Below are 56,849 nucleotides of genomic sequence, written 5' to 3'. Positions count from 1 at the left end.
AAACCTTTTTTCCTTGACAAATTTTTTTGTCGGCTGGAAGCTGGAGGAGTGCTGGACGTCGCTGTGATCGAAGAACCCGCCGCGGCCGAGGCGTCCCTGGACCCGATCCGGGCCCGGATCCTCGCCGCCCTGGCCGAACCCGGTTCGGCCGCCATGCTGGCCGCCCGCCTGGGCCTGCCCCGGCAGAAGGTCAACTACCACCTGAAGGAACTGGAGCGGCACCGACTCGTCGAACTCGCCGAGGAACGACGCAAGGGCAACGTCACCGAACGGGTGTACCGCGCCACCGCGGCCTCCTACGTGATCTCCCCCAGCGTCCTGGCTGCCGTCAGCCCGGACCCCACCCGCTCCCCCGACCAGCTCTCCGCCAACTGGCTGCTGGCCCTGGGCTCCCGACTGGTGCAGGAGGTCGGGACCCTGCTGACCGGCGCCGCCCGGGCCCGGCGGCGGGTCGCCACCTTCGGCATCGACGCCCAGGTGCGGTTCGCCTCCGCCGCCGACCGGACGGCGTTCGCCGAGGAACTCGCCCAGGCCGTGGCGACCCTCGTCAGCCGCTACCACGACGAGTCCGCCCCCGGGGGCCGCAGCCACCGGGTGGTCGTCGGACTCCACCAGATCCCCGCGACGGCCCGGCCCGGAGCCGAAGCACCGCAGGCCGGGACACCTCAGGCCGAACCCGGAAGCGGAGCCGGGGCCGCGGCCGAAGCACCGCAGGCCGGAGCCGAACCGAACCAGGAGAACCCGCGATGACCCACCCGTTCGAGATCGAGCTGACGACCTCCCTGCCGGCGAGCCCCGAGCAGGTCTGGGAGGCGATCGCCACCGGACCGGGGATCGACTCCTGGTTCATGGGCCGCAACGAACTGGACCCGCGCGAGGGCGGCACCGCCGCCATGGAGACCGGAGGCCACCGCGCGGAAGCGGTGATCACCGCCTACGAGCCCGGCAAGCGCCTGGCCACCCGCACGGCCACCGCCGAGGACGGCCGCTTCATGGCCTTCGAGTACCTGATCGAGGGGCGGGACGGCGGCGCCACCGTGCTCCGCGTCGTCCACAGCGGCCTGCTCGGCGACGACTGGCAGGACGAGTACGACGCGCTGCGCCGCGGCTGGCCCTTCCACCTCCACACGCTCCGCGAGTACCTCACCCACTTCACCGGGCGCACCGCCGTCCCCGTCTTCGCCGCGGCACCGTCCGCCGGGCGGCCGGACCCCGAGCTCCGCACGGCCCTCGCCGACGCCCTGTCGCTGTCCCTCCCGGTCACCGTGGGCGCACGGGCCCACGCCGAACCGGCCGGCCTGCCGCCGCTGGACGGCGAGGTGGTCTGGGCCGACGACGAACGCCTGGGGATCCGCACCGCCGACGGGCTCTACACCTTCCACCACGGCCAGGGGCTGGCGCTGATGTTCCACCACCTCTTCGGCCCCGCGACGGACGGCGCCGAAGCCGCCTGGCAGCGGTGGCTGACCGGCCTCCTCGTCTGACCGCCCACAGGCTGCCCGCCTGCGCACCCGCCCGACGTAGGCCCGATCGCCCGCCCGATCGCTCACCCGATGACCGGAAACCTCCGAGAACGAGGAACAGAGGAACCACCGATGCGCACCCTGATCAGCACCGCCTTCATCTCGCTCGACGGCGTCGTCGACTCCCCCGGCGGGGAGCCCGGCTACCGGAACTCCGGCTGGACCTTCAAGGACGTCGAATTCCTCCCCGAGGCGTTCGAGATCAAGGGCCGGGAGCAGGAGGAGGCCACCGCGATGCTGCTGGGCCGGGTCAGCTACCAGGCCTTCAGCCCGGTCTGGCCGGACATGGCGGACTTCGCCCGCTACAAGTCCCTCCCCAAGTACGTCGTCTCCACCACCCTCACCGACGAGGACCTGGTGTCGAACTGGGGCGAGACCACCATCCTGCGCTCGCTCGACGAGGTCGCCGCCCTGAAGGAGACCGAGGGCGGCCCGATCATCGTCCACGGCAGCGCCGCCCTGAACCGGGCACTCTCGGACGCCGGCCTGATCGACCGCTACCACCTGCTCGTCTACCCCCTGCTGCTCGGCGCGGGCAAGCGCCTGTTCAGCGGTACGGACAAGGACGCCCAGAAGCTGAAGCTGGTCGAGCACGAGGTCTACGGCAACGGCCTGCAGAAGCAGGTCTTCGACGTGGTCCGCTGACGGACCCTCCCCCGCAGTGGAATTGACGATTCGCCACTTCCACTGCGGGGGGCGCCGGATGAACACCTCGGTGCCCGGCCGCCGTTCCGAGAACAGGCCTGCCGGAGAGGCCCGCACGAGCAGCTCTCGGAGGTCCGTCTCGAAGGCCGGACGGCGGTCGGTGAAGAGGTGCGGGGCCGAGGAGGAGAACGGGAAGACGCCCGCGACCGTGTCGTCGACCGTACGCTCCGGCGGCTGCCCGCCCGGGACGACGATCCGCTGCGGACCGGTGAAGCCCGCCCCGGCTCCGTGCCCGGCCTCAGGTCCGATACGTGTACCAGCGCGCGGCCGGGGCGCAGCATCCGACGAACGGTCGCCGCCACCGGGTTGCGGGTCCGTCCGACGGAAGGACCGGCCGAGCGTGGCCACCGTGAAGGTGCCCAGCCCCGGGGGCAGTTCCTCGGCCCGGCGGCAGTTCCTCGGCCCGGGCCCGCACCCAGGTGACCCCGGACTGCCCGGCGCCCGCCCACCGCGCCTCGGCGATCATCCCGGCGTCCGGCTCCGCCCCCACCGCCTCGCCGAACAGGTGCGCCGGCCCCAGCGCCGGCGTCCCCGGCCCGCACCCCAGGTCGAGCAGCCGCCCCCGCCCGGCCGGCCCCAGTGCCCCGGCCGGGCGCCTCCGCCAGGCCGGGCGCGCACGGGAACGTGCCGCGCGCGTAGTGGGCGGCACGCTCCGGCAAACAGCGTCTCGTCCCGGGTCCGGCTGTCGGCCGGGTCCGTCCCTTCGTGACGGTCACCGGGTCAACGGCCTTGATCATGACACGGGTTGGCGATCGTCCTGCGCCGGAAAACGATGGACGGAATTCCTGCGATCAGCAGACTGGTCCCATGACCGTGACGGATGACAAGACCGACCTCCGGGTGTACCTCCAGGACGCCCGCGACGCGCTGCTCTGGAAGCTCGACGGCCTGTCCGAGTACGACGTGCGCCGCCCGCTCACCCCCACCGGGACCAACCTGCTGGGTCTGGTGAAGCACCTCACCGGGGCCGAGGCGATGTACTTCGGCGACACCTTCGGCCGGCCCTTCCCGGAGCCGACCCCGCTGTGGTTCACCGGCGACACCGAACCGAACGGCGACCTGTGGGCGCGGGCCGACGAGAGCACCGAGGAGATCGTCGGGCGCTACCGGCGGGCCTGCGCACACTCCGACGCCACCATCGAGGCCCTGCCGCTGGACGCGACCGGCCGGCTGCCGTTCGGCGACCGCCCCGAGCAGACCCTGCACCGGGTCCTCGTCCACATGATCGCCGAGAGTCACCGCCACGTCGGCCACGCCGACCTGGTCCGCGAACTCGTCGACGGCACCGTCGGCCAGCGACCCGACGGCGCCAACACCGCCGAGGGCGACGCGGACTGGTGGCGGGCCCACCACGACCGCGTGGAGCGGGCGGCCCGGAAGGCCGGCGGGCTCGCCTGACAGTGAGGATGTGACGTGGTGATGTTGCCGGTGGGTTTGACCCTCCGCCTGACTGACGTCTTGTCCACCCGCCCGACCGGCGTGTGCCGCCCTCCGGACGGCCGGACGGCCCGACCGACTGATGAACGGACGGCCGGATCACCGGATGGCCCGATGAACGGACGGCCGCCGTAGGGTGTCCGGCATGACCGTCACGGAACAGGGTGCGCGAATGGCCGTCCGGTGCGGGGACTGCGGGGGCACCGCCGTCCGCAGCGTCGGACAGTTCCTGGTGCACGGGCGGGAGTTGTGGTGGGACGCCGAGCGTTCCTGCCCGCACTGCGACGCCTACCTGTGCGAGCACTCGGGCCCGGAGGCGATCCCGGCCGACGTCCGCGATGCGTTGCTGACCGCCCACGGACCGGCCCGGCTCCGACTCGCCGGGCCGCTGACCGACCCGGTCGCGGCACTGCGGGCGCTCCGCGAGGGCACGTCGGCCCCGCTGCAGGAGGCGCGTGCGCTCCTCGCCGAGCTGCGGGACTTCGGGCTGAGCGGGACGGCCGCCGAAATGGCGTACTGGAAGGCACTGCTGGCCGGACGGGGAGTCGCGGCGGAGGTCGCGGACGGCTTCGGCCGGGCGTACCGGTACGTGGGACCGCCCGAGCTGCGCGGGGCCGGGGGTCCCGGCGGTCAACCGGTGCGGACGGCCGACGAGTTCACGGCCTGGGTGGCCGCGCGGACGGCGGAGGAGCTGGCGGAGCCCTTCACCTTCGTGGTCGACCTGGGCGGTGCGCTGCGGCTCGCCCCGCGCCGCAGCGAGCACGTCGCCTGCGCGGGTGGGGACGTGGTGCTGAGCGCCGGGGAGATCGGGTTCCGCCGGTCGGCCGGGGACCGGGCGGACGGCGGAGGCCGGGAGGTCCCCGGGGGCTGGGAGGTCGGGACGGTCAGCAACCACTCCACGGGCTACTGCCCCGACACCGCCTCCTGGCCCGCCGTGACCGCCGCCCTCACCCGCATCGGCCTGCCGCACCCGGACGCCTTCACGTACGCGGCGGTCTTCCGCCGCTGCCCCCGGTGCGCCGGGTGCAACCTCGTCCGCGAGGAGCACTACGCCTGCGCCCTCTGCGACGCGGACCTGCCCGAGCGCTGGAACGTGGACCCGGCGGACCTCGGGGCGTAGGGGGGCCTGGCCCCGAGGGCATGACGGCGCAGGGGTGCGGAGGCGGGAGTCTCCGGCGGGCCGGACCGCCCGACCGTCCGTGGCGGAACCGCCCCGTCACCGCACCCCCGGCCCGCCCCCACCCCCGAAACCTCCGTGGCGATGTCGGGCCGGGCCGCTAGGGTCTGGGGGTCAGGGCCGGGGAAGGGTGGGGCACGTGGGGTGTGAGCAGGTGGCAGGTCTGCCCGGCGGGGTGGTGCACGCGGGAAGCCGGGAGTTCCTGGCACGGGAGAGCCTGCCGGCCGCCGGGGCGTTCCTGGACTTCGGCGCGCTCGCGACCGGAGTGCTGCGGCCGCTCCCCGCCGACGGGGAACGGCTCTTCGTCCTCGGGGAGACGGACTACTGCACGCCCTTCGCCGCCGTCGGCAACCTGGTGCTGCTCGACGGGACGACCGGCGAGGTGCTCCTCGACAACGGCGGCCCGCGACGGGACCTGCTCGCCTCCGACCTGCCCGCGCTGGCCGGCCTGGTGCGGGAGGTCGAGGCGGTCGCCGAGGCCGCCCGACGTCCGGAGGCCCTGGACGGGCAGCGCGGCCCGGCCGTCGTCGCCGAGGTGGTGGCGCGGGCCGAACGGCTGATGCGGGAGGCCGACCCGGGCCTGTTCTCCGACGACTCCGCGCCGCCCGCGCACTGGAGCACCGCACTGCTGGTGCACGCGCTGGGCTGGGGTGCGCTGCCCGGCGGCCCGGACGGGCCCGCGTACGAGGTCGGCCCCGAGCTCGTGGCGGAACTCGCCGCGCTGACGGACGAGGACGACGGCCCCGGACAGGTGCACCGCTTCCGGCCCGAGCACCTGCCCGCCGCCCTGGTGCACGAGCCGACCCGACGCCTGCTGACCGAGGTCGGACTGCCGCTGGGCGGAGCGATCTTCGGAGTGTGCGAGGAACCGCTGGTCACCATGGGCGAGGCGTACCCCGAGTACTTCGACGGCGAGGAGGAGCGCCCGTACCAGCGGGACTTCATCGCCCTCGGGGACTGGCCGACCGACCTCACGATCGCCCTGGACGGCGCCACCGGCCGACTGGAACTGCCCGACTGGTACGACGACGGCCAGCCCGAGGCCTACCTGAACCGCGACCTGTCCGCCCTGCTCTACGCGCTCTGGACGTACGAGCGGCTGCGCGCCGAATGGGAGCGCTGGGACCACGGCCGGAGCCACGACACCTGGGCGGTGTTCGACCCGCAGTCGCTGCTGAGCACGGTGGTGGACCGGCTGGTGGAAGCCGTCGACCCGGAAGCCTTCGCCTCGCCCGGCTGCTCCTGGCGGCTGCTCGCCGAGGACGGGCACATGGGCGGCATGCTGGGGTGACGCCGCCGTCCGCCGGTGCCGTCGCCCTCTCCCTCGCCTCGGCCGGCGTGCTGTACGGCCTGCTGTACGTCCGGTCGCTGGACTGCGCCGAGCACTGCGAGCACGGCCGGGCGGCGGGCGGCTGACGGCGGGCGGCTGACGGCTGACGGCTGACGGCTCCTGGAGACGGGCGCGTCCTGGCTGCCGCCCGATGCCTGGTGCCGGTTCGAGCGCCGGAGCCTGTCCGCCACCCCGTTCTGGGCGCCGGTGCTGTTCTAGGACCTGCTGACGGTGGTGGCGTGGGCGGCGACCGGCCCGGTCCGGCTGGTCCGGCCGCGCCCGTACCCGGGGCTGGGGTGGCGGCAACCGGGGCCCGGACCGGGCTGACCCGGGCTGTTCCCGGCTGGTCGGTCTGTTCGGACTGGTCAGGCTGGTCGGACTGACCCGGATCGGCCCGAGCCGGTCGGCGGTGCGGCGGGGAGCACGGCGGGAGGGCACCCGGAGTGCTGCGGACCGGCCGTAGGGTGGGGCGGGTCGATCACTCGGAAGGACACCTGCGGGATGCACGGCGATACAGGGGACCTCTACCGCACGTTCGCGGAGCAGGAGGCCCGCGGCAACTCCGCGACCTACCGGGAACTGGCCGAACGCGTCGCCGAGGACGGGCGGTTGTGCGCGTTGCTGGACGGACTGCCCGCCGCCAAGCGGCAACCGAACCTGCTGTTCGGCGCGGTGCGCCACCTGGGCGGGCCGGTGGCGGAGGGCTGGCCGGCCTTCCGTGACTGGGTGACGGCCCACTGGGACGAGACCTCGGCCACGATGCTGGAGCGCCGCACGCAGACCAACGAGGCGGGCCGCTGCGCCACCCTGCTGCCGCTGCTGGCGACGCTGCCGCAGCCGCTCGCCCTGATCGAGGTCGGCGCCTCGGCCGGGCTCTGCCTCTACCCCGACCGCTACCGCTACCGCTACCTGCCCGCGGACGGCGCGGGTGACCCGGTGGCCGAGTTCGGCGCAGCGGCGAGCCCGGTGGCGCTGGACTGCGCCGTCAGCGGGCCGGTGCCGCTGCCCGCCTCCCTGCGGGAGCGGCTGCCGGAGGTGGTGTGGCGGGCCGGCATCGACCTCAACCCGTTGGACGTCCGGGCCGAGGAGGACGTGCGCTGGCTGGAGTCGCTGGTCTGGCCGGAGCAGACCCACCGGCTGGACCGGCTGCGCGGCGCCGTCCGGGTCGCTCGGGCCGAACCTCCGCTGCTGGTGCGCGGCGATCTCAACGCGACGGTACGGGAGTTGGTGGCCCGGGTACCGGTGGGGGCCACACCGGTGGTGTTCCACAGCGCCGTCCTCGCGTACCTGCCCCCGGAGGCACGGGAGGAGTTCGCGGCGACCGTCCACGAGCTGCCCGGGCACTGGATCTCCAACGAGGCGGTCTCCGTCCTGCCCGCCGTCGCCCGGCGCCTCCCCCGCCCGGCCCCGGCCGGATCCGGGCTGTTCGCGCTGGCCCTGGACGGGCGCCCGGTGGCCTTCACCGGGCCGCACGGGCAGTCCCTGGACTGGTTCGACGACGCCCCGGCGGCCGGGTCGGGACGGACCTCGGACACAAGGGCTTGAAGTTGCCGCAACGGCAGCTCGTACCGTCGTGACCAGGGCCGGAGGAACCGGCCCCGGTACGACGACCGTGGGGAATCGGAAGCGAGGGGAGGCGGCCATGGCCTGGCCGATCGCAGAGGTGGCCCGGCTGTCCGGGGTGACCGCCAGGACACTGCGGCACTACGACGAGATCGGACTGCTGCCGCCGGCCCGGATCGGCTCCAACGGCCACCGCTACTACGAGGAACGGCAGTTGCTGCAGCTGCAGCAGATCCTCGTCCTGCGGGCGCTGGGCGTGGGGCTGACCGAGATCGCCCGGATCCTGGGCGATCAGGTGGACGAGCTGGACGCCCTGCGGGGCCACCACCGGAGGCTGGTCACCGAACGCGACCGGCTGGATGCCCTGGCCGCCACCGTTTCCCGCACGATCGTCGACCTGGAACACTCCCGGAAGGACGGCACACCCATGACCATCAACCGCCCCGAGAACCTGTTCGAGGGCATCCGGCCCGACGACGTCGACGCGAGCCTGCGCGACTTCCCCGAGCACGCCGAGGCGGCCCGGCACGCGACCGCCGCGATGAGCCCGGAGGAGATCGAGGCCGGGCAGCGCGAGCGGACCGCGCGCATGATCCGCCTGGCCGAGCTGATGGCGGCCGGCCACCCGGCCGACGCCGAGCCCGTGCAGAGCATGACCGCCGAGGAGTACGGGCTGCTCGGCACGATCCGGTCCGTCCCGGCGGAGGAGTACCTCGCCATCGCGCGGTCCTGCACCGAGAACGAGCAGTGGAGCACCGCGTACGAGGCCATCGCCCCGGGCCTGGCCGCGTACCAGCGGAGCGCCATGGAGGCGTACGCGGCAGCGCGGCTGCTCTGAGCCGGGCGGTCCCGAGCCGGACTGTCCTGGCCTCGGCTGTCCCGAGTTCGGCTGTCCCGAACTCGGCTGTTCCGAGTTCGGCTGCTCCGGGACGGGCTGCTCCTGGGTGCGGCTGCCCCTGCGGTAGCTGCGCCCGGACGGGCCGCTCCCGCAGGGGGCGGTCCTGCGGGAGCGGGCCGCCGCCGAGCGCTCTCCTGCCGTCACTCCGTCCGTAGCGCCGTGACCGTCCGGGTCCGGGCCGCCCAGGTGGCGGGGAGCGCTGCGCCGAGCAGGGCCAGCACCAGCCCACCGAGTATCAGCGGCCCCACCACCGACGGGTCGAAGACCCCGAGGTCCTCGCCGGGCACGCCGATCCCGGCGGCGCGGGCCATCGCCGGCATCACCTGGTGGTGCACCAGGATCCCGATCGGCACCCCGATCAGGCCGGCCACCAGCCCGCTCCCGCAGACCGAGGTGAGCACCATGCCGACGGTCTGCCGGGGCGACATCCCGAGCGCCTTGAGCACGCCGAGGTCGTGTACCCGCTCCCGGGTGTCCAGCAGCACTGTGTTGAGCACCCCGAGCCCCGCGACCACGGAGAGCAGCAGCGTGAGCGTGCCCGCCAGGGTGTTCATCGCCAGCACCACGATGCTGATGTGCTGCTCGCCCGGCTCGGCGCCCAATCCCATCGGCCGGACCACGTCGTCGAGCGCGTCGGCGTACGCCTTCGCGTCGGTGCCGGGGGTGAGGTCGATGTGGAAGGAGATCGCCTCGGTGGCGACGGCGCCGCCGATCGGGGCCAGCGCGGCCCGGTCCAGGAATACGGAGTCCCCGGTGGTCAGAACCTCGCCGGTGATCTTCGCCGGGGTGGTGCGCCCGTGGTCGGTGAGGGTCACGGTGTCGCCGGCCTTCGCCTGGTTGGCGCGGAGGTAGGCCGCTCCGACCACGACCTCGCCGGGTCCGTGGAACCAGCGGCCGGTGACCAGCTGGTAGCCGTTCCACGAGGCGTCGCCGCTGAACGCGACCACGTCCGAGCGCCCGGTGTTCCCGGCCAGGGCCACCGGCGACGGGACGGTGCTGTACCAGGCCCTGGTCCCCGGGCGGGCGCCGATCGCCCGCGCCACGGCCGCCTCGTCCACCTGGTCGACGGGCTCCGTGGTGCCCTCGATCGGGGTCCGGACCACGACCTTGTCGGCGCGCCCGGCCTCCAGACCGTCCTGGACCAGGCCGAGCGAGAGCGTCAGGCCGACGCAGAGCGTGACTCCGGCCGTGCCGAGCACCACCGCAGCCCCCGTCGTCACCGAACGGCCAGGCCGGTGGAACGGGCCCGCCAGCCCGAGGCTCAGCGAGCGCGGCACCGGCAGTCGGCCGATCCCGTTCCGGATCCCCGTCAGGAGGCCCGCCGTCCCGGCCCGGCCCGCACCGCCCCGGGCGGCGGCCCGTTCGACGCCCGGCGCCGTCCGGCCGACCGCGAGCGCCTCCACCGTGCGCAGCCGTCCGGCCCGCAGGGCCGGCACCAGCGCGGTGCCCGTCACGGCGGCCAGGGCCGCCGCCGCGACCGTGAGGTCCACCCAGAGCGGGATGCCGAGCAGACCGCCGCGCAGGGCCTTGTGGGCCATGCCGAGGACGGGCACGGAGAGCAGGTTGCCGCCGAGCACGCCGAGTGCCGTGCCCGCTCCGGCAGGGATCAGCGCCTGGCCGACGTAGGCGCGCGTCACCTGGGCCGGCGTGAAGCCCAGGGCCTTCAGAACACCGATCCGCCGGGTGGCGGCGGTGACCGCGCCACTGACCACGACGCCGATGATCAGCACCGACAGGGCGAGGCCGAGCACCCCGAAGGCCGTGACGAACGGGACGAAGGTCGAGGCCGTCCGGTCCGCCTCCGCCTGGGCGGGTCGGTAGGAGGTCGCCCTGGTGAGTGCGCCGGGCGGCACCGCGGCAGCGATCGCGGCGTGGTCGGCCTCCACTTCGGCGTCGGTACCGGCGCGGGCGAAGCGGTAGAGGTACTGGGCGGCGGGCGTCGTGCCGGGCGCCGTCAGCCCGGCGACCTGCTCGGGGGCGACCCAGCCGTCCGCGCTCCAGGAGACGGAGGCGGCGAGGCCGACGACCTTGAGCGTCGGCTGCCCCGGCAGGTCCGGGAACCGCATGCTGTCGCCGACGGCCAGCGGGGAGTGGCCGTCGAGGAACACCACCTCGCCGGGGCCCGCGACCCAGCGGCCCGTGGTGATCCGCAGGCCGTCCATCGGGCCGTCCTGGGCCCGGCCGACCAGTGTCATCGGCGGGAGCGGGCTGCCCGGCGGCGGGATCCTGGTGTCCTCTCCCGTCCGCGCCCGGACGGTGACCGCCGGGTAGGGACCGGCCGAGGCCGTCACGCCGGGCGCGTGGGCGGCCGCGGCGAGCTGGGCGGGGCTCGCCCCGGCCGGGTCGTACAGCACGTTGAGGTGTGCGCCGTGCTGGTCGGCGAAGGACCGCTGGTACGGGCCACGGGCGGCGACCAGCAGCCCGATCGCGAGGATGCACGCCGTCACGGACATCATCGTGGTGAGCACCATGACCAGGGTCTGCACCCGCTTGCGGCCCACCCCGGCCCGGACCACCTTGCCGAGGGCGCTCATCCGCCCACCCCGTTCCGCTCCTGCGCGGCGTTCGCCCGCCCGCACCCGTTCCCCGTCAGCCCGCTCCACCGCGCTCCCCGCCCCCGGATCACCGCGCGCCCCCGGGAGCGGGCACGGCCGCGGTGTCCCGGACCAGCCGGCCGTCGAGCAGCTCGATCGTCCGGTCCGCGCAGGCCTCGGCGAGCGCGGTGTCATGGGTGACCAGCAGGATCGTCTGGCCCTCGGCGTTGAGCCCGCGCAGCAGGTCGCGGACGTCGGCGGCCGAGGCGGTGTCCAGCGCCCCGGTGGGCTCGTCGGCCAGCAGCAACGGCGGGCGGTTCATCAACGCCCGCGCCACCGCGACCCGTTGGCGCTCACCGCCGGAGAGCCGGCCGGGGAAGGCCCTGGCGTGCCGGGCCACCCCCAGCCGCTCCAGCAGCTCGCCGGCCCGGGCGCGGGCCTGCTCCTTCCGCATCCCGGCGAGCTGGGCCGGGAGCAGGACGTTGTCCTCGACGTTCAGGTCGTCCAGCAGGTTGAAGAACTGGAACACCATGCCGATCCGGCGCCGCCGGTACTCGGCCAGCGCGGCCTCGCCGAGCCGGTGGACGGCCACGCCGTCCACCTCCACCGCTCCCTCGCTCGGGCGGTCGAGGCCCGCGATCAGGTTCAGCAGGGTGGACTTGCCGCTGCCCGAGCGGCCGACCACGGCCAGCGCCTCGCCGGCCCGTACCTCCAAGTCGAGGCCGGCCAGGGCGGGGCGGGCGGAGGCGGATCGGTCGTACGTCCTGCTGACGCCGCGGATCCGGATGATCGGCGCGTTCACGGGCCCTCCACGGTTCGGGGTCCGGCACCGGAGGGACCCGGGCCGGCTGACGGGACATGACGCTACGAATCGGCACGGGGGTGCGGACAGCCGCCTGGACGGCCTCTGCGGGGTGTATCCAGATACACCCCGAAGTAGGTGTCCAGGCCTAGAGCGCCGACCGCGGCGGCCGGGCAGACTGACTCACCGAAAGATCGGCACCGGGCCCTCGGGGGCTTCGGGGCCAAGGGCTTCGGAGCCCCCGGACGGGGACTCCGGGACGGCGAGGGGGCGCATCATGAGGCCGGACGCGAGCACCGGAACGGGGACGGGCGGCGCGGGAGCAGGGGCGGGTGCGACGGGGGCGACCGGCCGGGCCGCCCGGCAGATGGGCCAGGCCCTCGTGGACGGCGTGCGTGCCTGGTACGCCGTGACGCTGGCCGTGACGGGCCTGGTCTCGCTGCTGGCCGGGCCGGTCCTGCTGGCCGCCGCGCTGTTCGGCCCGGACGAGTCCCGGCCGTTCGGGCCGGGCGGCCCGCTGATCCTGACGGTGCCGTTGGGGCCGGTCGCCCTCTGGGCACTCTGCTGGGCCACCGGGGGCGGTGGCCGAGCCGTCGGGGCCGCCCTGTTCGCGCCGGGCGCGATCGCGGTGATGGCGACGCACCTCTACGGCGGAGCCGCACCGGGCGGCCGCTCCGTCTCGCTCTGGCTGGCGCCCTCCCTGCTGGTCCTCGCCCTGTTCGGCGCGCGCTGGACCGCGACGGAGAGCAGGCGGGTGGTCGGGAAGTGGAGCGGCCGGCCGGTCCCGGTGCCGTACCGCCGACCGCCCGGCGCCACCGGCCCCTGGCAGCGGCTCCGGGCCGGCGGCTGGCTGACCGACCCGGCGACCTGGCGGGACCTCGCCTGGGTGCTGCTCACCGGCTGCACGGTGCTCCTCACCGCCGCGGTCATCGTGCTGACCCCGGTCGCCCTGCAGGTCTTCGGCCGGAACGGGCCGTTCGTCGCGCTCGGCGTGATCTACGGGATGGGCCTGACCGTCGCCCCGGTGGCCGCGCTGTGGGCCGCCCCGCCGGTCCTGCGGATCCACGAGTGGACCGCCCGGGCCCTGCTCGGCCCCTCCCGCCGAGCCGAACTCGCCCACCAGGTCAGCCACCTGGCCCGGACACGGGCGGACACCATCGACGCCGGGGCCGCCGAACTGCGCCGGATCGAGCGGGACCTGCACGACGGGGCGCAGGCCCGGCTGGTGGCCCTGGGCATGCTGCTGACCGTGGCCGAGCAGCTGAAGGACGACCCGGACGCCCTGGGCCCGCTGCTGGCGGAGGCCCGGACGTCCTCGGTGAAGGCACTGGGAGAGCTGCGGGACCTGGTCCGCGGCATCCACCCCCCGGTGCTCGCCGACCGCGGACTGGCCGACGCGGTGCAGGCGACGGCACTGGACCTGCCACTGCCGGTCACCTTCACCGGCGCCCTGCCGGGCCGGGTACCCGCCCCGGTGGAGTCGGCCGCCTACTTCGCGGTCACCGAGTTGCTGGCCAACGTGGTGAAGCACGCGGGCGCCTCGCACGTGTGGATCGAAATAGGGCACAGTGGCGGGCTGTTGCGGATATCGGTGACCGACGACGGGCGCGGCGGCGCCGACCCGTCCCGGGGCACCGGCCTCAGCGGAACCGAACGCCGACTGGCCGCCTTCGACGGGGTGCTCGCGATCAGCAGCCCGTCCGGTGGTCCGACCATCGTGAACCTGGAGATCCCGTGCGCGTTGTCATCGCCGAAGACCTCTTCCTCCTCCGGGACGGCCTGACCCGGCTGCTGGAGGCCAACGGCATGGAGGTCACCGCGGCGGTCGAGAACGGCGACCAACTGCTCGCCGCGGTGGACGCCGACCGGCCCGACATCGCCGTGGTCGACGTCCGGCTGCCGCCGGGCTTCACCGACGAGGGGCTGCGGGCCGCGCTGGCCGCCCGTCAGGCGCACCCGGGCCTGCCCGTCCTGGTGTTGTCGCAGTTCGTGGAGCAGCTGTACGCGCGCGAGCTGCTGGCCGGCAGCACCGGCGGGATCGGCTACCTGCTCAAGGACCGGGTGATGGACGGCGCCCAGTTCATCGACTCCGTCCGGCGGGTCGCCCAGGGCGGTACCGCGATGGATCCGGAGGTGATCACCCGGCTGCTCACCCACAACTCCTCGGCCGGCCCGGTCTCCACCCTCTCCCCCCGCGAGCGGCAGGTGCTGGGCCTGATGGCGGAGGGCCGTTCCAACGCCGCCATCGCCCAGCAGCTGGTGATCACCGAACGGGCAGTCGCCAAGCACACCGCGTCGATCTTCGTCCGGCTCGACCTCCAGCCCTCCGACGACGACAACCGCCGGGTCCTGGCGGTCCTGGCCTACCTCAACAACGCCTGAAAGGGGCCGCCGACCGCCGTACGCGAATGATCGAACGCTCCGTGACTGAACGACCACCGACAAGTGATGAGTGGCCCTCCGCTGCAGGGGGCTCGCCCGCCGCCGAACCGGTCATTTAGGCTGGTGAGGTGCTCATCCTTGTTCGCCGCCGTCACGTGGACCTGCTCCGCGTGACCACCATGTCCTGTCGACGCTCCGGCTGAACCTCTCACCACCCACCCTCAACGGCGGCCCCACCCGGCCGCCCCCGCCTCCCGGCACCCGGAGCACCCGCCGCACCAGGCCCTGCTCAGGCGCCCCCGGTCGACCACCGGGCCCGGCCGGGACGAGACCCAGCGGATGTCACACATGACGCAGCAGCACACCCCCATATCCGAAACCGGCTCCGGTTCCACCCCCGCGGACGCCCTCCCGGTGATCGACCTCTCGCTCGCCGACGGCAGTGCGGAAGACCGCCGCCGCCTGCACGACGAACTCCGCGCCGCGGCCACCGGCGTCGGCTTCTTCCAGCTCGTCGGCCACGGTGTCACCCCGGAGGAGACGGCCGCGCTCACCCGGGCCATGCGCGCCTTCTTCACCCTCCCCGAAGCCGACCGGCTCGCCGTGAGCAACCTCAACTCCCCCCACTACCGGGGCTACACCCGCACCGGCGACGAACGAACCGGCGGCAGCCAGGACTGGCGCGACCAGCTGGACATCGGTGCCGAGCTGCCCGCGCACGTCCCCGGCGCCGGCGAGCCCCCGTACTGGTGGCTGGAGGGCCCCAACCAGTGGCCTGCGGCGCTCCCCGAACTGCGCACCGCCGCACTCGGCTGGATCGACCACCTCGGCGGGGTCGCCCGCCGGCTGCTGCATGAACTCCTCACCGCGATCGGTGCCCGCCCCGACTTCTACGACGAGGCCTTCGCGGGCCACCCCCACCTGCGCCTCAAGCTGGTCCGCTACCCCGGAACCGCCCCGGACGGCGCCGGCCAGGGCGTCGGCGCCCACAAGGACTACGGCTTCATCACCCTGCTGCTCCAGGACACCGTGGGCGGACTCCAGGTCGAGCGCCAGGACGGCAGCTTCCTGGACGTGCCGCCGATGGAGGGCGCGTTCGTCGTCAACCTCGGCGAACTGCTGGAGGTCGCCACGGACGGCTACCTCAAGGCCACCAGCCACCGGGTCGTCAGCCCGGCCGGCGCCCGCGAGCGCTTCTCCGTCCCGTTCTTCTACAACCCGCGCCTCGACGCCCACATCGCGCCGCTGGACTTCCCGCTCGCCCACCACGCCCCCGGCGCCACCGAGGACCCCGACAACCCCCTCTTCGCCGACTTCGGCCTCAACGAGTGGAAGGGCTACACCCGGGCCCACCCCGAAGTCACCCGCCGCCACCACGCCGCCCTCGCCTGACCCTCCCCGACAGCGCGCCGCCGCGGGGGTGGCCCGGCTCACCCCCCGGGGTGATCCGGGTCGCCCGCGGGTGATCCGGCTTCGGCCTCAACGAGTGGAGGGGCTGCACCCGGGCCCACCGCCCACCGCACGCGGCAGCCCCGAAGGACCGGAGGCCCCGACCGGCCGGGGAGCCCAGGGGACCCGTGGAAACACGGGAGACCCCGGGAGATTCCGGGCGGCCCCACGCGACGCCCCCGACCCGAGCCGGACCTCCGGCGGAAGGGCGGGGGCGTCGGCGTGACCCCGTCCTGCGGAACCGGCACCCCGCCCGCGTCGGCGTCACGGTGTTCCGCCCGACCGCACGCCGGCCCCCGTCCACCGCCGCGCCCGACCCACAGCCCGCCGCCTACCGCCCACCACCCGCCGCGCCCGACCCACAGCTCGCCGCCTACTGCCCACCACCCGCCGCGCCCACCCGCGGCCGACCACGCACGGCCCGCCACCCGCCGCCGGTGGACCGGCACGGGCCGCACTGTCACACTGCTGCTGTCACAGCAGGAGTGTGCCAGCGCGGGAGGCAGCAGATGGGGGAGCACGGCGCCGTAGCGGGCGAGGTGCGGCTGACGGTGGACGAGTTGGCGGCGCGGGCCGGGGTGACGGTGCGGACGGTGCGGTTCTACGGGACGAAGGGGCTGCTGCCGCCGCCGGAACTGGGGCCGCGGCGGGTGGGGTTGTACGGCGCGGCGCACCTGGACCGGCTGGGGCTGATCGAGGAGTTGCAGCGGCAGGGGCTGACGCTGGCGGCGATCGAGCGTTACCTGGCGCGGCTGCCGGAGGACAGCACTCCGCTGGACCTGGCGATCCACCGGGCGCTGGTGGCGTCCTGGACGCCGGAGGCCGTCGAGGAGCTGGGCCGGGCCCAGTTGGAACGGCGCACCGGGCGGGGGCTGTCGGAGGAGCAGGTCGGACGGCTCGCGGCGATGGGGGCGCTGGAGCGGACCGACGACCCGGAGGTGTTCCGGGTGGATCCGGGCCTGCTGCCGCTGGGCGTGCGGATCCTGGACGTGCCGATCCCGTTGGAGACGCTACTGACCGCCCGGGCGGTGGTGCTGGAGCACAGCCGGGCGACGGCACGGGAGTTGCAGCGGCTGTTCCGGGAGACGGTGTGGAAGCCGTTCCGGGAGAGCGAGCCGGCCCCGGACGAGCTGGCCCGGATGAAGGCGTTGACGGACCACATCCAGCCGATGGTGGCGCAGGCCCTGGTCACGGCGTTCCAGCGCTCGCTCCGGGAGGAACTCGGCGAGGAACTGACCGTGGTGCTGCCCGCCGAACCGACCGGGCCACCGGCCGGACACGAGCCCGGACACGAGCCCGGACAACCGGCCGGATACGAGCCCGGACACGAGCCCGGACAGCCGACCGGACAGGCGCCCGGACAACCGGCCGGGCAGGAATCCGACGGGCCGGCCGGGGAACCCCGCCGGGCGTGAGGCCCCGGGGTCGGGCGGCACCGTGCGGAACACGGCACCGCCCGACCCCGGGCGGCACCCGGGTCAGTCCGTGAACGTCCGCCCCTCGGCCGCGATCCGCTCCAGCAGCGCCGGCGGCGCGAACCGCTCGCCGTACGCGGCGGCGAGTTCGCGGGCGCGGGCCGCGAAGCCGGCCGGGCCGCCCTCGTACCCGTTGATGTACTGGAAGACGCCGCCGGTCCAGGCGGGGAAGCCGATGCCGAGGATCGAGCCGACGTTGGCGTCGGCGACCGAGGTCAGCACGCCCTCCTCCAGGCAGCGCACCGAGTCCAGCGCCTCGCTGAACAGCATCCGCTCCTTGAGGTCCTCGAAGGGCACCTCGGCGGCGTCCGCACCGGAAGCGGTGAAGTGCTCCAGCAGTCCCGGCCAGAGCCGCCCGCGCCGGCCGTCCTCGCCGTACTCGTAGAAGCCGGCGCCGCCGCTGCGGCCCGGGCGGCCGAAATCGTCGACCATCCGGTCGACCACTGCGTCGGCCGGGTGCGGCGTCCAGGTGCCGCCGCCGCCCTCGACCGAGCGCCGGTACTCGTCGCGGATCTTGCGCGGGAGGGTGAGGGTGAGCTCGTCCATCAGGGAGAGCACCTTGGCGGGGTAGCCGGCCTGGGCGGCGGCCTGCTCGACGGAGGCGGGGTGGATGCCCTCGCCGACCATGGCGACGCCCTCGTTGAGGAACTGGCCGATGACCCGCGAGGTGAAGAAGCCTCGGGAGTCGTTGACGACGATCGGGGTCCGGTCGATCTGCCGGACCAGGTCGAAGGCGCGGGCGAGGGCCTCGTCGCCGGTCTGCGGGCCGCGGATGATCTCCACCAGCCGCATCTTGTCGACCGGAGAGAAGAAGTGCAGGCCGATGAAGTCGCCGGTGCGCCGGACGCCTTCGGCGAGCACGCCGATCGGCAGCGTGGAGGTGTTGGAGCAGAGCAGCGCGTCGGGGGCGACGACGCCCTCGACCTCCTGGAACACCTTGTGCTTGAGCTCGGTGTTCTCGAAGACCGCCTCGATCACCGCGTCGCAGCCGGCCAGGTCGGCGGCGTCGCCGGTGGGGGTGATCCGGGCGAGCAGTTCGTCGCGCTTGGCCTCGGTGGAGCGGCCGCGTGCGACGGCCTTGTTCAGCAGCCCCTCGGAGTAGGCCTTCCCGCGCTCGGCGGCCTCGGTGCTCACGTCCTTGAGGACGACCTCGATGCCGGCCTTGGCGCAGGCGTAGGCGATGCCCGCGCCCATCATCCCGGCGCCGAGCACGGCGACCTTGCGGACCGTCCGGCGCTCGATGTCCTTGGGGCGCCCGGCACCGGAGTTGACCGCCTGCATGTCGAAGAACAGCGCCTGGATCATGTTCTTGCTGGTCTGGCCGCAGGCGAGCTCGGTGAAGTAGCGGGCCTCGATCACCATCGCGGTGTCGACGTCCACCTGGGCGCTCTCGACCGCGGCGGCCAGGATGTTGCGCGGGGCCGGGTAGGGCGCGCCGTTCAGCTGCTTGCGCAGGTTGGCGGGGAAGGCGGGCAGGTTGGCGGCGAAGGCCGGGGTGGTCGGGGTGCCGCCGGGGATCTTGTGGCCCTTGACGTCCCAGGGCTGGACGGCGGTCGGGTTGGCCTCGATCCAGGCGCGCGCACGGGTGGTCAACTCCTCGGTGCTGTCGACCAGTTCGTGCACCAGGCCGTGCTCCAGCGCCTGCGCCGGGCGGTACTGGCGGCCCTGCAGCAGGTACTTCAGCAGGGCGTCGGTGATGCCGAACAGCCGCACGGTGCGGACCACTCCGCCGCCGCCCGGCAGCAGGCCGAGGGTGACCTCGGGCAGGCCGATCCGGCTCGCCGGGGTGTTCAGCGCGATGCGGTGGTGGCAGGCGAGGGCGAGCTCCAGGCCGCCGCCGAGCGCGCTGCCGTTGACGGCGGCGACGACCGGCTTGCCGAGGGTCTCCAGCGTGCGCAGCGAGCGCTTGATCCGCATCGACTTCTCGAAGACGGCTTCGGCGTCCTCGGGGCGGGCCGCGGAGAGCATCCGCAGGTCCCCGCCGGCGAAGAAGGTCTTCTTGGCGGAGGTGATCACCACTCCGCGCAGCGCGTCCCCGAGTCCGGCCAGCCGGCCGACGACGGTCTCGAAGTCGGCGGTGAAGGCCTCGTTCATGGTGTTGACGGACTGGGTGGGGTCGTCGAGGACGAGGGTGACCACGCCGTCCTGGTCCTGCTCCCAGCGGATGGTGGTGGTGTCGCTCATGGGTTCACGGTCTCCAGGTCTGCAAAGCGAGGTGCCACGCGAGGGGTCTCCCGGACGGGGTCCGGGGGAACGTGCCCCGGGAAGGGTGGCGGCGGGCGACGGGTGGGCTCAGACGCGCTCGACGATGGTGGCGATGCCCATGCCGCCGCCCACGCAGAGGGTGATCAGGCCGTAGCGCAGGTCGCGCCGTTCCAGTTCGTCGACGACGGTGCCGAGCAGCATCGCGCCGGTGGCGCCGAGCGGGTGGCCGAGGGCGATCGCGCCGCCGTTGACGTTCACCTGGTCGGGACGGAAGCCGAGTTCGCGGATGAACCGGAGCGCGACGGCGGCGAAGGCCTCGTTGATCTCGACCAGGTCGATGTCGGCGGCGGTCAGACCGGCCTTGGCGAGCGCCTTGCGGGTCGCCGGGGCGGGGCCGGTGAGCATGATGGTCGGCTCGGAGCCGGAGACGGCGGCGGAGACGATCCGGGCGCGCGGACGCAGCCCGTACCGCTCGCCGACCTCGCGGTTGCCGATGGCGACGAGGGCGGCGCCGTCCACGATGCCGGAGGAGTTGCCCGCGTGGTGGACGTGGTCGATGGCCTCCACCCAGTGGTACTTCTGCAGGGCGACGGCGTCGAAGCCGCCGGCCTCGCCGATCTGGGCGAAGGAGGGCTTGAGGCCGGCCAGGGTCTCGACGGTGGTGCCGGGGCGGATGAACTCGTCGCGCTCCAGCACGACCAGGCCGTTGCGGTCGCGCACCGGGACCACCGAGCGGTCGAACAGGCCGTCGGCCTGGGCCTTGGCGGCGCGGGCCTGGGACTCGGCGGCGAAGGCGTCCACGTCGGTGCGGGAGAGGCCCTCGATGGTGGCGATCAGGTCGGCGCCGATGCCCTGCGGGACGAAGTTGGTCTCGTAGGCGGTCATCGGGTCGGCGAACCAGGCGCCGCCGTCGGAGGCCATCTTGACCCGGGACATCGACTCCACGCCGCCGGCCAGGACCAGGTCCTCCCAGCCCGAACGGACCTTGGCCGCGGCCAGGTTGACGGCCTCCAGGCCGGAGGCGCAGAAGCGGTTCTCCTGGACCCCGGCGACGGTGTCGGGCAGGCCGGCCGCGACGGCGGCGATCCGGGCGATGTCGGAGCCCTGGTCCCCGACCGGGCTGACCACGCCCAGCACGATGTCGTCGATCGCGGCCGGGTCCAGCTCGGGGAACCGGCGGCGCAGTTCGTGGATCAGGCCGACGACCAGGTCGATCGGCTTGGTGGCGTGCAGCGAGCCGGTGGCCTTGCCCCGGCCGCGCGGGGTGCGGATCGCGTCGTAGACGTACGCTTCGGTGGTCACGATGGGAATGCCTTTCGGGGCTTCGGACTTCAGGGCTTCAGAGCTGTCAGAGCTTCGGGGCCGGGGCTTCGGGGCCCGGGGACTTCGGGGCTTCGGGGTTCCGGTGCCGGGCCAGGCCCGGGAGGGGTTCGCCGGAGGGGTCAGCCGAGGATGGAACGGCCCACGATCTCCTTCATGATCTCGGTGGTGCCGCCGTAGATGGTCTGGATGCGGCCGTCGGTGAACGCCCGGGCGACCGGGAACTCGGTCATGTACCCGTAGCCGCCGTGCAGTTGGAGGCAGCGGTCGGCGGTGCGCTTCTGCAGCTCGGTGGCCCACCACTTGGCCATCGAGGCGTCGGCCGGAGTGAGCGCGTAGCGGTTGTGCTCGGTGATGCAGCGGTCGACGAAGGTCCGGGTGACGGCGCATTCGGTGGCCAGTTCGGCGATCTCGAAGCGGACGTGCTGCAACGTGGCCAGCGGCCGGCCGAACGCCTCGCGCTGCTTGACGTAGTCGGTGGTGATCTCGACCAGGTACTCGGCGCCGGCGATCGCCGAGGCCGCAATGGTGAGCCGCTCCTGGGCGAGGTTCTGCATCAGGTGGACGAAGCCGCCGTCGAGTTCGCCGAGCAGGTTCTCCTTCGGCACCCGGACGTCCTCGAAGAACAGCTCGGCGGTGTCCTGGGCCTTCTGGCCGATCTTGTCGAGGTTGCGGCCGCGCTCGAAGCCGGGCGTGCCGCGCTCGACGGCCAGCAGGCTCAGACCGTGCGCGCCGCCCTCGGGGGTGGTCCGGGCGACCACGACGACCAGGTCGGCGAGGATGCCGTTGGAGATGAAGGTCTTGGCGCCGTTGAGCAGGAAGTGGTCACCCCGGTCGACCGCCTGGGTGCGGATGCCCTGCAGGTCGGAGCCGGTGCCGGGCTCGGTCATCGCGATCGCGGTGATCAGCTCGCCGGAGCAGAAGCCGGGCAGCCAGCGGCGCTTCTGCTCCTCGGTGGCGAGCGAGGTGAGGTAGGGGCCGATGATGTCGTTGTGCAGGCCGATCGCCAGCCCGGAGGCGCCGGCCCGGGCGAACTCCTCGGCCAGCACGGCGGCGTAGCGGAAGTCCGGGGTGCCGCCACCGCCGTACTCCTCGGGGACGGCGATGCCGAGGAGGCCCTGGCGTCCGGCCGCGAGCCAGACGGAGCGGTCGACGATCCCGGCCTTCTCCCAGCGGTCGTAGTGCGGCAGCACCTCCTTGGCGAGGAAGGCCCGCACGGTGGCCCGGAAGTCGTCGTGCTGCTCGGTGAAGATCTCGCGCTGCAACGCTACTCTCCTTGCTCTGCCGCGGTGTCGACCGCAGCGGCCTCGTCCGGCTCGGAGCGGCCCGCCCCGGAACGGTCAGTCCCGAAGCGGCCCGCGCCGGAGCCGTCAGTCCCGGAGCGGTCGGTCCCGGAACCGTCCGCCGTCGGATCGCCCGCCGCGGCGCCGAGGCCCGGGACGCCCCAGTCCCGGGCCACCTCTACGGTGTCCGCCCCCGGCCGGGCCGGCGGGCGGCGCAGCGCGCCGGGGGTGGCGGAGAAGCGCGGGGCGGGGGCGGGCTGGGTGACGCCGTCCGCCTCGACGTACGTCCCGCGCGCCGCCAGGTGGCCGTCGACCGCAGCTTGACGCATCGTCAACACCGCTTCGACGCAGGCGTCGGAGCCTTCGAAGACCGCCTCCCACTCACTCCTGGTCCGGGTGGCGAAGCGGGCCGCGATCCGGGCCCGCAGCTCCGGCCAACGGGCGGGGTCGTACTGGCCGGGCGCGTCGGGGCCGAGCTCCAGCAGTCGGGCGAACTCGGCGTAGAAGCGCGGCTCCAGCGCGCCGACGGCCAGGTGTCCGCCGTCGGCGGCCCGGTAGACCGCGTAGAACGGTGCACCGCCGTCCAGCAGGTTGACGCCCCGGCGGTCCTGCCAGTGGCCGGCCGCGAGCAGCCCCCAGAGCATGCTGCCGAGGTGTGCCGCACCGTCCACGATCGCGGCGTCCACCACCTGGCCCGCGCCGGTGGCCCGGGCATGGTGCAGTCCGGCGAGCAGGCCGACGACCAGGTAGAGCGAGCCGCCCGCGTAGTCGCCCAGCAGGTTGGCCGGGATCCCGGGCGCCTGGTCGGCGCCGCCCGGCGCCGCCGCGACCATCCCCAGCACCCCGGCGACCGCCGCGTACCCGAGGTCGTGCCCGGCCGTCGCGGCCCGGGGCCCGTCCTGTCCCCATCCGGTCATCCGGCCGTACACCAGTGCCGGGTTGCGCGCCAGGCACGCCTGCGGGCCGACGCCGAGCCGCTCCGCGACACCGGGCCGGTAGCCCTCGATCAGCAGGTCGGCCCGCTCGACGAGGTCCAGCACCAGCCCCGGCCCGCCGGGCGACTTCAGGTCGACCAGCACGGAGCGCTTGTTGCGGTTGCTGAGGTCGTACGCCGGGTCCGTCCCGAGCGGCGAGGGCTCCGGCCGGTCCACCCGCACCACGTCCGCCCCGAGGTCCCCGAGCAGCATCGCGGCGAACGGGCCCGGCCCGATACCCGCGAGTTCCACCACCCGCACGCCCGCCAGCGGTCCGCCCGCCGGCGGTCCGCCCGCGGACGGGGCCGGGCCGCCCGGGCCCGCTGGACTGCTTGTGTCACGCACTGGCCGCAGAACCCTTCGGGGTTTGACAGTAAAGCTGTAACACTCGGGATGATAGGCAAGCGACCCGCCGGTAACAAGACCTCCGCGCCGCTCCGCCGCGAGCCGGTCCGGCCGCCGGTCCGCACAGCCGGGAATATCGACGGGCACCTGCACATGTAATGGCCTATCCTGCGAGGCATCCATTACGAATCACGACGGGGGAATCGTCATGAGCACCGCCCAGCACACCACCCGCACGGTCGTCGCCGTCTCCGAGCGGCTGGTGCTCACACAGCCGCAGCAGGGGGACGCCGAGGCCATGTTCGCCGTGCACGGGGATCCGGAGACCAACCGGTACAACCCGCACGGGCCGCAGCGGGACCTCGCGGCCGCCCAGGAGGCGCTGGACGGCTTCGTGGCCGACTGGGTGCGGGACGGGATCGGGTACTGCGCCGTGGCCAGGCGCGAGGAGCCGGAGGTGATCATCGGCTTCGCCGGGCTGTACCTGCACACCCTGGACGGGGAGCGGGTGTTCAACCTCTACTACCGGTTCCGGCCGTCCGCCTGGGGCCAGGGGTACGCGGCGGAGGCGGCCCGCGCGGCGATGGCGCAGGGGCGCCCGCGGTTCCCCGGGATCCCGGTGGTCGCCCTGATCTGGGCCGACAACCTGCCCTCCCGCCGGCTCGCCGAACGGCTCGGGCTGGTGGCCGACCCGGACGGGCGGGTCGACGAGGAGGACCGACTGATCCACCGGATGGCCTGAGCCGCGAATCCCCCGCCGGGGGGAGGGGGATCCCGCCCAGGGCTGAGGACCGGGGCCCGGGCGGGACGCGACCGTGGGGGCATGAGACACAAGGACGACGCGGTACGGGTGGTGGCGGCCGGGGTCGCGATGACCGCCACCGTCCCCTACCTGACGCTGAAGCTGCTCTGGCTGACCGGCTCCGAGGTCGGTGTGCGCGATCCGGGGGCGCTGGACGGACTGTGGACGCTCAACCTCCTCACCTTCGGCATGGACGCGATCGCGCTCGCCCTCGCGCTCGCCTTCGTCCGGCCGTGGGGGCGCCGGGCGGCCGCCGGACTGGTGGCGTTCCCGATGTGGGTCGCGACCGGACTGCTCGGGACGATCCTGGTCGCCGTACCGGCGGACCTCCTCTCCTCGCTCGTGCTCGGCCCGGAGCACCGCCCGCCCGGGCAGCACGCCGACGACGGGCTGGCGGGCTGGGTGTTCGCCCTGGTCTACGGCGGCTTCGGAGTACAGGGCATCGCCCTGATCACCGCCTTCGTGCTCTACGCCCGCCGTCGCTGGGCGGGCCTGTTGCGGGCCCGGATCGGCGACCTGCCCGACTCCCCCACCCGCAACGTGCAGCGCGCCCTCGCCGCCGTCGCCGCCCCGGTCGCGCTCGGCGTCGCGGCGGCCCGGGCCTACTGGGCCGCCGGCGGGACGGTGGGGCTCCCGCTGCGCTGGGCCGACGACCGCGGCCGGTCCATCGCGACGATGGAGGCCGTCACCGCCGCCATGGCGGTGGTCGCGGCGGCGGCACTGCTGGTGCTCGCGTTCCGGATCGGGCCGGGACGACGGCTGCGGGTACCGCTGACGGCGGCCTGGATCGGCGCCGGCTCGCTGTTCGGCTGGGGCGGCTACCAGTTGGTGGCGTTCGGGACGTCGACGACGGTGCCCGACCTGCCGGGCGCGGTACCCGGACTGATGGTGCTGGTGCAGGCCGGGCAGTTCTCGGCCGGCCTGCTGATGCTGGCCGCCGGCGCGATCGCGCTCACCGAATGGGGGGCCCGCCACCACCCTGCTGACGTAGAGTCACCCGGGTGATCACGGGGGCGGGCACACGGCTGCGGCGTGCGGCGGGGGCGCTGGTCGGACGGCGGGCCCGGCTGCGCTGGGTGCACCTGGTGCTGGGCGGCGCGCTGCTGATGCCGTACTGGCTGCTGTCGGTGGTGGTGCTCGGCGCGCTCGACGCCGCCCAGGCGCCCGCCCGGCAGGCGCTGCTGCAGTTCCTCTCGCTGTTCACCTCGCTGCCGATGGCCGCCGTCACCGCACTGGTGCCGACCGTCCGGGGGCTGGAGGGCGCGGCCGCGCGGGCGCTGTGCGCGGCGCCCCGGGCGGAGGAGTTGGCCACCGGGCCGGCCCGCTCCTGGCCGGCCCGCCGGCGCACCGCGCTCTGGTTCGTCCTGCACCTGTTCTTCGGCGGGGTGGTCGCCGGGATGACGCTGGCCGGGGCGCCGTTCGCGGTGGTGCTGATGTGCTCCTTCGGCGGCGCCCGGGACCTCGCCGCGTTCTGGGAGAACCGCTTCCCCGGCTGGATGATCACCGGACCGTTGCTGGGCCTGGCCGTCCTGCTGCTGATCGTGCTCGCCAACGCGGGCTTCGGCGCGCTGCTCGCCCGCTGGGCCCCCGCCCTGCTCGGCCCGACCCCGGAGGAGCGGCTGGCCACCGCCGAGCGCCGGGCCACCGTACTCGCCCAGCGCAACCGGCTGGCCCGCGAACTGCACGACTCGGTCGGGCACGCGCTCAGCGCGGTCGGCATCCAGGCCTCGGCGGCCGCCCGGGTACTGCGCACCGACCCCGCCTTCGCCGCCGAGGCGCTGCAGGCGATCGAGGAGACGGCGCGGGCGGCCGTCGCCGAACTCGACACCGTGCTCGGCCTGCTGCGCGAGGAGGACCCGGAGGCCACCGGACCGGCCGGGCCCACCCTCGCCGGACTGGACGACCTGCTCCGCCAGCTCGCCCGCACCGGCGTGACGGTGGACGCCGAGCTGGCCCCAGGCCTGCCCGGCCTGCCCGCGCCGGTCTCCCGCGAGGCGTACCGGATCGTGCAGGAGGGCCTGACCAATGTGCTGCGGCACGCCGGACCGGCGCCTGCCGGACTGCGGGTCGGGCTGGCCGGGGACCGGCTGGAGATCGAACTGACCAACCCGCTGGGCCCCGCCCGGCCGAGCCGCCCCGGCGGCGGACGCGGGCTGCGCGGCATCGGGGAGCGCGCGACGGCGCTGCGCGGCGGCAGCACGGCGGGGCCGAGCGCGGACGGAACGACGTGGCGGCTGGCCGTCTGGCTGCCGCTGGGAGGGACTGCACGGTGAACGGCGGGGACACGGTGAGCGAGGGACACGGCATGAACGGCGGGGCGGACGGCGGCGCACGCGGCGGGGCGGACGACGGCGGGAGGACCGGCGCGGACGGCGGTGCGGACGACATCCGCGTGGTGATCGCGGACGACGAACGGCTGGTCCGGATGGGCCTGCGGGTGGTGATCGACGCCGAGCCGGACCTCACCGTGGTCGGCGAGGCCGCCGACGGCGCCGAGGTCGTCCCCCTGGTGCGCGAACTGCGACCGGACGTCGTGCTGATGGACGTCCGGATGCCGGGCATCAACGGGATCCGGGCCACCGAGCAGTTGGTCGGCGGGATGGCCGAGCCGCCGCGGATCCTGGTGGTCACCACCTTCGAGCACGACGACCACGTGTACGACGCGCTGCGCGCGGGCGCGGCCGGGTTCCTGCTGAAGCGGGCGCGGGCGGAGGAGATGGTGCAGGCGGTGCGACTGGTCGCGCGCGGGGACTCGCTGCTCTTCCCGGCGGCCGTCCGCGAACTCGCGGTGCGCCACGGCACGGACCGCCGCCGGGAGTCCTCGGCCGGCCGGGGACCGGTCGGCCGGCTGACCGAGCGGGAGGGGCAGGTGCTGCGGCTGATGGCCACCGGACTCAACAACGGCGAGATCGCGGCGCGGCTGGTGGTCAGTCAGGAGACGGTGAAGACGCACGTCGGCAGCGTGCTCGCCAAGCTCGGCGCACGGGACCGCACCCAGGCGGTCATCGCGGCGTACGAGTCGGGCTTCGTGCTGCCGGGCTGAGGGCCCGCTGCGTGATGCCTGCGGGCAGCGGGCAGCGGGCCGCGAGGGCCCGGAGGCGGCGCGGGCAGCCGCGGGGAATCGCACGCGGGTTCCACCTCCCCGGTACCGGCGAGTAGAGTGCGGTCTTCCCCTCAGCCGTCCGATACCTCCCGTATCGCCTGAAACGAACTGGTGGCCGCATGACAGTCCGGACCCGACCCGCGCTGTGGTGGCGCATGGGAATCGTGTTCTCGGCGGGCCTCGGCCTGACCCTCGGGACGGCACCGCTGGTGTACTTCACCGTGCAGAGCAACGTGATCGTGCTCGGCTACTTCATCGGAGCGGTGTACTGGATGCTCAAGCGCGACAGCGTGGACGCACCCGCGCCCCGGCTGCGCGGCGCCGCCACGCTGTACATCCTGATCACCGGACTGGTCTCGCACGTCCTGCTGCAGCACGGCGCCAGCCCGCTGCCGGGGCTGGTCGGCGGCCCGGACAGACTGGCGCACTGGTCGTCGTTCTTCCTGCACTACGTCACACCGGTGATGGTGATCGCCGACTGGCTGGTACTGAAGCCGCGCAACGCGGCGGCCTGGAAGGACATCCCGCTCTGGCTGGCCTTCCCGCTCGGCTACGCGGCGATCGTGCTCGCCCGTAACGCGCTGTTCGACGACTACCCGCTGCCCTACCCGTACTTCTTCTTCGACCCGACCACCAGGGGCTACGGCTACGTCTGGGGCCAGATCGCCCAGCTGACCGTCGAGTTCGTCGTCCTGGCCGTCCTCGTCGTCGGGCTGGACCGGCTCGGGACGCTGGTCGCGGGCAAGGTGCGGCCCGCACCGCAGACCTGACCCGCGGACCTGACCCTCGGACACCGGCGGCGGACACCCGCGGCGAAGACGGGCGGCGGGCACCGACGGCGGACCAGGGCCGCGGGCACCGGCGCAGCGCATCGCGCCCGGCGTCCCCTTCTCACCCGCCGTCAGAACGGTTCGCTGTCGATCCTCCCCGTGGCGGCCCCGACGAGCCGGCCGTGCCCAGGGACCCGGCCCTGAGCACGGCCCAACGGGTGCTCACCGACGACGCCGGGGGCGACCGGCAGTAACCGCGGCACCGGCCTCGACCGGCAGTAACCGCGGCGCCGACCTCGGCCGGCGCCGCGCTGCCCGTGCGCGCCTCCGCGCCCTTTCCCTGGCCCTCTCCCGGCCCGGTACCCGCTACATCGGCTCCACCGCCCGCAGGTCCCCGTCCAGCTCCAGCCACCTGGTCACGCCCAGGCCGCGCAGGAACGGCAGGTCGTGGCTGGCCACGACCAGCGCGCCCCGGTACGCGGCCAGCGCCTGGGTGAGCTGGCGGACACTGGCCAGGTCCAGGTTGTTGGTCGGCTCGTCGAGCAGCAGCAGCTGCGGCGGCGGGTCGGCCAGCAGCAGCGCGGCCAGGGTCGCGCGGAACCGCTCGCCGCCGGAGAGCGTCGCGGCCGGCTGGTCGGCGCGGGCGCCGCGGAACAGGAAGCGGGCCAGCCGGGCACGGATCGCGTTGTCCCCGGCGGCGGGGGCGAACCGCTTGACGTTCTCCGCGACGCTGAGCGCGTCGTCCAGCAGGTCGAGCCGCTGCGGGAGGTGCCGCAGCGGCACCGGGGTGGTGATCTCCCCCTCCAGCGGCGCGAGTTCGCCCGCGATGGTGCGCAGCAAGGTGGACTTCCCCGCCCCGTTGCGGCCGACCAGGGCGATCCGCTCGGGACCGCGCAGGTCGAGCTCGGCGGTGCCGCCGTGCGGCAGCCGGACCTTCTGCAGGGTGAGCACGGTGCGCCCGGCCGGGACGGCGGTGCGCGGCAGGTCGATCCGGATCTCGGCGTCGTCGCGCACCGCCTCCTCGGCCGCGCTGAGCCGTGCCCTGGCCTCCTCCAGCCGCTCGGTGTGCATGCCCTGGATCCGCCCGGCGGTCTCCTGGCCCTTGCGCTTGAGCATCCCGGCGAAGATGTGCGGGTCGTTGCGGGTGACCGAGCGCTTCTTGCCGTACGCGGCGCTGCGGTCGAGCCGGCTCCGGGCCTCGACCAAGTCCCGCTTCTGGCGCTGGACGTCGGCCTCGGCGTTGCGCAGCAGCCGCTCGGCCGTCTCCTGCTGGGCCGCGAGGGTGCGTTCGTACTCCTCGAAGTTGCCGCCGTACCAGGCGACTTCGCCGTCCCGCAGGTCGGCGATCCGGTCGACGTGACGCAGCAGCTCGCGGTCGTGGCTGACGATCAGCATCACGCCGTGCCAGTCGGCCACCGTCTCGTAGAGCCGCTCGCGCGCGGCCCGGTCGAGGTTGTTGGTGGGCTCGTCCAGCAGCAGGACGTCCGGGCGGGCCATCAGCAGGGCGGCCAGCCGCAGCAGCACCGCCTCGCCGCCGGAGAGTTCGCCCGTGGTGCGGTCGAGGCCGAGGCGGTGCAGGCCGAGCCGGTCGAGCGTGGCGCGGGCGCGCTCCTCGACGTCCCAGTCGTCGCCGACGGCGTCGAAGTGGCGCTGGTCGGTGTCGCCGGACTCGATGGCGTGCAGGGCCTCGCGGGCGGCCCGGACGCCGAGCGCCTCGTCCACCCGCAGCGTGGTGTCGAGCGTCAGGCCCTGTGGCAGGTAGCCGAGTTCGCCGTCGACCCGGACGGTGCCGCCGGCCGGGGTGAGGTCGCCGGCGATCAGCCGCAGCAGGGTGGACTTGCCCGCGCCGTTGAGCCCGATCAGGCCGGTGCGGCCGGGGCCGACGGCGAGGTGGAAGCCGTCCAGGACGGGTTTGCCGTCGGGCCACTCGAAGGTGAGGTCGGTGCAGAGGACGGCGGTGGTGGGTTGTGCCATGTGGGCCTCCCGGGGTGGTTGCCGAAGGGGTGGTGAGCAACACGGGGAGACACCGCTGGTGCGGAACCGGTACGGCCGAGGAGGACGAAGGGGTGGCGTCACACGGAGGATCGCCACGGGGCCGTGACTGAGGTCGCACACACGCGCACCACGCGGCAACTGGGCCTGCGCGGCGGGGCGGTGTCCCGGGACCTCAGTAGAGCAACGGCCTTCTCCTTGTCTGGCTGATGACCCCGACCACGCTAGGCACCTCGGGAAACGCGTGCAACCGGTTTTCCGGGCCCGGCCGCAACCCCCGCAAAGGGCCCGGGGCGGGGCCCCGGCGGGACCCGGACGGCACAGCCGGACCCGGACTGCACCCCGGACGGCACCCCGGACGGCACCCCGAACAGGGCCTCGACGAAGGCCCCGTGCCGATCCCGTGCCGATCCGGTGACAGCCTCGTCCCAGCCGGGGGTGGGTGTAAGGAGATTCTTATCCGCATGGCAGACTCCTCACCTGCCATACCTGCGGCCCGGTGGGGCCGTACCCGAGGAACGGGCCGTATGGCGGTAGTCAACAGGGGGATTTGAACTCATGTCACCGATATCCCGGCCGAGCCGTGCCGTCCTGGGCGCCTCCGTCGCCGCGCTGACCATGGTGGTCGCCACCGCGTGCGGACCGGACAACTCCGACCCGGCCGGCGCCGAGACCGCGGCTCCCTCGGTCGCGGCCAGTGCCACCGGCAAGCCGGGCGCGGCCCCGATCAAGCTCCCGACGGTCGAGGAACTGAAGACCTGGAAGCTCGAGGACTGGGACAAGTGGGCCCAGGCGAACGTCATCACCCCGGCGGTCAAGGGCTACTGGACCCTGCAGAAGCTGCTGGACGCCAAGCCGAAGCCGCTGCCGCAGGCCCCCGCCCAGGACCCGACGCAGGCGCCCGCCCAGCCGACCGCGCAGCCCACCAGCGCCGCCCCGGCCCAGCCCACCGCCGCCCAGCCGCCGGCCGGCCCGGACCAGATGCCCGCCATGGTCCCGGCGAAGCCCGTGGCGCACCCGTTCCCGAAGAACATGCACGTCAACGGCAAGATCTTCTTCAAGGACGGCAACGAGGACTACGTGTGCTCCGGCACCGTCGTCTCCGACCCGGCCAACCCCGGCAAGAGCAACCTGGTGTGGACCGCGAGCCACTGCCTGCACGGCGGCAAGGGCAACAAGTACTACACCGACATCACCTTCGCCCCGGCGTTCAACAGCAACGGCGTGCTGAGCAACGGCAACAAGCAGAAGTCCAAGCTGGACGACGCCGAGCCGTACGGCGAGTGGGGCGCGACCGCGGGCATGGTCTCGCCGCAGTGGACCGGCGAGGCCGACCCGGAGCACGGCGGCCCGTGGAGCCAGTACGACTTCGGCATCATCAAGGTCGCCAACCCCGACCCGAACGGCAAGTCGCTGGAGGAGACCGTCGGCGGCTCCGTGCCGCTGTGGTTCAACGCCCCGCGCGACCAGCTCGCCTCGGTCTCCAACTACGGCTTCCCGGAGGGCAAGCCCTTCGACGGCGTCGAGCTGGAGCACTGCGACGGCGGCAAGCCGTCCAAGAAGACCGGCGACCCGAGCCGCCCGGCGATGCTGCTGATCGGCTGCAACATGACCGGCGGCAGCAGCGGCGGCGGCTGGTACGCCACCAAGGACGGCAAGCCGGCCCTGGTCAGCGACACCTCCATCGGCAACGGCGCGAACACCTACGAGGCCGGTCCGTACCTGGAGGACGTGGCCCAGCACATGTTCGAGTACTTCTCGAAGAAGGCCAAGTGATCCACCGGGGATGATCCCCACCGGTCCCGGGGGCGGCCCTGCTCCTCCTACAATCGGCCCCATCATGAGCGCGACACTCGTAGTCAAGGACCTCAGCGCCGGTCACGGCGAACGCACCCTCTTCTCCGGCCTGGACCTGGTCATCGCCCCCGGCGACGTGATCGGCCTGGTCGGCGTGAACGGCGCCGGCAAGTCGACCCTGCTGCGGCTGCTGGCGGGCCTGGACACCCCCGAGGGCGGCTCGCTGCGGCTCAGCCCGGCCGGTGCCAACGTCGGCCACCTCCCGCAGGAGCCGGAGCGCCGCGACGGCGAGTCGGTGCGCGCGTTCCTGGCCCGCCGCACCGGCGTGGCGGCCGCCCAGGCCGCCCTGGACGAGGCCACCGAGGGCCTGGTCGAGGGCCGGCCCGGCGCCGACGACGCGTACGCGACGAGCCTGGACCGCTGGCTGGACCTCGGCGGCGCCGACCTGGAGGAGCGCGCCGAGGAGGTCGCCGACTCGCTCGGGCTGAAGGTCTCGCTCGACCTGCCGATGACCGCGCTCTCCGGCGGCCAGGCCGCCCGGGCCGGCCTCGCCTCGCTGCTGCTCTCCCGCTACGACGTCTTCCTGCTCGACGAGCCCACCAACGACCTCGACCTGGACGGCCTGGAGCGGCTGGAGGCCTTCGTCAAGGGCCTGCGCGCCGGCACCGTGCTGATCAGCCACGACCGCGAGTTCCTGGCCCGCACCGTGACCAAGGTGCTGGAGCTGGACCTGCACCAGCAGCAGGTCAACCTGTACGGCGGCGGCTACGAGGCGTACCTGGAGGAGCGGGCGGTGTCCCGCCGGCACGCCCGCGAGGAGTACGAGGACTACGCCGACACCAAGGCCGGGCTGGAGGCCCGCGCCCGGATGCAGCGCGGCTGGATGGAGCACGGCGTGCGCAACGCCCGCCGCAAGTCCTCCGACAACGACAAGATGGGCCGCGCGGTGCGCGCCGAGTCCACCGAGAAGCAGGCCTCCAAGGCCCGCCAGACCCAGCGGATGATCGAGCGGCTGGACGTGGTCGAGGAGCCGCGCAAGGAGTGGGAGCTGCGGATGGAGATCGCCACCGCGCCGCGCTCCGGCTCGGTGGTCGCCACCCTGCGCGGGGCCGTGGCCCGGCGCGGCGACTTCGCCTTCGGCCCGGTGGACCTGCAGATCGACTGGGCCGACCGGGTCGCGATCACCGGCGCCAACGGCGCGGGCAAGTCCACGCTGCTGGCCGCGCTGCTCGGCCGACTCGAACTCGACGGCGGCAGCGCCTCGTTGGGCTCGGGCGTGGTGGTCGGCGAGGTGGACCAGGCGCGCGGACTGTTCCTGGGCGGGGAGCCGCTGGCGGAGGCCTTCGCGGCCGCCGTCCCGGAGCTGTCGCCGGAGGACGTGCGCACCCTGCTGGCCAAGTTCGGCCTCAAGGCGGTGCACGTGATGCGCCCGGCCGGCACCCTCTCGCCCGGCGAGCGCACCCGGGCCGCGCTGGCGCTGCTGCAGGCCCGCGGGGTCAACCTGCTGGTGCTGGACGAGCCCACCAACCACCTGGACCTCCCGGCGATCGAGCAGCTGGAGTCCGCGCTCGGCTCGTACACCGGCACCCTGCTGCTGGTCACCCACGACCGGCGGATGCTGGACACCGTCGCGGTGAACCGGCGGATCGAGGTCCGCGGCGGCCGGGTGCACGAGCTGTAGCCGTCGGCGTGGTCGCACCCCTCCGGGATTGGTCTCTACCTCTTCCCGGAGGGGCCGTCATGTGCTGTGCTGTCCGCCATGGTTGACAGTGCAGAGAGCACCGCGGCGGGGACGTCCCACCCGACCGTCCCCCTCGCCCCCGTGACCGTCCCGGCCCACGAGGCCGAGGAGCGCAGCAGGTCCTTCCACGAGGTGATGGCCCGGCGCCGCACCGTCCGCGACTACGCCACCCGCCCGATCCCGGACGGCGTCGTCGAATGGGCGGTGCGGACCGCGGGCACCGCGCCCAGCGGCGCGCACGTCCAGCCCTGGCGGTTCGTGGTGATCACCGACCCGGAGCGCAAGCGGCGGCTGCGCGAGGCCGCCGAGGCCGAGGAGCGCGAGTTCTACGGCCACCGGGCGTCGGAGGAGTGGCTGGCCGCGCTCGCGCCGATCGGCACCGACTGGCGCAAGCCGTTCCTGGAGGACGCGCCGGCCGTGATCGTGGTGTTCGAGGTGCACAAGGGCCCCGACTCGCCGCGGCCCTACTACACCAAGGAGTCGGTGGGGATCGCGGTCGGGCTGCTGCTGGCCTCGCTGCACCAGGCCGGGCTGGCCACGCTGACCCACACGCCGAGCCCGATGCGGTTCCTCAACGAGGTGTGCGACCGCCCGGCCGAGGAGCGGGCGGCCTACGTGATCCCGGTCGGCTACCCGGCCGAGGGGGCGCGCGTGCCGGACCTGCGGCGCAAGGAGCTCGACGAGGTGCTGGTCCGGCTCTGACGCGCCGGGGCCGCACCCCGGGCGCCGGGCGCCCCGGTGGTGCACCGCAGGTCCCCGCTGCACGCCGGCCGTCCCGACCGCACGCCGGGGCCGGGCCCGTGCGCCCGCCGTCAGGGTGTCCGGAGGGGGCCCGGATGGTGACAGGTCCGGGCCAAGGACATAATCGCCGCCATGAGCCAAGCACAGTCACGGTCCTGTGACCCGGCCCCGGCCGGACGGGCGCGGGCCGCCGTGGAGGCGACCACCGGGCGGCCGCCCGAACTGCTGCGGCTGCCCGGCGGCCTCTGGCTGCGCCGCCGCCGCAGCACCCACGCGGTGGCGCTGAACCGGGCCGTCCGCGCCAACCTGGAGCACCTGCGCCCCTGGCTGGAGTGGGCGGCCGAGGCCCCCACCCGGGCGCAGACCGCCGAGCTCGCCCGGGCCGGCTCCGCCGCCTGGGAGGCGGGCACCGACTTCATGTACCTGGCCGGGCTGAACAGCGAACCCGGCGGGGTGATCGGCGCGTTCGGCCTGCACGGGCGGATCGGCCCGGGCGCACTGGAGATCGGCTACTGGGTCGCCGCCGGGCACGTCGGCCGCGGCATCGCCACCACCGCGGCCGGGGCGCTGACCGAGGCCGCGCTGGCCCTGCCCGGCATCACCCGGGTCGAGATCCACTGCGACCGGGCGAACGCGGCCAGCGCGGCCGTCCCGCGCAAGCTCGGCTACCGGCTGGACCGGATCGCCGAGGCCGCCGTCCGGGCTCCGGGCGAGACCGGACGGCAGCTCGTGTGGGTCAAGGAGCGGTCCGGGCCATCCGGCGCGGGCCGGAACCCCCAGGACCCCCAGGACACCCAGGACCCCCGGAACCCCCAGGATCCCGAGGCCCCCCGGAGCCGGCCGGGACCGGCCGGCCGGGGAACCGCTCAGTAGCGCCCGCCGGTCGGCGCCGGCAGCCCGTCCAGCTCGGCGAGGTCGGCGGCCGAGAGCACGAGCCCGGCCGCCCCCACGTTGTCCACCAGGTAGCGCGGCGTCCTGGTGCCCGGGATCGGGAAGACGTACCGGCCCTGCGCCAGCACCCAGGCCAGCGCGACCTGCGCGGGCGTGGCACCGATCCGCTCGGCGACCGCCCGGACCTTCGCGACCAGCGCCAGGTTCGCCTTGAGCGCGTCCTGCTGGAAGCGCGGCAGCCGGCGGCGGAAGTCGTCGGCGGGCAGCTCGTCGAAGGAGGAGATGCTGCCGGTCAGGAAGCCCCGGCCGAGCGGCGAGAACGGCAGCAGGGCGATCCCGTGCCGTTCGGTGTACGGCAGCACCTCGGCCAGCGCGTCCCGGGTCCACAGCGACAGCTCGTTCTGCACGGAGGCCACCGGGTGCACCGACCGCGCCCGCTCGATCTCCTCGACGGTCACCTCGGAGAGGCCGATGCTCCGGGCCTTGCCCGCCGCGACGACCTCGGCGAACGCGCCCCAGGTCTCCTCGATCGGGACCTCCGGGTCGACCCGGTGCAGCTGGTAGAGGTCGACGTGGTCGGTGCCCAGCCGGCGCAGGCTCTCGTCGATGGAGCGCCGCACGTGCTCGGGCCGGCCGTTGCGCGCCTGCTGGCCGCCGCCGCCCGGGACGATGCCCACCTTGGTGGCCAGGAAGGCGCGCTCCCGGTACGGGCCGGCCAGCGCGGCGCCGACGACCTCCTCGTTGGTGTAGGGGCCGTACATGTCGGCGGTGTCGATCAGGCCGACGCCGAGGTCCAGCGCCTGCCGGATCACCCGGACGGAGTTCTCGTCGTCCCGGTTCTGCACGTCGTAGGCCCAGGTCATGCCCATGCAGCCGAGACCGACGACGCCGATCTCCGGGCCGGTGGTACCGAACGGGACGTTGCGCATGACGGTGCTCCCATCGTGGTGTCCGCGCGGTCCGCGCGGTGGTTTCCGTGGTGGTGCGTGATCGACGCCGTCAGCTTTCACCTTGGAGTGCACTCGAGGTCAAGTCCGTTCCGGCCCGGACCCGTCCGGCCCGGGCCCCGGTCCCGCCCAGGCGCGGAAGCCGCCCGCCAGGACCAGCTCCGCCAGCCGCCCGTACCCGCCGGCTCCCGGGTGCGCGCCGTCCCCCGCCCGGGCCTCGGCCGTCCAGACCGGATCGCCGGCCAGCGCCCCCGTGACGTCGACGAACGGCACCCCGGCGTCGGCGCACAGCCCGGCCATCGCGGGGACGAGCGCCCGCAACCGGTCCAGGTGCGCCGCTCCCCCGCAGACCACCGGCGGCGGGCCGACCACCAGGGCGCCGAGGCCGCGCTCGCGGGCGCCGTCGAGCAGGGCGGCGAGGTTCGCCAGGGTGTCGTGGTGCGCCACCCGGGGGACGCCGGCCTCCTCCATCGCGTCGTTGGCACCGACCGAGACCACCAGCCGGTTGTCCGCCCCGGGCAGGACGCGCGCCCCGACCTCGGGCCAACAGCGCCGCAGCACCTGCGCCGAGGAGTCGCGCCGGACGCCGAGGTTGAAGGCGGTGGCGCCCGGGGCCGCGGCCTGCAGCACCCGACCGACCCACCCGCGGAACTCCGGGTCGCCCAGGCCTTGGACGAAGGAGTCACCGAGGAAGCAGATCCGCGGTCCTTCGAAGCCGGTTCGTATGGTCATCGGCCCACCGTAGGGGCGCGAGCGGGGCGCGCGCTTCCGCTTTCACCACCGGGCGGGCGAGTCGACCGCCAGTCCTCCGCCGTTCGCCCCCGGACCTTTCGCCGGGCCGACAGAGGTGACGCCCCGTCAAACCGGCGCACCGGAGCCCGCGCACGGACCTCCCGCACCACCGGGCGCCGACCGTCCGGTCTTGGCAGCACCGACCGGGACGGTCGACGCTCTGTGCACAGCCGACCGTCGACGTCTCGGTTCACCACCGGGCCCGTCCGTTCACATCCGATCGGGGAGGAACCCATGCAGCTCTCGCGCACCCGCGCCACCGCCGTCGCCCTGCTCGCGGCCGCCGCCGTCACGCTCGCCGTCCCGGCCCAGGCCGCCGGCGGCAACCGCGCGCTCAGCCGCTTCGACGACGGCAGCTTCGAGTCGCCCAAGGTCCCGGCGAACGCCTTCACCGAACTGACCGCCGGTCAGACCATCGGCCCGTGGCGGATCACCGCCGGCAGCGTCGACCTGATCGGCGCCGGCTTCTGGCAGGCCGCCGAGGGCGACCAGTCGGTGGACCTCAACGGCGCCAACAGCGGCACCATCGCCCAGACCTTCACCACCACCCCCGGCGCCACCTACTCGGTCACGTACGCCCTGGCCGGCAACCCGGCGGGCGGGCCCGCCGTACGGACCGGCTGGGCGCGCATCGACGGCCAGGACTTCCAGGCCTTCACCTTCGACGTCACCGGCAGGAGCGCAGCCGCGATGGGGTACGTGGGACGGCAGTTCACCTTCGTCGCCCAGAACTCCTCCACCACCCTGGCCTTCGCCAGCACCGTGGCCGGGGCGTACGGGCCGGTGATCGACGACGTGCGGGTCACGGAGTGCAAGCCGTGCTGCGGCTGACCGTCCGCAGCCCCTGGGCGCCGCCGCCTTAACCCCTCCTAAAGCCTGCCCTCGGCGGGGCGTCCGGTGCCGGGAAGTGCTTGACGTGCACAGCTGGTCTAGTCCAGTTTGATGCTCAGCACCGCGCTCCCCCGCACCGGACCACCCCAGGCCGCCGCCCGCCCCGTGTCTCCCCCCTCGCGGCGCGGGCGGCCCACCACGTCCCGAGAGGCACCCCCATGCCCAGCGCGATCCAGCCTGCCCCCACGCACCGCCGCCCCGCCCGCCGGACCACCCTGCTGAGCCTCACCGCCGCCACCGCGCTGGCCGCCGGCGGCCTGGCCGTCCTCGCCGGGAACGCCGGCGCCGCCGACGGCAACCTGCTCGCCAACGGCGGCCTGGAGAGCGGCGCGCTCAGCCCCTGGAGCTGTTCCGCCGGCACCGGCGGCGTCGTCGGCTCCGGCGCGCACAGCGGGACGTACGCGCTGAAGGGGGCGGTGACCGCGAGCGACACCGCGCAGTGCGAACAGACCGTCAGCGTCCGGCCCAACACCACCTACGGCCTCAGCGCCTGGGTGCAGGGCCAGTACGTCTACCTCGGAGCCACCGGCAGCGGCGTCACCGACCCGGCCGTCTGGACCCCGGGCGGCGCCGGCTGGCAGCAGCTGTCGACCGGCTTCACCACCGGCCCCGCCACCACCAGCGTCACCGTGTACCTGCACGGCTGGTACGGACAGGGCGGCTACCTCGCCGACGACATCACCCTGACCGGCCCCGGCGGCACCCCCACCACCCCGCCGCCCACCTCGACGACCCCGACCGGCACGCCCACCGGCACCCCGACCTCGACGCCCACCGGCGGGCCGACCACCCCGCCACCGAACACCCCGCTCCCGGTCGCCCCCTACATCGACATGGGCGCCTGGCCCACCCCGTCCATGCCCGACATGGCCAAGGCGGGCGGCCTCAAGGGCTACACCATGGGCTTCGTCACCGGCGTCGGCTGCAAGGCCGGCTGGTTCAACGCCTACGACCCGCGCACCGGGTGGGCCAAGGACCAGATCGACGCGCTGCGCGCGGCCGGCGGCGACGTCAAGGTCTCCTTCGGCGGGGCCGCCGGCACCGAACTCGCCGCCGCCTGCACCTCGGTGGACGCGCTGTTCGCCGAGTACGACGCCGTGGTGAAGGCCTACGGCCTGCGCTACGTCGACTTCGACATCGAGGGCGCGGCGATCGCCGACACCGCCGCCAACGACCGCCGCTCCGCCGCGCTCGCCAAGCTGCAGCAGGCCCACCCCGGCCTCAAGGTCTCCTTCACCCTGCCGGTCCTGCCCGAGGGCCTGACCGCCGAGGGCGTCGCCATCGCGAAGTCGGCCCGCGACGCCGGGGTGACCACCGACCTGGTCAACGTCATGGCGATGGACTACTACCGCAGCGGGACGGACTACGGCAACGCCGCCGTCCAGGCCGCCCAGTCGCTGTTCGGCCAGCTCAAAGCCCTCTACCCGGCGAAGACCGACGCCCAGCTGTGGGCCATGGTCGGCGTCACCCCGATGATCGGCGAGAACGACGACCACCAGATCTACGACCAGGCCGCCGCCCAGCAGCTGGTGACGTTCGCCCAGCAGAACCACCTCGGCCTGCTCGCCTTCTGGGACGCCACCCGGGACGCCAACGCCTGCACCGGCGGCTCGCTCTCCAAGTGCACCGACATCCCGCAGCAGCCGTACGAGTTCGCCAGGATCTTCAGCCGGTACGCGGGCTGATCCCCGCAGCACGACCGGAGTGCCGGCAGCCCGGGAAGGGCCGCCGGCACCCCGGCGCTCCCGGACGAGCCCGTCGGCGGCCGACCGGAGAAAATTGGCATCCCATCATCCCGGACCGTCGGCTACTGTCCCACCCACCTGTACGGCACGAGGGGGCGGACATGACGGTCCGGGACGACCACAACCAGCTCAGCACGATCCATCCGACCGGCGAGGCCGCCGGCGCGACGGGCCCCAGCGCCGAGGAACTCGCCGCGTTCAGCCGCACCCTCGGCCGGCTGCGGGCACTGCCCCCGCACGACCGCGGCCGGCTGCACGTCGAGCGGCAGCTCAGCTCGTTCGTCATGGAGAGCCGCAAGCGCCGCCGCCAGGAGGCCAAGGAGGCCGTCCGGCAGGCCGACGCCGAACTGCTCGCCGCCACCGCGACCGGCGCCCGGCACCGCCGCGAGGACGCACCGCTCACCGCCGACCCCACCGGACCGGTCGGCGAACTGCAGCTCCGGCGCAAGTGCTACGTCTGCAAACAGGCCTACCGCCGGGTCGACGGCTTCTACCACATGCTCTGCCCGGACTGCTCGGCCGACAACACCGCCCGCCGGGCCCTGCGCACCGACCTGCGCGGGCGCCGCGCGCTGCTCACCGGCGGCCGGGTGAAGATCGGCTTCCAGCTCGCCCTGATGATGCTGCGCGACGGCGCCGAGCTGACCGTCACCAGCCGCTTCCCGCAGGACACCGTCCGCCGCTTCCGCGCCGCCGAGGGCAGCGAGCAGTGGTGGGAGCGCCTCAGCGTGGTCGGCATCGACCTCCGCGACCCGCGCCAGGTCCTGGGCCTGACCGAGCGGTTCCGCGCCGACGGACGTCCGCTCGACATCCTCGTCAACAACGCCGCCCAGACGCTGCGCCGCCCGCCCGAGTCGTACGCGCTGCTGGCCGCCGGCGAGCGGGACGCCCTGCCCGCCGCCGACCGTCGGGCGATCAGCCACGCCCCGGGCTTCCGGCCGTCCGCTCCGGGCGCCCGGCTGACGTCCGGAGCCGCGTCGTTGATCGGGACGGGCGGCCCGGGCGAACCGAGCGGCGGCACCGACGAGGCCGGGCTGCTGCCCGACCTCGCCCCCGCCAACTCCTGGTCCGCCACGCTCGGTTCGCTCGACCCGGCCGAGGTCCTGGAGACCCAGCTGGTCAACGCCCTGGCCCCGGCCCTGCTCTGCGACCGGCTGCTGCCGCTGCTGCTGGCCTCCCCGCACCCCTCCCGCTACATCGTCAACGTCACGGCGGTGGAGGGCCGGTTCGCCGTCCGCAACAAGACCGCGCGGCACCCGCACACCAACATGGCGAAGGCCGCGCTCAACATGCTCACCCGCACCAGCGCCGCCGAACTCGCCACCCGGGGCGTGCACATGTGCGCCGTCGACACCGGCTGGATCACCGACGAGAACCCGGCGCCCAAGAAGGCCCGCCTCGCCGGGCTGGGCTTCCGCACGCCGCTCGACATCGTGGACGGCGCGGCCCGGGTCTACGACCCGATCGTCCGGGGCGAGGCCGGGGAGCCGCTGTCGGGGGTGTTCCTCAAGGACTACCGGGTCGCGGAGTGGTGACCGGCCGGGCCGCCCGGCCGTCCCGGGCGGCCGCCGCTCAGGTGTCGTAGCAGCCGCACCACGGCTCGTGGAAGCCCAGGCCGTCGGGGAGGAGCTCGGCGGTGAAGCGGTAGGTCCTCCTCGTCCTCCTCCACCTCGTCGTCCTCCTCGACGACGAGCCCGAACAGCTCGCCGTCGACCCGGACCTCGAACAGCTCGCCGTCGACCCGGACCTCGAACGGCTCGATCGCGATGTCCCGGTACTCGCGGCCGGGCAGGGCGGCCGGCCACGCGTCCAGCAGCTGCCGGGCGTCGGGGCCGGTGGCCGTGGCCCGGACCCGCGAGTCGAGGTGCCGGCCCGCGGGGTCGAAGCGGTGCAGCACCGCGTACCACCCCGGCCGGCCGGGCCGGTGACGGAGGCGAAGAACTCGCCGCCCCGCCGGCGGCCGATGGTGCGGGTGCGCCCCTGCGGCTCGTGCCGGATCGGGATCACCTCGGGAACGTCCATGCCCGAACCGTACGGACGGGGTGCGACAACGGCCCGGCCCGGGGAGTGCTCCCGGGCCGGGCCGTCCGGCGTGCTCAGCGCCCGGTGGGCAGGTTGGCCCCGCCGGTGCAGTCGAACACCACACCCGTCACGAAGGTGTTGGCCGCCAGCATGTGGATCGCCCGGGCGACGTCCTCGGCGCGGCCGACCCGGCCGACCGGGGTGGTGGCGGCGAGGCCCTCGAAGAGCGCGGTGCGCTGCTCGGCCGGGACGCGGTCCCACCACGGGGTGTCGATCACGCCGGGCGAGACCGCGTTGACCCGCAGCGGGGCCAGCTCGACGGCCAGCGGCGGCACCATCGCCTCCAGCGCGCCGTTGATGGCGGCCAGTCCGGCGGTGCCGGGGATGGCGGCGCGGGCGGAGGCGGCGGTGATCAGGGTGACCGAGCCGTCCTGGCGCAGGTGCGGGAGCGCTGCCTGCAGGACGCGGACCTGGGGCCAGAACTTGGCGTCGAAGCCGGTGGCGAGCTCGGCCAGGTCGAGCCGGGCGAACGGGCCGCTGCCGGCCGCGCCGCTGACCGCGACGACCAGGTGGTCCACGGTGCCCTCCTCGGCGAAGAAGGCGGCGACGGCGGCGGGGTCGGCCGCGTCCAGCCGGCGGCCGGTGGTCCTGCCGCCGATCCGGGCGACGGCGGCGTCGAGCCGCTCGCGGTCGCGGCCGGTGACCACGACCTCGGCTCCGTCGGCCGCGAAGGCGGTGGCGGCGGCCTCGCCGATGCCGGAGCTGCCGCCCATGACGACGACGCGCTGTCCGGCGAAGAGGTTCGATGCAGTGCTCATGGTGGTACCCTTCAACTTGTCGAGACCGTCCGTTCCGGCAATGATGTTTGTCGAGACTGCTAGTCTTGTCAAGCTCGGACAAGGGAACGGACCGGAGGAGCGGGAGACCATGAGCGAGACCGAACCCCGAACGGAACGGTCGGGGCGAACCGATCCGGCACCGGACCCGACACCCGACCCGACACCCGGGCAGGCCCCGTCCGCCCGGCCGCACACCGGACGCCGCCGCAACGAGGCCGCCCACCGGGCGATCCTCGACGCCGCCCTCGACCTGCTCGCGGACCCGGACGGCGCGCCCGTCACCATCGACGCCATCGCCCGTACGGCCGGCGTCGGCAAGCAGACCGTCTACCGGTGGTGGCCCTCCAAGGGCGCCGTGCTGCTCGACGCCCTCACCGACCGCGCCGACCAGGACGTCGACGGCCCCGACACCGGCGCCCTGCGCACCGACCTGCGCGCCTTCGTCGCCACCACCTTCGACGCCGCCCAGCACGGCACCACCGCCTCCGCGCTGCGCGCCCTCGCCCGCGAGGCCGCCCGGGACCCGCACCTCGCCGACCTCATGCGGAGCTTCACCGCCACCCGCCGCACCGCCCTGCACGACCTCCTCTCCCGGGGCCGCGACCGCGGAGAGCTCGCCGGGAACGCCGACCTGGACCTGATCGTGGACCAGGTCTACGGCGTGTTCTGGTACCGCTTCCTGCTCGGGCACGGACCGCTGGACCAGGACACGGCGGAACGCCTCGCCGACTCGCTGCTCACCGGGCACGCGGGCGACTGACCTCCCCGGCGAGCCGGGGCGGACCCGGGCGCACGGCACGGCGGGTGCCCGGCGCGCACGGCACGGCAGGTGCCGTGCGCTCCGGGACACCGGGCGTCAGGCGGCGGCTGCGGGGGAAGCGGCGGCCGGCCTGCGCCGGCGGTGGTAGGCCCAGGCCAGGGCGAGGGTGGCGGGGCCCCAGAACATCGCCGTCGACGTGCAGACCCGGCCCAGGACCATCCACCAGCCGTTGCGGTAGCCGACCTCCTGGAACACGCCGAGCCAGGCGAGGGGTATGCCGTCGAAGAGGGCGACCAGGGTCAGGCCCCCGAGGACGGCCGGCACGAGCGCCGCGAGCGGCGGCACCCGGCGGCCGCGCAGGAACGGCACCCAGCGCGGGAACACCTCGCCCCAGCCGCTGACCAGCCCCAGGGTCAGGATCGTCAGCGCCTCGGTGACCACGCTCAGGCCGATCACGTACGGGGTGTACCACCAGACGTACGGCCCCGCGTTCGGGTCGACGAGACCCATCCTGACGTCGAACGCGAACGGCAGCCGCCACAGGCAGTGCGGCAGCACGATGAACGGGAGGGCCTTGGCGAGGCGCAACGCCCAACGGGGGACGGGGCGTTCGGTGTCGCCCACCGGAATGTTCTTCAGCATGGGACCACCGTCCCGAACGCCACCCCCGCCGCGCGTCCACCGTGCGGCCCCGCCGCCTCCCCCTCGGGAGCCGACCTCCCGTCGTCCCTGAGGTGGAGACGGATCGTCGGTCCTCGCCCGCGGACGGAAGGACGGCGTCAGCTGCCGGTCGGCGTCCCGGGACCCGGCGCCGTCCGGCACGGTCGGGTCGACCGCGGGCGCGACCGTGCGAGCGAGGTCACGGGTGGCGGACCCGCCGCCGGTGGAGCCGGGCGACCGCGCTCACGCGAAGCCGAGGACGCCGTCCACGACCGGATCGAACAGCACCCGCCAGTTGCCCGGCAGCCGGTCGACCGCCGTGGTGAGGTGGTGGCGCGCGACGGTCCACTCGTCGGGCCGCTCCCCCGCGCCGTGCTCCCGGACGACCGCCAGGCAGTGGTCGAGGAACTCGTCGTCCTCCTCCTCGAATCCGAGCCGCCGGTACGCCGCCAGCGCCTCCGGCGCCTCCTCGAACCAGGCGTCCCACCCGGTGGCCGCGCCCAGGAGGTAGAGCAGGTGGCTCCCGGGGTCGGGCAACCCGGCGCGCAGGGACCGGGAGGTGAACTCCCGCCCGGCGTCGTCGCCGACCAGCCCCGAGCCGTCGACCGCCGCCGTGACCAGGTCCGCCCAGTACGCGGCGTCGTGACCGCCGGTGGTCTGACGCAGGTACCGGCTCGCGAAGGCCGCCATCACCGCCGGGTCGTCGATCATCGGCGACAGCACCAGATCGCTCGCGTGGTCGAAGCCGAAGTAGGAGCGGCGCCCGTCGAGGGTCAGCGACTCGATGCCGCCGACATGGCCGACCCGGCCCGGCAGGGGGGCAGCGCCGTTCAGGAGTTCCTTGTCCATGACGAGCGACCGTAGCGGGGGCGGCCGACAGCCGACTCGGTCGGCAGGCGGGCGGACAGGCAGGCAGACAGACAGGCCTACGAGCGGCGGACCCTCTCGGGGTGCGGCTGCTCCGAACGCGTCGTGCCGGTGCACCCGGCCCGCTCCGGCACCCCCACGAGCCGGTCCGCCGGGACGGGGTGCGAGGCGAACGAGACCGGGTGGTCGGGGGTGCTCACCGCGTCACTGCCGGCGCCCGGCCCCGGCGGTCGCGGCGGCTCCGGCGGTCGCGGCGACCTCGGCGGTCTCGGCGGTCGTGGCAACCTTGGCAGCCTTGGCGGCCCGCTCGGCGAACACCTTCTCCCGACGGTCGGCGGTCTGCTTCATCATCCGCTTGCGGTCCCGTGCGGAGAGCCGGTCGATGTACAGCCCGCCGTTCAGGTGGTCGGTCTCGTGCTGGAGGCAACGGGCGAAGTAGCCGGCGCCCTCGATCGTGACGGGGTCGCCGTACTGGTCGACGCCGTGCACCACGGTGCGGGCGGGACGGGCGAGCCGGGTGTTGGCACCGGGCACGGACAGGCAGCCCTCGACCTCCTCGATCAGCGCGCGGCCGGGCTCCTGCTCCTCCACCACCGGGTTGAGCACGTGACCGACGTGCCGGACGCCGTCGTCGTCGGTGCAGTCGTAGACGAACAGCCGCAGGTCCACGTCCACCTGGTTGGCGGCGAGGCCGCAGCCGTCGGCGACGGCCATGGTGACGAACATCGACTCGATCAGCCGGGCCAGGCGCTCGCTGCCGAAGTCCTCGTCGGTCGCCGTCCGGCAGGTGTGGCGCAGGATGTCCTCCCCCACCTCGGTGATCCGCAGGACGGTCGGACGTTCGCGCAGCTCGGACACGGGGTTCCCTCCGGGGGTCGGGCTTGTCATCGACTTTGCAAAGTAGCAGACTTTGCAAAGTGACCGAAGACCTCGTCAGAACCGGCGCCCTCCCCGAACACGCCGTACGGACCGCGCTGCTGGAGCTGCTGGCGGAGCGCGGCACCGTCACCTCCACCGAGGCCGCCGCCCGGCTCGGCCACAGCTCCGGCCTGTGCTCGTTCCACCTGCGGCAGCTCGCCCGCCACGGACTGATCGAGGAGGCCCCGGCCGCCGACGGACGGGCCCGGCCGTGGCGCCTGCCGCAGGAACCGCGCCCCGTCGCGGACGACGAGGGGTTCGACGCCCTGGCCCGGGGCCTGGAGGACGAGAGCCACCGGCGCTGGCTCGCCCGGCGCGCCGAAGCCCCGGCGCAGTGGCAGCACGACGAGGCCTTCAGCACCGTCGTCCACCTGACCCCCGCCGAACTGGCGGCCGTCGGCGAGGCCGTCCGGCAGGTCCTCGCCCGCTACCGGGGCCGCGACACCGACCCGGCCACCCGCCCCGCCGGCTCCCGGCCGGTCGCCGCCGTCACCCGCCTCTTCCCGCTCCTCGACGAGCCTGCCCAGGAGCGGTGACCGGCGCTCGGGCCCGGTGGAACAGGAGCCCGACGCCCCGGTCCCGGGCCGGCGCTCAGGCCCGGCGCCAGGACTGCCGGGCCACCGCCCGTACCAGCGGCCCGACCAGCAGACCGGCCGCCGCACCCAGCACGACCCCCTGCACGCCGTCCCAGACGTCCTGCACGTCGCAGGTCCGCCCGATCACCGGCAGCGCGTAGTGCAACACCGACACCGCGAACGGCAGCGCCGCCGTCGCCAGCAGCGCCACCGCCGCCCGCCGCCGGGTGCCCGCCAGGGCGGCCGCGAAGCCGACCGGGGCGTACGTCGCCAGCTTGAGCTCGATGTGCCGGACGTGCAGCAGCTCGTACGGCGACCGCGGCCGCCCGCCGGCCACGGTGCAGTGCCGGACGGCGTCCTCGGAGAGCCGGAACGCCTCCGGCAGCAGGGTCGCCACGATCACCCCGCCGAGCCCGAGCAGCAGCACGAAGCCGACCGCCCAGTGGGCCCGCAGCAGCCGCCCCACCTGCCGGTTCAGCAGGGCCGCCGGCGCCAGCGAGAGCAGGAGCCCGGGCCAGAACATCGGCATCGCGCCGAGCACCGCACTGATCACTTCTCAACGGACGCCGCGGACCCCCGCCCGGTTCTGCTCGGGGCGGGGAGAATCCCTCCCGGTCCTCCCGGTCCTCCCGGTCCTCACCGTCCTCGCGGTCAGTGCGGGATCGAGGAGATCAGTTCCTGCGCCCCCTGCCGCTTGAGCGCCAGGGCGACCGAGGTCCCCAGGTCCTCCGGGCTGAGCGCGCCCGCCCACTCGTGGGCGTCCAGCACCTGCTTGCCGTCCGGGGTGAAGACCCGGCCGCGCAGCGAGAGGCGGCCGTCCGGCTCGGCCTTGGCGTAGCCGGCGATCGGGCTGTTGCAGTGGCCCTGCAGCACGTGCAGGAACATCCGCTCCGCCGCCGCCTCGCGCCAGGTGTCGTGGTGGCCGAGCGTGGTGACGGCGTCGATGGTCGCGGTGTCGTCCTGGCGGCACTGCAGGACGAGGATCCCGGCGCCGATCGGCGGGCACATCGCCTCGACGCCGAGGACCTCGGTGATCCGCGCCTGCTCGCCGATCCGCTCCAGGCCGGACACGGCGAGCAGCAGGGCGTCCACCGTCCCGGCTTCGAGCTTGGCGAGCCGGCTGTTGGCGTTGCCCCGGATCGGCACGCATTCCAGGTGCGGGTGCGAGGAGGCGAGCTGGGCGGTGCGGCGGACGGAGGAGGTGCCGATCCGGGTGCCGGGCGGGAGTTCGGCGAGCGTCAGGCCGCCGGGGTGGACGAGGGCGTCGCGGATGTCGTCCCGGCGCAGGTAGGCGGCGAAGACGGTGCCGGCGGGCAGCGGGCGGTCGGCGGGCACGTCCTTGAGGCAGTGCACGGCCACGTCGGCCTCTCCGGCGAGCAGCGCGGCGTCGACCTCCTTGGTGAACGCGCCCTTGCCGCCCAGGTGCGCGAGGTCCCCGGTCCAGCGGTCGCCCGAGGTGGTGACCGGCACCACCTCGGTGCGCAGGCCCGGGTGCAGGACGGCGAGTTCGGCGCGGACCCGCTCGACCTGGGCGAGCGCCATGGGCGAGGAGCGGGAGACGATGCGGATCAGCTCTGCGGTGGACATGGCGCGATGATAGGCCGTCGAACGGCCTTCCTTGACGGCACGTCAGGCATGTGGCGCACAGTGCCGCCTCATCCGCCCCTGCCGCCCGTTCCGCACCACCGGCCCCACGGCGTCGATCGCGGTCCCGGACGGCCCGGGACGCTCCCGGACGGCCCGGGACGGTCCCCCGACGGCCCGGGACGGCCCGGGAAACCCAGGAGGGGACGGCGGCCGGGCGGTTCCCGGTCCGGCCGCCCCCCACCGTCCCCCTGGGACTCACTCGTTGTGCAGCACCTCCGCGATCGGCAGCCGCGCCGCCGACCGCGCCGGGACGAGCGCGCCCAGGACGGCGATCGCGACACCCGCGAAGGCGAGCCCGGTGAGCGGCAGGGCGTCCCAGATGTCGATCACCGACTCCGGGAAGACGATGCTCCCGACGTTCTCGACGAGCAGCCGGTGCGCCAGGATTCCGGCCGGGACGCCGATGACCGCGCTGACCGCGCCCTGCCAGGCCACCGAGGTGATCGTCATCGTCACCACCTGCCGGGGCGTCATCCCGATCGACTTGAGCATGCCGAGGTCCCGGCGGCGCTCACGGATGGTGAGCAGCAGGGTGTTGAAGACGCCGAGCGCGGCGACCACCGACAGCAGCACCGTGAAGGTCGTGGCGAAGCCGATGACCGCGACGACGGGACCCGCCAGGTCGGGCGCGAACACCGAGGGCGACAGGCTCGGGTCGGCGGCGGTGACCGCCCGCTGGTAGGCCTCGGCGTCGGCGCCCTGGGCGAGCTTCACGTCGTACTCGACGGCGTGCGGGTCGTCGGTGAGCGCGGACCGGGTGGCGTCGTTGGTGGCGAACGCCCGGGCGTTGCCCTGGCTCTCCTCGCCGACCACCGTGACGGTCAGGTGCCGTCCGTCCAGGTCCAGGGTGAGCCGGTCGCCGATCCCGAGCCCGTGCTGTTTGAGGAAGGAGGGCCCGGCCTCGATCTCGTTCGGCCCGGTCGCCGGGCGGCCCTTCACGACGTCGAGGCGCTTGGGGTTGGCGATGTCGTCGCCGCTGTAGAAGTCGGCGAAGGCCGGCTGGGGGTAGCCGACCAGCCCGACCTGGACCAGCCCGCGGACGGAGACCCGTTCGGCGCCCGGGGTGGTCCGCAGCATCGTCTCGGTCTGGGCGGGGGTGAGCCGGGGCTCGGTCTTGTTGCCCGCGAAGTGGGCGGTCAGCACGTTGATGTGGGTGTGGCCGTCGCGGTGATCCATCAGCTTGGTCAGGGTACTGCTCAGGCCGGTCGTCACCGTCACGGTGAGCACCCCGAGGACGATCGCCGCCATGGTGAGCGCGGTCCGGGCGGGGCGGGCGAAGGGCTGGCCGAGGCCGAGGCTGACGGCGCGCGGCAGCCGGGTGCCGGCCAGCCGGCGCTGGATCTTCAGCCCGCGCCCGGTGCGCGGCGCGCTGCCGGCCGAGATGGCCTGGGCGGCGGAGAGCCGGTGGGCGCGCGAGGCCGGGACGAGCGCGGCGAGGAGGACCAGCAGCGGCACGCTGACCAGGGTGGCGGCGGGCAGCCAGCCGGCCGGCTCGATCACGGCGGTGCCGGTGGTGATCCCCGAGAAGGCGGACTGGAGGATCGGGTACGACGCCGCCCAGCCGGCCGCCGTCCCGAGGACGGTGCCGACGACCGCAGGCACCGAGACCATCGTCAGGTAGACGGTGACCACCTGGCGCGGGGTGAAGCCGATCGACTTCAGCACACCGATGTGCCGGTAGCCGGAGACCACCGCGCCGCTCACCACGTTGCCGACGATCAGTGCGGCGACGACCAGGCCGAGCACGCCGAAGACCGTCATCAGCGGCAGGTAGGCGTCCGCGCCCGCCGAGAAGGCCTGCTTCAGCACCAGGTACGACTGCACGTTGGTGAGCGCGTCCTTCGGCAGGCCCTCGGTGACGCCGTCCATGGCGGAGGTGAGCCGCTGCTCGTCGGAGGCGTCGGAGAACCGGTAGAGCATCTGCCGGCCGACGGGGTGCAGGGCGGCCGCCTGCCCGGGGGTGACCCACCCGCCGGCGCTCTGGCTCATGCTGGTGGCGAAACCGACGACGGTGAGCCGTTCGCCGCTGCTGAGGGTCATCTGCTGTTCCAGGAGCGCCTTCGCGAAGCCGCCGAACGGCTCGTTGATGACCACCTCGCCCGGGCCGGTGGCCCAGCGGCCCCCCAGCAGTTGCGCCCGGTCCACCGGCCCGGCACCCGGGTCGGACCGGCCGACCAGGGTCAGCGTTCCGGGCGGGCGGCCGAGCCAGTCGCCGGAGATCTCCACCAGGGCCTGGTCGAACGGCCCGGCGGCCGCCTCGACGCCCGGCCGGTGGGCGGTGGCGGCCAGTTGCTCCGCCGAGGCCGCCGCCGGGTCGAAGGCGGCGACGACGTGGGCGCCGCGCTGCTGGGAGAACGCGTCGTCGAAGGGCGCCCGGGCGGCGCTGATCACCGCGAGGGCGAGCAGCACGGTGGTGGTGGAGCAGAAGACGACCAGGCCGATCACCACGGTCTGCACCCGGCGGCGCTTCACGGCCGCCCGGGAGGCCCGCCACACGGCGCCGGTCACGACTGCGCCTCCAGCATCCGCTCGCGCGCCACCTTGCCGTCCGCGACCTCGACCAGCCGACTGGCGCAGCGGGTGGCCAGATTGGGGTCGTGGGTGACGATCAGCAGGGTCTGCCCGATCTGGTTGAGGTCGATCAGCAGGTCCATCACCTGCTCGCCGGAGCGGCTGTCCAGCGCGCCGGTCGGCTCGTCCGCGAGCAGCAGGGCCGGGCGGTTCACCAGGGCCCGGGCCACCGCGACCCGTTGGCGTTCGCCGCCGCTGAGCGCGGCCGGGTAGACGTCCTTGCGGTGCGCGACGCCGAGTTCGTCGAGCAGTTCCAGTGCGCGGCGGCGGGCCTGGCGGGCGGTGGTGCCGGTCAGTTGGGCGGCCAGGGCGACGTTGTCGAGGGCCGGGAGGTCGTCGATCAGGTTGAAGAACTGGAAGATCATGCCGATGTGGCGGCGGCGGAACAGTGCCAGCCCGGTCTCGTTCAGCTGCCCGAGGTCCTGCCCCTGCACCCGGACGGTGCCGGCGGTGGGCCGGTCCAGTCCGGCCACCATGTTCAGCAGGGTGGACTTGCCGCACCCGGAGGGGCCCATCACGGCGACCGCCTCGCCCGCCCGGATCCGCAGGTCGACGCCGTCGAGCGCCTTGGCGTCGCCGAACTCCTTGTGGACCCCGGACAGCTCGACGACGACCTGCGCGTCGTCCGGCCGGGAGGTCCCGTCGTGGTCGTTGCTCATGGTGGACGACGGTAGGCGGGGGCGCCGGGCCGGCACGTCCCACCCGGGGTGTAACCGCGCACCCCCGTAGTACCGGGGATGTACGGGCCCGGCACCCCCGGGTGACGCGGATCATGACGTGACCTGCGAAGCTGACGCCGTGTGGGGAACGGGAACGGAGTGGGCCGCCGTCGCGGTGGCCGGGGTGGCGTGCGCGGGCGCCGGCTGGCTGGCCGTGGCGCTGGCCCGGGCGCGGCGACTGCACCGGGCGGCGATCGGCGAGCGCGGCTGGCTGCTGGAGCGGGAGCGGGAGAGCGCCGCCCGGACCGCCGTGGACGCCGAACGGAACCGGATCGCCGCCGAGTTGCACGACATCGTCAGCCACAACGTGAGCCTGATGGTGGTTCAGGCGGGCGCGGCGCGCGAGGTACTGGCCACCATGCCGGAGGAAGCGGCGGCGGCGATGGCCGCCGTCGAGGCCGCCGGCCGGGACGCGATGACCGAACTGCGGCACCTGCTGGGGCTGCTCGCCCCCGCCGCGGACGGCAGCGAGGAGCCGGTGCGGGAGGACTTCGCGCCGCAGCCGAGCCTGGGCCGACTGAGCCCGCTGGTCGACCGCTTCGCCTTCGCCGGGCTGCCGGTCGAGGTCCGGATCTCCGGCGAGCCGAGGCCGCTGCCGGCCGGGATCGACGTGACGGCGTACCGGATCGTCCAGGAGGCACTGACCAACGCGCTCAAGCACGGGACCGGGGTGACGGCCCAGGTGACGGTGCGCTACGCGGACCACTACCTGCGGGTCGAGGTGCTCAACAGCGGGCCGAGCGTGCTCGTCGGCGGACCGGCCGCCGCGCCCGGCGGCCCCGCCGAGCCCGTCCCGTCGCCCCGCCGGGGCGACGGCGCCGGACGCGGGCTGATCGGCCTGCGCGAGCGCGTCGCCGTGTACGGCGGGGACCTGGACGCCCGGCGCCGGCTCGGCGGGGGCTACCGGGTCCGCGCCCGCATCCCGCTGGACCGGCCGTGACGGAACACCCGACGGAGGGCACCGTGGAAGAAGAGAAGGATCAGGAGCGCCGCCCCCGGGTGGTGATCGCCGACGACCAGGAGCTGGTGCGCACCGGTTTCCGGATGATCCTCACCGCGCGCGGCATCGACGTGGTCGCCGAGGCCGGCGACGGCGCCGAGGCGGTGGCCGCCGCCGTCCTGCACCGGCCGGACGTCGCCCTGCTGGACATCCGGATGCCCGGCATGGACGGCCTGGAGGCGGCCCGGCGCATCCTCGCCGGGGTGCCCGGCTGCCGGGTGATCATGCTGACCACCTTCGACCTGGACCACTACGTCTACGCCGCCCTGTCCGCGGGTGCCAGCGGCTTCCTGCTGAAGGACGTCACCTCCGCCCACCTCGCCGCCGCCGTACGGCTGGTGGACACCGGGGACGCCCTGCTCGCACCCTCGATCACCCGGCGGCTGGTCGAGCGGTTCGCGGCCGGCGCCCCGCGCCCGGCCCCCGGCGCCGACGGCCCGGCGCTGCACCGCGACCTCACCCCGCTGACCCCGCGCGAGGCGGAGGTGCTGGCCCTGCTCGGACGCGGGCTGTCCAACACCGAGCTGGCGCGCGAACTCACCCTCAGCGAGTCGACGGTGAAGACGCACGTGGCCCGGATCTTCGCCAAGTTGCACCTGCGCGACCGGGCGCAGGCGGTGGTCCTCGCCTACGAGACCGGGCTGGTCGCGCCGGGCGGCGCGGGCTGATCCCCAACTCGCCACAGTGACCGGACAGTTCGCATGACAATCAGCCGGCTCACTCATTAGAGCTAACTCCCCGTCGAATCCGCCTTTTTGCCAGTCCATGGGGGAACATCTGCATGTCCGCGCCCGAACGGAAGAACACCTCGGGCCGCATCACCCGGCATGACGAAGACCATTGGACAGGCCCGTGACCACCACTCCCCCCGTGTGGGACTGCCCCTTCCACCACACCGACGGCCTGGAGTTCGACCCCCTCCTCAAGCGACTGCTCACCGAGGCCCCGGTCGCCCGGATCCGGCTGCCGCACGGCGAGGGAGAGGCCTGGCTGGCCACCCGCTACGAGGACGTCCGGACGGTCACCACCGACCGCCGGTTCAGTCGCGCCGCGGGCATCGGCCGCGACCTGCCGCGGATGACGCCGGCCCCGATCGCCCAGGCCGAGGCCATCAACCTGATGGACCCGCCCGCCCACAACCGGCTGCGCCGCCTGGTCGCCCAGGGCTTCACCAACCGCCAGGTCGAGCGGATGCGCCCGGCCACCCAGCGGACCGTCGACGACTACTTCGACGAGATGGCGGAACACGGCTCCCCCGCCGACCTGATGCACTTCCTGGCCGGCCGGCTGCCGCTCACCACCATCTGCGAGCTGCTGGACATCCCCGCCGACGACCGCGCCGAACTGCGCGGCCACGCCGTCGCGATGATGCGGATGGGCCCGGGCAGCCGGGACGGCCAGGAGGCCGCCAAGACCGCCCTGCGCGCCTACTTCGGCGAGCTCACCGCCGCCCGCCGCGCCGACCCGGGCGAGGACCTGATCAGCGCGCTCGCCACCGCCCGCGACGGCGACGAACTGCTGGACGCCGACGAGCTGACCGTCATGGCGATGGTCCTGCTGGTCACCGGCCACGACACCAGCACCTACCAGCTCGGCAACATCACCTACACCCTGCTCACCCACCCCGAGCAGCTCGCCAAACTCCGCGCCCAGCCCGACCTGCTGCCGCGCGCCCTGGAGGAGCTGCTGCGCTTCATCCCGTTCCGCCAGGGCGTCGGCATCGCCCGGGTCGCCACCGAGGACGTCGAGCTGGGCGGGGTGGCGATCCGGGCCGGCGAGGCGGTGCACGTCTCCTACCTGACCGCCAACCGCGACCCGGCCGTGTACGAGCGCCCCGACGAGCTGGACCTCGACCGCGGCGCACCCACCCACATGGCCTTCGGCCACGGCCAGCACCACTGCCTCGGCTCGCACCTGGCCCGGATGGAGCTGCAGGTCGCCATCGGCACCCTGCTGCGGCGCTTCCCCGGCCTGCGCCTGGCCGTCGCACCGGCCGACCTCGACTGGGACTCCGGCTCGATCTGGCGCTTCCCGCGCACCCTGCCGGTGGCCTGGTAGCCGCCTCCCCGGCCGCCGCGCACCGCGCACCACCGCCCGCCTCCGCGCACCGCGCACCACCGCCCGCCGCCGCACGGCCGGCTTCACCGTTCCACGCATCCACCGGCCTGCCCCCAGGCCCCCCAGGGGAGACCCGCACCCATGGCAACACTCTGCCGCCCCGCCATCGCCGTGCCCGAGCACGTCATCACCCTCGACGAGACCCTGGACCTGGCCCGCGCCCTGCACGCCGGCCACCCCCAGCTCGGCCTGGCCCTGCGGCTGATCGAGAACACCGGCGTCCGCACCAGGCACCTGGTCCAGCCGATCGAGCGCACCCTCACCCACCCGGGCTTCACCGTCCGCAACGAGGTGTACGAGCGCGAGGCCAAGCGCCGCGTCCCCGAGGTGGTCGAACGAGCGCTCGCGTACGCCGAGCTGACCGCCCGGGACATCGACCTGATGGTCTACGTGTCCTGCACCGGCTTCATGATGCCGTCGATGACCGCCTGGCTGATCAACACCATGGGCTTCCGCTCCGACACCCGCCAGGTGCCGATCGCCCAGCTCGGCTGCGCGGCCGGCGGCGCCGCCGTCAACCGCGCGCACGACTTCTGCCGCGCCTACCCCGGCGCCAACGTGCTCATCGTCGCCTGCGAGTTCTGCTCGCTCTGCTACCAGCCGACCGACCTCGGCGTCGGCTCGCTGCTCTCCAACGGCCTGTTCGGGGACGCGGTGGCCGCCGTGGTGATGCGCGGGCACGGCGGGCACGGCGTGCAGGTCGAACGCAACGGCTCGCACCTCGTCCCGGACACCGAGGACTGGATCTCCTACGGGGTGAAGGAGACCGGCTTCCATTTCCAGCTCGACAAGCGGGTGCCCGGCACGATGGAGATGCTCGCGCCCGCACTGCGCGGCCTGGCCGGCGAGCACGGCTGGGACGTCTCCGGGCTCGGCTTCTACATCGTGCACGCCGGCGGCCCGCGCATCCTGGACGACCTGTGCCGCTTCCTCGACCTGGAGCCGGCCACCTTCCGCTACAGCCGCGCAACGCTCACCGAGCGCGGCAACATCGCCAGTGCCGTCGTCTTCGACGCGCTGTCCCGGCTGTTCGACGACGGCGGCGTCCCCGAGGGCACCACCGGGCTGATCGCCGGCTTCGGACCGGGCATCACCGCTGAGATCTCCCTGGGGAGTTGGGTCGGCACGCCGGTCGATCCGGTGCGCCCCCCACGGCCGCGCGCCCTCTCCACCTCCGGCATCGCCCTCGTCCATCCGACCGTCCCCCGCCGTTTCCCGGCCGGCACTACGATCACCGAATGACCGATACCACGGACCGCACCGACGCCTCCGTCAGAGCCGCCGAACTCGCCTCCCGCTTCCCGGCGTTGCACGCGCCGCAGTACTGGAGCTGGGGACGGTACGACGCGCAGTTCTCCACCGAGCTGCCGCCGGACGGCCTGGTCACCAACATCCACCTGGTCGGCTTCGCGGACGGCGAGGTGGTGCTCTGCCGGGACGACCAGGACCACTGGTTCCTGCCCGGCGGCACCCGGGAGCAGGACGAGAGCGTCGCCGCCTGCCTGGAGCGCGAGCTGCGCGAGGAGGCCGGCGCCCGGCTGGTCGGCGAGCCGGGCTGGCTGGGCGCGCACCGCTGCCGCACCGACGACCCGGTGCCGTACCGGCCGTGGCAGCCGCACCCGGAGAAGGCCTGGCTGTGGGGCTGGGGCGAGGTCGTGCTGGACTCCTCGCCGACCAACCCGGCGGACGGCGAGCAGGTGGTCGAGGTCCGCGCCGTCCCGGCGGCCGAGGCGCAGCGGCTGCTGCTGACCGGGCACGAGGCCTGGTGGGGCGAGCTGGTCGGGCTGGCGGTGGAGCTGCGGCGCCGGGCCGGCCTGGGATAGGACCCGTCACGGGCGGGGCTCGTCACGGGCGGGACCGGTCACGGGCGGGGGCGGGACCCGTCACCCGCGCGGCCGGGGTATTCCCGCTCCGGGGAAGGATCACCGGAATGGCCGAACAGCAGGGGCATATGTCTGATTTGTGGTGATATGAATCACCCATGGACACCTCTTCGCTGACCGCGTCACCGTTGGCCGCGACCGACTACCCGCTGCTCAACATCTTCTGGACGATGCTGGAGCTGTTCGTCTGGATCCTCTGGTTCTTCCTGCTGTTCAAGATCATCACGGACATCTTCCGCAGCCACGACCTCAGCGGCTGGGGCAAGGCCGGCTGGCTGATCCTGGTGATCCTCCTGCCCCTGATCGGCGTCCTCATCTACCTGATCGCCCGCGGGCAGTCGATGGGCCGGCGCGACATCGAACAGGCCAGACAGAACGACGCCGCGTTCAAGGCCTACATCCGGGACGCGGCGGCGTCCGACGCGGCCAGCGGCGGCGGCGCCGGCCACGTCGACGACCTGGCGAAACTGGCGGACCTGAAGGAGAAGGGCGCCATCTCCGAGGAGGAGTACCAGAAGGCCAAGGACAAGATCCTGACCTGACCGGAGCGGTGCCCCGGCACGGTGACCGGTACGACGGCGGGGCCGGTGGGGGTTGGGGGCAACCGGCCCCCCCGGCGGCTCCCCGGTAACGGGGGCGGCCGCCGGGGGGCGCGG

At 74.3% G+C, this 56,849-nt stretch carries 51 protein-coding genes and 1 pseudogene; 33 read left to right on the top strand and 19 right to left on the bottom strand.

The genetic code is table 11. The features are described from left to right. Positions 1-48: 48 nt before the first annotated feature. The 3 genes from ACFV0O_RS31955 to ACFV0O_RS31945 all read left to right on the top strand — a co-directional run bounded on the left by ACFV0O_RS31955 (position 49) and on the right by ACFV0O_RS31945 (position 2,168). Entirely contained in the window at positions 49-750 is a 702-nt protein-coding gene (locus tag ACFV0O_RS31955; protein WP_380347259.1) for an ArsR/SmtB family transcription factor, read from the top strand. After that, the gene (locus ACFV0O_RS31950) at positions 747-1,484 is read left to right on the top strand and encodes an SRPBCC domain-containing protein (RefSeq protein WP_380347258.1); all 738 of its coding nucleotides are present in this window, start codon (positions 747-749) and stop codon (positions 1,482-1,484) included. Before ACFV0O_RS31955 ends, ACFV0O_RS31950 begins: the two co-directional genes overlap by 4 nt. A gap of 111 nt (positions 1,485-1,595) precedes the next feature. Beyond that, a complete protein-coding gene (locus tag ACFV0O_RS31945; protein ID WP_380347257.1) occupies positions 1,596-2,168 on the top strand; it encodes a dihydrofolate reductase family protein in 573 nt (190 codons plus the stop codon). Between the two features lie 298 nt (positions 2,169-2,466). On the opposite strand, the gene ACFV0O_RS31940 is transcribed toward ACFV0O_RS31945, so the two are convergent. Continuing rightward, positions 2,467-2,877, bottom strand: a complete 411-nt coding sequence (locus tag ACFV0O_RS31940; RefSeq protein WP_380347256.1) for a class I SAM-dependent methyltransferase — start codon at positions 2,875-2,877, stop codon at positions 2,467-2,469. 158 nt (positions 2,878-3,035) lie between these two features. Here ACFV0O_RS31940 and ACFV0O_RS31935 point away from each other — a divergent pair, with 158 nt between their 5' ends. The 6 genes from ACFV0O_RS31935 (at position 3,036) to ACFV0O_RS31910 (ending at position 8,573) form a co-directional block, all read left to right on the top strand. Then, on the top strand, positions 3,036-3,626 hold the full coding sequence (locus tag ACFV0O_RS31935; protein ID WP_380347255.1) for a DinB family protein: 591 nt from the start codon (positions 3,036-3,038) through the stop codon (positions 3,624-3,626). Between the two features lie 184 nt (positions 3,627-3,810). Further along, positions 3,811-4,785 (top strand): hypothetical protein, encoded by a 975-nt coding sequence (locus ACFV0O_RS31930; protein ID WP_380347254.1) that lies wholly within the window; start codon positions 3,811-3,813, stop codon positions 4,783-4,785. A 211-nt stretch (positions 4,786-4,996) separates the two neighbouring features. Next, positions 4,997-6,133, top strand: a complete 1,137-nt coding sequence (locus ACFV0O_RS31925) for an SUKH-4 family immunity protein (protein WP_380347253.1) — start codon at positions 4,997-4,999, stop codon at positions 6,131-6,133. Next, positions 6,130-6,258, top strand: coding sequence for a hypothetical protein (locus tag ACFV0O_RS31920; RefSeq protein ID WP_380347252.1), 129 nt, complete (start codon positions 6,130-6,132; stop codon positions 6,256-6,258). The genes ACFV0O_RS31925 and ACFV0O_RS31920 overlap by 4 nt, the downstream gene beginning before the upstream one ends. A 415-nt stretch (positions 6,259-6,673) precedes the next feature. After that, complete coding sequence (locus ACFV0O_RS31915) at positions 6,674-7,717, top strand: DUF2332 domain-containing protein (RefSeq protein ID WP_380347251.1); 1,044 nt, start codon at positions 6,674-6,676, stop codon at positions 7,715-7,717. Between the two features lie 97 nt (positions 7,718-7,814). Beyond that, positions 7,815-8,573, top strand: a complete 759-nt coding sequence (locus ACFV0O_RS31910; protein ID WP_380347250.1) for a MerR family transcriptional regulator — start codon at positions 7,815-7,817, stop codon at positions 8,571-8,573. 200 nt (positions 8,574-8,773) lie between these two features. Here the strand turns inward: ACFV0O_RS31910 and ACFV0O_RS31905 are convergent, their stop codons facing one another. Together ACFV0O_RS31905 and ACFV0O_RS31900 are read right to left on the bottom strand one after the other, a co-directional pair. After that, positions 8,774-11,167: an FtsX-like permease family protein gene (locus ACFV0O_RS31905; protein ID WP_380347249.1), complete on the bottom strand. Its 2,394-nt coding sequence runs from the start codon at positions 11,165-11,167 to the stop codon at positions 8,774-8,776. 88 nt (positions 11,168-11,255) lie between these two features. Continuing rightward, positions 11,256-11,969, bottom strand: a complete 714-nt coding sequence (locus ACFV0O_RS31900; RefSeq protein ID WP_380347248.1) for an ABC transporter ATP-binding protein — start codon at positions 11,967-11,969, stop codon at positions 11,256-11,258. Positions 11,970-12,246: 277 nt separating this feature from the next. Between ACFV0O_RS31900 and ACFV0O_RS31895 the strand changes: the two genes are divergently transcribed. The 4 genes and pseudogenes from ACFV0O_RS31895 to ACFV0O_RS31880 all read left to right on the top strand — a co-directional run. Continuing rightward, on the top strand, positions 12,247-13,752 hold the full coding sequence (locus tag ACFV0O_RS31895; RefSeq protein ID WP_380347247.1) for a sensor histidine kinase: 1,506 nt from the start codon (positions 12,247-12,249) through the stop codon (positions 13,750-13,752). Next, positions 13,704-14,351: a response regulator transcription factor gene (locus tag ACFV0O_RS31890; RefSeq protein WP_360259802.1), complete on the top strand. Its 648-nt coding sequence runs from the start codon at positions 13,704-13,706 to the stop codon at positions 14,349-14,351. The genes ACFV0O_RS31895 and ACFV0O_RS31890 overlap by 49 nt, the downstream gene beginning before the upstream one ends. A gap of 348 nt (positions 14,352-14,699) precedes the next feature. Further along, complete coding sequence (locus tag ACFV0O_RS31885; protein WP_360259804.1) at positions 14,700-15,743, top strand: 2-oxoglutarate and iron-dependent oxygenase domain-containing protein; 1,044 nt, start codon at positions 14,700-14,702, stop codon at positions 15,741-15,743. A 566-nt stretch (positions 15,744-16,309) separates the two neighbouring features. Next, a pseudogene (locus ACFV0O_RS31880) lies at positions 16,310-17,029 on the top strand (MerR family transcriptional regulator); the annotation flags it as partial. Positions 17,030-17,278: 249 nt separating this feature from the next. Here the strand turns inward: ACFV0O_RS31880 and ACFV0O_RS31875 are convergent. The 4 genes from ACFV0O_RS31875 to ACFV0O_RS31860 form a co-directional block, all read right to left on the bottom strand. Next, positions 17,279-19,459: a 3-hydroxyacyl-CoA dehydrogenase NAD-binding domain-containing protein gene (locus ACFV0O_RS31875; RefSeq protein ID WP_380347246.1), complete on the bottom strand. Its 2,181-nt coding sequence runs from the start codon at positions 19,457-19,459 to the stop codon at positions 17,279-17,281. A 108-nt stretch (positions 19,460-19,567) separates the two neighbouring features. Next, positions 19,568-20,782, bottom strand: a complete 1,215-nt coding sequence (locus tag ACFV0O_RS31870) for an acetyl-CoA C-acetyltransferase (protein ID WP_380347245.1) — start codon at positions 20,780-20,782, stop codon at positions 19,568-19,570. A gap of 140 nt (positions 20,783-20,922) precedes the next feature. After that, a complete protein-coding gene (locus ACFV0O_RS31865; RefSeq protein ID WP_380347244.1) occupies positions 20,923-22,065 on the bottom strand; it encodes an acyl-CoA dehydrogenase family protein in 1,143 nt (380 codons plus the stop codon). 2 nt (positions 22,066-22,067) lie between these two features. Next, positions 22,068-23,318, bottom strand: coding sequence for a CaiB/BaiF CoA transferase family protein (locus ACFV0O_RS31860; RefSeq protein ID WP_380347243.1), 1,251 nt, complete (start codon positions 23,316-23,318; stop codon positions 22,068-22,070). A 292-nt stretch (positions 23,319-23,610) separates the two neighbouring features. Here ACFV0O_RS31860 and ACFV0O_RS31855 point away from each other — a divergent pair, with 292 nt between their 5' ends. The 5 genes from ACFV0O_RS31855 (at position 23,611) to ACFV0O_RS31835 (ending at position 28,077) form a co-directional block, all read left to right on the top strand. Further along, positions 23,611-24,144 (top strand): GNAT family N-acetyltransferase, encoded by a 534-nt coding sequence (locus tag ACFV0O_RS31855; RefSeq protein WP_380347242.1) that lies wholly within the window; start codon positions 23,611-23,613, stop codon positions 24,142-24,144. An 81-nt stretch (positions 24,145-24,225) separates the two neighbouring features. Continuing rightward, complete coding sequence (locus ACFV0O_RS31850) at positions 24,226-25,209, top strand: hypothetical protein (protein WP_380347241.1); 984 nt, start codon at positions 24,226-24,228, stop codon at positions 25,207-25,209. Continuing rightward, the gene (locus ACFV0O_RS31845) at positions 25,206-26,477 is read left to right on the top strand and encodes a sensor histidine kinase (protein ID WP_380347240.1); all 1,272 of its coding nucleotides are present in this window, start codon (positions 25,206-25,208) and stop codon (positions 26,475-26,477) included. Before ACFV0O_RS31850 ends, ACFV0O_RS31845 begins: the two co-directional genes overlap by 4 nt. A 152-nt stretch (positions 26,478-26,629) precedes the next feature. Beyond that, positions 26,630-27,247 (top strand): response regulator, encoded by a 618-nt coding sequence (locus ACFV0O_RS31840; RefSeq protein ID WP_380347272.1) that lies wholly within the window; start codon positions 26,630-26,632, stop codon positions 27,245-27,247. A gap of 179 nt (positions 27,248-27,426) precedes the next feature. After that, positions 27,427-28,077: a Pr6Pr family membrane protein gene (locus tag ACFV0O_RS31835; RefSeq protein WP_380347239.1), complete on the top strand. Its 651-nt coding sequence runs from the start codon at positions 27,427-27,429 to the stop codon at positions 28,075-28,077. Positions 28,078-28,443: 366 nt separating this feature from the next. Here the strand turns inward: ACFV0O_RS31835 and ACFV0O_RS31830 are convergent, their stop codons facing one another. Next, positions 28,444-30,051, bottom strand: coding sequence for an ABC-F family ATP-binding cassette domain-containing protein (locus ACFV0O_RS31830; protein ID WP_380347237.1), 1,608 nt, complete (start codon positions 30,049-30,051; stop codon positions 28,444-28,446). A 576-nt stretch (positions 30,052-30,627) separates the two neighbouring features. Between ACFV0O_RS31830 and ACFV0O_RS31825 the strand changes: the two genes are divergently transcribed. The 4 genes from ACFV0O_RS31825 (at position 30,628) to ACFV0O_RS31810 (ending at position 35,221) form a co-directional block, all read left to right on the top strand. Further along, on the top strand, positions 30,628-31,845 hold the full coding sequence (locus ACFV0O_RS31825) for a hypothetical protein (RefSeq protein WP_360259829.1): 1,218 nt from the start codon (positions 30,628-30,630) through the stop codon (positions 31,843-31,845). 64 nt (positions 31,846-31,909) lie between these two features. Continuing rightward, positions 31,910-33,547 (top strand): ABC-F family ATP-binding cassette domain-containing protein, encoded by a 1,638-nt coding sequence (locus tag ACFV0O_RS31820; protein ID WP_380347235.1) that lies wholly within the window; start codon positions 31,910-31,912, stop codon positions 33,545-33,547. Between the two features lie 78 nt (positions 33,548-33,625). Next, positions 33,626-34,309 (top strand): nitroreductase family protein, encoded by a 684-nt coding sequence (locus ACFV0O_RS31815; protein WP_380347234.1) that lies wholly within the window; start codon positions 33,626-33,628, stop codon positions 34,307-34,309. A gap of 171 nt (positions 34,310-34,480) precedes the next feature. Continuing rightward, the gene (locus tag ACFV0O_RS31810) at positions 34,481-35,221 is read left to right on the top strand and encodes a GNAT family N-acetyltransferase (RefSeq protein WP_380347233.1); all 741 of its coding nucleotides are present in this window, start codon (positions 34,481-34,483) and stop codon (positions 35,219-35,221) included. Here the strand turns inward: ACFV0O_RS31810 and ACFV0O_RS31805 are convergent. Further along, the gene (locus ACFV0O_RS31805; RefSeq protein ID WP_380347231.1) at positions 35,215-36,168 is read right to left on the bottom strand and encodes an aldo/keto reductase; all 954 of its coding nucleotides are present in this window, start codon (positions 36,166-36,168) and stop codon (positions 35,215-35,217) included. The genes ACFV0O_RS31810 and ACFV0O_RS31805 overlap by 7 nt on opposite strands. 99 nt (positions 36,169-36,267) lie before the next feature. Beyond that, entirely contained in the window at positions 36,268-36,918 is a 651-nt protein-coding gene (locus ACFV0O_RS31800) for a GDSL-type esterase/lipase family protein (protein WP_380347229.1), read from the bottom strand. A 294-nt stretch (positions 36,919-37,212) separates the two neighbouring features. On the opposite strand from ACFV0O_RS31800, the gene ACFV0O_RS31795 reads away from it, so the two are divergent. From ACFV0O_RS31795 to ACFV0O_RS31785, 3 genes are all read left to right on the top strand, one after another. Then, positions 37,213-37,809, top strand: a complete 597-nt coding sequence (locus ACFV0O_RS31795) for a choice-of-anchor C family protein (RefSeq protein WP_380347227.1) — start codon at positions 37,213-37,215, stop codon at positions 37,807-37,809. 218 nt (positions 37,810-38,027) lie between these two features. Then, positions 38,028-39,554: a carbohydrate binding domain-containing protein gene (locus ACFV0O_RS31790; RefSeq protein ID WP_380347226.1), complete on the top strand. Its 1,527-nt coding sequence runs from the start codon at positions 38,028-38,030 to the stop codon at positions 39,552-39,554. 161 nt (positions 39,555-39,715) lie between these two features. Next, positions 39,716-41,149, top strand: coding sequence for an SDR family oxidoreductase (locus ACFV0O_RS31785; RefSeq protein ID WP_380347224.1), 1,434 nt, complete (start codon positions 39,716-39,718; stop codon positions 41,147-41,149). Here ACFV0O_RS31785 and ACFV0O_RS31780 read toward each other — a convergent pair. Beyond that, complete coding sequence (locus ACFV0O_RS31780; RefSeq protein WP_380347222.1) at positions 41,128-41,511, bottom strand: hypothetical protein; 384 nt, start codon at positions 41,509-41,511, stop codon at positions 41,128-41,130. The two genes, ACFV0O_RS31785 and ACFV0O_RS31780, sit on opposite strands and share 22 nt — an antisense overlap. Before the next feature lie 199 nt (positions 41,512-41,710). Further along, positions 41,711-42,454 carry an SDR family oxidoreductase gene (locus tag ACFV0O_RS31775; RefSeq protein ID WP_360259849.1) on the bottom strand — a complete coding sequence of 248 codons (744 nt, stop codon included), beginning with the start codon at positions 42,452-42,454 and terminating at the stop codon, positions 41,711-41,713. Positions 42,455-42,563: 109 nt separating this feature from the next. Here ACFV0O_RS31775 and ACFV0O_RS31770 point away from each other — a divergent pair, with 109 nt between their 5' ends. Beyond that, positions 42,564-43,235: a TetR/AcrR family transcriptional regulator C-terminal ligand-binding domain-containing protein gene (locus tag ACFV0O_RS31770; protein WP_380347220.1), complete on the top strand. Its 672-nt coding sequence runs from the start codon at positions 42,564-42,566 to the stop codon at positions 43,233-43,235. Between the two features lie 96 nt (positions 43,236-43,331). Here ACFV0O_RS31770 and ACFV0O_RS31765 read toward each other — a convergent pair whose 3' ends face one another. The 3 genes from ACFV0O_RS31765 to def all read right to left on the bottom strand — a co-directional run bounded on the left by ACFV0O_RS31765 (position 43,332) and on the right by def (position 45,650). Continuing rightward, complete coding sequence (locus ACFV0O_RS31765) at positions 43,332-43,877, bottom strand: hypothetical protein (protein WP_380347219.1); 546 nt, start codon at positions 43,875-43,877, stop codon at positions 43,332-43,334. A gap of 261 nt (positions 43,878-44,138) precedes the next feature. Beyond that, positions 44,139-44,744, bottom strand: coding sequence for a hypothetical protein (locus ACFV0O_RS31760; RefSeq protein ID WP_380347217.1), 606 nt, complete (start codon positions 44,742-44,744; stop codon positions 44,139-44,141). A gap of 222 nt (positions 44,745-44,966) precedes the next feature. After that, complete coding sequence (gene def / locus ACFV0O_RS31755; RefSeq protein ID WP_380347216.1) at positions 44,967-45,650, bottom strand: peptide deformylase; 684 nt, start codon at positions 45,648-45,650, stop codon at positions 44,967-44,969. Between the two features lie 29 nt (positions 45,651-45,679). Here def and ACFV0O_RS31750 point away from each other — a divergent pair, with 29 nt between their 5' ends. Continuing rightward, entirely contained in the window at positions 45,680-46,216 is a 537-nt protein-coding gene (locus ACFV0O_RS31750) for a winged helix-turn-helix domain-containing protein (protein ID WP_360259860.1), read from the top strand. A gap of 55 nt (positions 46,217-46,271) precedes the next feature. On the opposite strand, the gene ACFV0O_RS31745 is transcribed toward ACFV0O_RS31750, so the two are convergent. The 4 genes from ACFV0O_RS31745 to ACFV0O_RS31730 form a co-directional block, all read right to left on the bottom strand. Then, positions 46,272-46,808, bottom strand: a complete 537-nt coding sequence (locus tag ACFV0O_RS31745) for a hypothetical protein (RefSeq protein WP_360259862.1) — start codon at positions 46,806-46,808, stop codon at positions 46,272-46,274. A gap of 98 nt (positions 46,809-46,906) precedes the next feature. After that, entirely contained in the window at positions 46,907-47,842 is a 936-nt protein-coding gene (gene hemC / locus ACFV0O_RS31740) for a hydroxymethylbilane synthase (RefSeq protein WP_380347214.1), read from the bottom strand. Positions 47,843-48,097: 255 nt separating this feature from the next. Then, on the bottom strand, positions 48,098-50,410 hold the full coding sequence (locus ACFV0O_RS31735) for an FtsX-like permease family protein (RefSeq protein ID WP_380347212.1): 2,313 nt from the start codon (positions 50,408-50,410) through the stop codon (positions 48,098-48,100). Then, positions 50,407-51,132, bottom strand: a complete 726-nt coding sequence (locus tag ACFV0O_RS31730; RefSeq protein WP_360259868.1) for an ABC transporter ATP-binding protein — start codon at positions 51,130-51,132, stop codon at positions 50,407-50,409. Before ACFV0O_RS31730 ends, ACFV0O_RS31735 begins: the two co-directional genes overlap by 4 nt. Before the next feature lie 118 nt (positions 51,133-51,250). Here ACFV0O_RS31730 and ACFV0O_RS31725 point away from each other — a divergent pair, with 118 nt between their 5' ends. The 6 genes from ACFV0O_RS31725 to ACFV0O_RS31700 all read left to right on the top strand — a co-directional run bounded on the left by ACFV0O_RS31725 (position 51,251) and on the right by ACFV0O_RS31700 (position 56,735). Further along, positions 51,251-52,132 carry a sensor histidine kinase gene (locus tag ACFV0O_RS31725; RefSeq protein WP_380347210.1) on the top strand — a complete coding sequence of 294 codons (882 nt, stop codon included), beginning with the start codon at positions 51,251-51,253 and terminating at the stop codon, positions 52,130-52,132. 23 nt (positions 52,133-52,155) lie between these two features. Next, positions 52,156-52,860 carry a response regulator gene (locus ACFV0O_RS31720; RefSeq protein WP_380347208.1) on the top strand — a complete coding sequence of 235 codons (705 nt, stop codon included), beginning with the start codon at positions 52,156-52,158 and terminating at the stop codon, positions 52,858-52,860. Between the two features lie 184 nt (positions 52,861-53,044). Then, entirely contained in the window at positions 53,045-54,250 is a 1,206-nt protein-coding gene (locus tag ACFV0O_RS31715) for a cytochrome P450 (protein WP_380347206.1), read from the top strand. 141 nt (positions 54,251-54,391) lie between these two features. Further along, on the top strand, positions 54,392-55,552 hold the full coding sequence (locus ACFV0O_RS31710; protein WP_380347205.1) for a type III polyketide synthase: 1,161 nt from the start codon (positions 54,392-54,394) through the stop codon (positions 55,550-55,552). Then, the gene (locus ACFV0O_RS31705; RefSeq protein ID WP_360259877.1) at positions 55,549-56,133 is read left to right on the top strand and encodes an NUDIX hydrolase; all 585 of its coding nucleotides are present in this window, start codon (positions 55,549-55,551) and stop codon (positions 56,131-56,133) included. The genes ACFV0O_RS31710 and ACFV0O_RS31705 overlap by 4 nt, the downstream gene beginning before the upstream one ends. Positions 56,134-56,291: 158 nt before the next feature. After that, entirely contained in the window at positions 56,292-56,735 is a 444-nt protein-coding gene (locus tag ACFV0O_RS31700; RefSeq protein ID WP_380347203.1) for an SHOCT domain-containing protein, read from the top strand. The last annotated feature ends 114 nt before the right edge of the window (positions 56,736-56,849 follow it).

The sequence above is a fragment of the Kitasatospora sp. NPDC059577 genome, from assembly GCF_042735475.1.
Classification (GTDB): domain Bacteria; phylum Actinomycetota; class Actinomycetes; order Streptomycetales; family Streptomycetaceae; genus Kitasatospora.
Note: the sequence above shows the minus strand (reverse complement) of the source record. Positions and strands in the feature narration are given on the sequence as shown.

Coding starts and splice junctions, on each gene's coding strand:
- ACFV0O_RS31950 (WP_380347258.1), top strand. CDS start 747: ATGACCCACCCGTTCGAGATCGAGCTGACGACCTCCCTGCCGGCGAGC.
- ACFV0O_RS31945 (WP_380347257.1), top strand. CDS start 1,596: ATGCGCACCCTGATCAGCACCGCCTTCATCTCGCTCGACGGCGTCGTC.
- ACFV0O_RS31935 (WP_380347255.1), top strand. CDS start 3,036: ATGACCGTGACGGATGACAAGACCGACCTCCGGGTGTACCTCCAGGAC.
- ACFV0O_RS31930 (WP_380347254.1), top strand. CDS start 3,811: ATGACCGTCACGGAACAGGGTGCGCGAATGGCCGTCCGGTGCGGGGAC.
- ACFV0O_RS31915 (WP_380347251.1), top strand. CDS start 6,674: ATGCACGGCGATACAGGGGACCTCTACCGCACGTTCGCGGAGCAGGAG.
- ACFV0O_RS31910 (WP_380347250.1), top strand. CDS start 7,815: ATGGCCTGGCCGATCGCAGAGGTGGCCCGGCTGTCCGGGGTGACCGCC.
- ACFV0O_RS31905 (WP_380347249.1), bottom strand. CDS start 11,167: ATGAGCGCCCTCGGCAAGGTGGTCCGGGCCGGGGTGGGCCGCAAGCGG.
- ACFV0O_RS31895 (WP_380347247.1), top strand. CDS start 12,247: ATGAGGCCGGACGCGAGCACCGGAACGGGGACGGGCGGCGCGGGAGCA.
- ACFV0O_RS31885 (WP_360259804.1), top strand. CDS start 14,700: ATGACGCAGCAGCACACCCCCATATCCGAAACCGGCTCCGGTTCCACC.
- ACFV0O_RS31875 (WP_380347246.1), bottom strand. CDS start 19,459: ATGAGCGACACCACCACCATCCGCTGGGAGCAGGACCAGGACGGCGTG.
- ACFV0O_RS31855 (WP_380347242.1), top strand. CDS start 23,611: ATGAGCACCGCCCAGCACACCACCCGCACGGTCGTCGCCGTCTCCGAG.
- ACFV0O_RS31850 (WP_380347241.1), top strand. CDS start 24,226: ATGAGACACAAGGACGACGCGGTACGGGTGGTGGCGGCCGGGGTCGCG.
- ACFV0O_RS31840 (WP_380347272.1), top strand. CDS start 26,630: ATGGGCCTGCGGGTGGTGATCGACGCCGAGCCGGACCTCACCGTGGTC.
- ACFV0O_RS31835 (WP_380347239.1), top strand. CDS start 27,427: ATGACAGTCCGGACCCGACCCGCGCTGTGGTGGCGCATGGGAATCGTG.
- ACFV0O_RS31830 (WP_380347237.1), bottom strand. CDS start 30,051: ATGGCACAACCCACCACCGCCGTCCTCTGCACCGACCTCACCTTCGAG.
- ACFV0O_RS31825 (WP_360259829.1), top strand. CDS start 30,628: ATGTCACCGATATCCCGGCCGAGCCGTGCCGTCCTGGGCGCCTCCGTC.
- ACFV0O_RS31820 (WP_380347235.1), top strand. CDS start 31,910: ATGAGCGCGACACTCGTAGTCAAGGACCTCAGCGCCGGTCACGGCGAA.
- ACFV0O_RS31815 (WP_380347234.1), top strand. CDS start 33,626: ATGGTTGACAGTGCAGAGAGCACCGCGGCGGGGACGTCCCACCCGACC.
- ACFV0O_RS31810 (WP_380347233.1), top strand. CDS start 34,481: ATGAGCCAAGCACAGTCACGGTCCTGTGACCCGGCCCCGGCCGGACGG.
- ACFV0O_RS31805 (WP_380347231.1), bottom strand. CDS start 36,168: ATGCGCAACGTCCCGTTCGGTACCACCGGCCCGGAGATCGGCGTCGTC.
- ACFV0O_RS31800 (WP_380347229.1), bottom strand. CDS start 36,918: ATGACCATACGAACCGGCTTCGAAGGACCGCGGATCTGCTTCCTCGGT.
- ACFV0O_RS31795 (WP_380347227.1), top strand. CDS start 37,213: ATGCAGCTCTCGCGCACCCGCGCCACCGCCGTCGCCCTGCTCGCGGCC.
- ACFV0O_RS31790 (WP_380347226.1), top strand. CDS start 38,028: ATGCCCAGCGCGATCCAGCCTGCCCCCACGCACCGCCGCCCCGCCCGC.
- ACFV0O_RS31785 (WP_380347224.1), top strand. CDS start 39,716: ATGACGGTCCGGGACGACCACAACCAGCTCAGCACGATCCATCCGACC.
- ACFV0O_RS31775 (WP_360259849.1), bottom strand. CDS start 42,454: ATGAGCACTGCATCGAACCTCTTCGCCGGACAGCGCGTCGTCGTCATG.
- ACFV0O_RS31770 (WP_380347220.1), top strand. CDS start 42,564: ATGAGCGAGACCGAACCCCGAACGGAACGGTCGGGGCGAACCGATCCG.
- ACFV0O_RS31765 (WP_380347219.1), bottom strand. CDS start 43,877: ATGCTGAAGAACATTCCGGTGGGCGACACCGAACGCCCCGTCCCCCGT.
- ACFV0O_RS31760 (WP_380347217.1), bottom strand. CDS start 44,744: ATGGACAAGGAACTCCTGAACGGCGCTGCCCCCCTGCCGGGCCGGGTC.
- def (WP_380347216.1), bottom strand. CDS start 45,650: ATGACAAGCCCGACCCCCGGAGGGAACCCCGTGTCCGAGCTGCGCGAA.
- hemC (WP_380347214.1), bottom strand. CDS start 47,842: ATGTCCACCGCAGAGCTGATCCGCATCGTCTCCCGCTCCTCGCCCATG.
- ACFV0O_RS31730 (WP_360259868.1), bottom strand. CDS start 51,132: ATGAGCAACGACCACGACGGGACCTCCCGGCCGGACGACGCGCAGGTC.
- ACFV0O_RS31710 (WP_380347205.1), top strand. CDS start 54,392: ATGGCAACACTCTGCCGCCCCGCCATCGCCGTGCCCGAGCACGTCATC.
- ACFV0O_RS31705 (WP_360259877.1), top strand. CDS start 55,549: ATGACCGATACCACGGACCGCACCGACGCCTCCGTCAGAGCCGCCGAA.
- ACFV0O_RS31700 (WP_380347203.1), top strand. CDS start 56,292: ATGGACACCTCTTCGCTGACCGCGTCACCGTTGGCCGCGACCGACTAC.